Consider the following 56,403-nt stretch of genomic DNA (forward strand, 5'->3'; position numbering starts at 1 on the left):
GTTGTCGTTGAACAAGTCAGCGGGCAACGAACAGAGCAAATTCAAAAAATTAAATCAAAGAACGTAATTTATCCTCATAACTCACGGATTCAGGTATTAACCATGGAGACCATCAAATATACCAAACCCATCATGAGGTTATCTGGCAAACTATCAATACCTATTTTTATGACTAATATAAAAAAGGTACTATTGGCGGTTCTATTTTTGATTCCTGTTTCCACCATCGCCCAACCCGACTTTAGCGGGTTTCTGCAGCTTGACAAACGGTTCGTAGCTGGAGGAGACAGCACCTATATCGATAATTTCTATAATCAATTCCGGCTGGAAATGAGTGCCCCGGTAGGGTCCCAGTTGTATATATTCACCAGTATGGATCTTCGGTTTTACGATTTCCCTGATCCACAGTCATTGAGTGACTTGGAACGCTTGGAATCCGAATTTCCCCATGAGCTTTCGGTGTGGGAGGCCTTTATCGATGTATATGGATTCCTGTTTGATGATCTGGATATCCGCGTGGGAAAACAGCGCATTGCCTGGGGACGGGCCGACAAGCTGAATCCCACCGACAACCTGAACCCCAATGATTTTTCCGATTTTGTTAACTTTACTGAGATGGCTCCTTCTTGGGCGTTCAAGGGGACCTGGTATTTTGATGACAGCCGTTTAACGGCAGTATGGCTGCCGGGCATTACCCCGGTTCTGCTTCCCCGGAATGGGTCTGCCTTATTTCTGGGTGATTTGGGTGCATTCAATGACGAATTGAACCTTCCCGACCGGACGCCTGCAAACAGCATGTTTGCCTTTCGCTGGGATGGCAGCATCGATAAATGGGATTATTCCATTAGTTACTTTAATGGCTATGATGATATCCCTATAGCAACAAGCTTGACTATCTCTCCGCCACTACAGCCCCAAATAGAGATGGAATTTCCCAGGATGCAGGTTATTGGAGCTGATGTTGTGACTGAGCTTTCGGGAATAGGAATATGGGGAGAGGCTGGTCTGTTCTTACCTGAAAAGGTGGAGTTGATTTCAGATGTAAATGGTTTTTCAAGCCGGGAAATCCAATTGGAAGATGAACCCTATCTGAAATTTACGATTGGTGGTGATTATACTTTCACAAATGGTATCTACCTGAATACCCAGTGGATGCATGGATTTTACACCGAGCGGGGGACAGAAAATTTGAACGACTATTTTGTAATACGACTTGAGCAGGACTTTTTTAATGAAGATGTGTTAGTTGCTTTGAATAATACCCTGGAAGTCAACGATTGGGAACAACTGGGATACGGGCTATCGCCTGAGCTTACCTACCAGGCCATCGACAATTTAGAAGCCGGATTAGGGGCATTTTTGATTTGGGGAGAAGAAGGAACGCTATTTAACAGTTGGGAAGAGCTGGATCAAGTTTTTGTAAGATTTCGAGTAGACTTTTAAGAAGATTATTCAACTCCGAAACAGAATCATTCCCAAGTCTTATTTAAGTATTTAATTAAATAATATATTTATTATATTTCTATTGTATTAATGAAAACGCAACCAACAGCCAATAACCATGAGCAAGCAAGAATGTATTCGCGAGGTCGCCGACCTTAACCAAATTAACCGGTGTATTGACTCCCTGGAAAAGGTTGAAGGATCTATTGACCGGTTAACTGATATTTTGAAACTGGCCGCTAACGACGTACGCCTGAAAATACTCTATCTGCTCAGCCGGGAAGAGCACCTTTGTCCCTGCGACCTGAGTGACATCCTGGACATGAGCGTGCCGGCTGTTTCTCAGCACCTTCGTAAACTCAAAGACGGCGGGCTGGTAAAAACAGAGCGGGACGGACAGGTAATTTTTTATTCCCTGAACCCCCTGTTCAAGGACATTCTTTCTCCCAACTTCGATCAAATTAACAACAATAATATTTTGGAGGTGTTAGCCGCATGAACGATCAACCAAACAATTCCGACACCAAATGGATGGGTGCAGGCCTGTTCGCAGCCTTCGCCGCATCCCTGTGCTGTATTACCCCGGTTATTGTATTTGCGGCGGGCATCAGTGGCGCGGCTTCTGCCTTTTCGTGGTTAGAACCCTTCCGGCCCTATCTGATTGGGCTTACCGTCCTGTTGCTCGGTTTCGCCTGGTATCAAAAACTTAAGCCGCAGTGGAATCCCGAATGTGCCTGTGAGGAAAATCTTTCGTTCTGGAACACCAAGGGATTTTTAGGTATCGTAACCATACTGGTCGCACTACTGCTGGCTTTTCCGTACTATTCAGATGCCTTTTTCCCAAAGCAGAATAACCAAAAAGTGGTGTATGTGCAGGAAAGCCAAATTCAAACCATCACCTTGGATATTGAGGGGATGACCTGCACCGGCTGCGAAGCCAGTGTAGAAAATGCCGCTGTTGGTGTGGATGGAGTTCTCGAAGCTGAGGCCTCCTATGATACCGGCAAGGCCACCATTAAATACGACCGGAGCAAGACCGACCGGGAAACGATTGTGGCCGCTATCAACAAAACGGGATTTACCGTAGCCGATAACCAAGTCAATTAACGACAGGCGGATTTCCTTCTGTCATCAACCATCAAATAGCAACCCGTTTTAATTATACTCTTAATTTTAGAATTTGCTTAAATACTAAATACTATGACTGAACAAACCCTTCAACTTTCGATCAGCGGCATGACCTGCGAGGGCTGTGCCGAAACCATAGCCAGCCAATTCAAGGGCAAAGAGGGGGTGTTGGATAAAACCGTCAGCTACCCCGGCGAAAAAGCCAAGATCACCTACGATCCGGAAAAGGTTACCAAAAAGGAGATCATCGATACCATAAATGCTACCGGGCACTATCAAGTAACCGGCGAAACTGGTGCTTATGAAGGTGGTAAAAACCAGTATTCGCTGGTCATCATCGGCGGGGGATCGACTGCTTTTGCCGCAGCCATCAAGGCCAGCGAGCTGGGCGGCACCGCCCTCATCATCAACAAAGGGCTGCCCACGGGGGGCACCTGCGTAAACGTGGGCTGCGTGCCCTCCAAGACCCTGATCCGCACTGCCGAAGCTCATTACCGTGCAAAAAATCCCGGTTTTGAAGGCATCGAAACCCAAAGCCGAATTACTGATTTCAAGAAGATCATAGATCAGAAACGCAGCCTAGTGGCCGATCTCCGCCAGCAAAAGTATATCGACGTGATCAAGGACGATCCTAACATCACCCTGCTGGAAGGCCGCGGTAAGATAATAGGTGAACATACCGTGGAGGTGGATGGGGAAACCTGCCATGCCGACAATATCCTCATTGCCACGGGTGCCACTACCTTTGTGCCGGATGTTCCGGGACTGAAAGAGGCGGGATACCTCACCAATGAAAGTGCCTACGAACTGGAAGAACTCCCTGAAACTCTAATCGTCTTTGGCGGCGGCTATATAGCCCTGGAAAATGCCCAGATGTTTGCCCGGCTGGGATCGAAGGTGACCATCGTGCAGCGCTCGGCGCATGTGCTCAGCGATCAGCCCGAAGAGCTGGCACAGGGCCTGGTCGGATACCTGGAAGACGAGGGCATCACCGTGCTGACCAATACCGATATTCAACAGGTGTTTCCCGCCGGTGATGAAAAAATTGTAAAACTGACCGTGGACGGCGAAGAAACCACGCTCAGGGCCACGCACCTGCTGGTTACCACCGGTCGGCAGGGCAATACCAAAAACCTCGGACTGGAACAGGTCGGCATTGACACGGCCGGTCGCGGCTACCTGCCGGTTGACGAAACCATGCGTACCTCCGTTCCCAACATCTTTGCCGCCGGTGATGTGACCGGCAAATATCAGTTTGTTTATACGGCCGCCTACGAAGGTAACCTGGCTGCCGAAAACGCCCTGCGCGGTTCTTCCCGGAAGGCCGACTATTCAGTACTGCCCTGGGTAATCTTCACCGATCCACAGGTAGCCGGCATCGGCATGGACGAAAAACAGGCAGAAGAAGCCGGTATTGAGTACGACACGGCTAAACTTTCGCTTGACAACGTGCCCCGCTCCATTGCCGCCCGCGACACCCGCGGTTTCATTAAACTGATTCGCAGCCGGGAAACCGATCAATTAATAGGCGCCCGTATCCTGGCCCCGGAAGGCTCGGAGCTGCTGATGGAGCTGGCCCTGGCTATGCGGCATGGGGTTACAGTCAAATCTCTGATTTCGGAATTCCATCCGTACCTGACGTTGTCGGAAGGCATCAAACTGGCGGCGCTCACCTTCGACAAAGACGTTAAGAAACTGAGCTGCTGCGCCGTGTAAGTAACTATCCCTTATACTTTTAAGAAAAAATGAATAACTCTGGACGTAGTAATAATTCGCAAAATACCTGGCCTGCACTGGCGTTTCTCTTGCTGCACACGGTCTGCTGTATCGGGATAATCCTGTTTTTGCTGCTCGGAGGAGCAGGGCTGTCGGCACTGCTTGCATCGAAGGGATTTTGGGCTATTGCCATTGGAGTACTTATTGGTTCCATAGCAGGGTACTGGTACTACCAGCAAAATCAATACAGGTCGTGCAAATCTTCTAATACGAACAAACGCGATCAATCGGCCAAAATTCATACTAATTAAGACATGGATTAAACTATGAATACAACACAAACGAAAGACACCAAACGCACGCTTCTCATCCTGCTGGCTCTGTTCTTCGGCGGGGCTGTACCTATTCAATTGATAACGCTCTCAACGGGATATGCCCAGCTTGTGATGGAGAAAATTAAAGGACCTGAAATGATCATGGCCGCCCACCAGTTTGCCGGCGGATATATTCCATTTGTCTATATTCCGGCTATTCTGGGACTAATTGTTATAGCGTGGTACTGCAAAAAACACTACCCGGATATCTATCGGCGCATCGTGGTCGGTTTCGGCATCGGAGCGCTGGCTACAGTGGGGCTGGACTTTTTCCGTCAAATGGGCGTAATCTACCAGTGGCTTCCGGGCGACACGCCTGAAATGTTTGGCATGATCGCTACCGGCAGCAAGAATTTCGCCTGGTACTACTCGGTCGGCTTCCTCATCCACTTGCTGAATGGTGCCAACTTCGGTCTGTTTTACGCCTTCGTCTGGGGCAAGCGACCCAGCTACAAAAGCGCCATCGGTTGGGCCGTGGCCTGGCTTACCGTTGTTGAGATCGGCATGATGACCCTGCCACCCATGGAGCCGATGGTCAGACCGTTCGGCATTAACTATGCCTGGCCCCAACTCTTCCTGATTACCCTGGCCGCGCATATTGCCTTCGGTATCATACTGGGCATTGGCGTGCAATATTTTCCGAAAGAAAAAGATCGCAGCTGGTTTGGGCCGTTTCTGCTGGGTAAATCGAAGCAGGTATAACCTAAGACAAACTCCGGAAAACCCCATGCAAAGCATTACAAGAACCTTTAAAACCGTATTTTCCGATCGGAGCTATCAAATTATCGGAGGCGTCAGCTTTGGGTTTTTCCTGTTGCTGTATGCCGTGACCCTTCCGGCCAAATATACGGCTGGGAGAATCGGCCTCGTTTCCCTGCAGCACCTGAGCTGGTCGATGGGCCTGTTTGCCCTGGCTTTTGCGCTGCTGCTTGGGGCCGTCATCCCCTTTACCGTATTTGCTTTCCGGCAGGGCGTAAAATCCCAAAAATCGTCAACGGCAGGCGGGCTGTTCGTCAGTATTCTCACGCCCCTGCTCTGCTGCTCGCCGTTACTGCCCGCATTGATGGGGTTTCTGGGAGGCCTCATCCCGCTGCTGCCGGCCGGAAGCTCCCTGGCCGTACAGAAGTTTGTGGTTACCTGGGAAACCGAAATCTATCTCGGCTCCTTGGCGCTGTTGGCGCTGGCGCTCTACCAAAATGCCAACTATATCGCAAGATCCGCGGCGTGCCGGATGCCTGTTCAGACTGTCAAAAAATCGAACGAACCCGACAGAGAGCAAGTTGTTAGAAACGAATAATCATATCATTTTAATCAAGTTAGCATGAAAGTCTCCGACCTGTTTGTGAAAGCCCTGGAAAATGAAGGCGTCCAATATGTGTTCGGCGTGCCGGGCGAAGAAAATGAGGATCTCCTTTTTTCGCTCGAACAATCCTCCATTCAATTTGTTCCGACGCGGCACGAGCAGGGCGCCGCCTTCATGGCGGACGTATGGGGACGCATCACAGGAAAAGCGGGCGTCTGCCTGGCTACGCTGGGCCCGGGCGCCACCAATCTGCTGACCGGCATCGCCGATGCCAACCTCGATAAAAGTCCGGTCGTGGCCATCACGGGCCAGGGCGATCTGGACCGGCTGCACAACACCAGCCATCAGAACCTGGATGTGGTGAGCATGTTTCGTCCGGTTACCAAATGGAATACAGCCATCAGCACCCCGAATATCGTACCGGAGGTCGTTCGCAAAGCCTTTAAGCTGGCCGAGATGGAAAAACCGGGTGCCACCCACATCGAACTCTCCGAGGATGTGGCTAAAGCCGACACGCAAACGGTGGATCTTATTCAACCGGAATCTCTGCGGAGAGCCGCCCCCGACTACAAGGCCCTGGACAAAACCATCGAATTGCTGAAAAAGGCCCGGCGCCCGCTGATTATCGCCGGAAACGGCGCTATCCGGAAACGGGCTTCCAAACACCTGACGGAGCTGGTGAATGCATTTGGCATTCCGGTGGCCCACACTTTTATGGGAAAGGGAGCGATAACCGACACCAACGACCTCTCACTGTATGCCATTGGTTTAGGGTTCAGAGATTATGTGATGGAGGCCGTGGAACGGGCCGACCTGATCCTGGCCGTGGGCTACGATATCGCCGAGTACGCTCCGGAAGCCTGGAATCCGGACAACAGCAACACCATCGTCCATATCGACTTTGAAGCGGCTGAGGTCTATACCCACTACCGCCCCGAAGTGGAACTGATTTGTGATATTTCGGCGGCCCTTTGGAAACTGAACCGAGAAATGAAGGAACAGAAATTTTCCTTTGAGACCGGCTGGCACAGCGGTATCCGAAATCGCATTCTGGAGGATATCCAAAGCTATAACTTGGCAGAAGGCGACGACTTCACCATTCCGGGCGCGCTGAATATTATTCGGAAAGCGCTCCCGGAAAGCGGACTGCTGATCAGCGATGTGGGCAGCCACAAAATGTGGATCGCCCGCAATTTTCTGACTTGCTGCCCCAACGGCTGCATCATCTCTAACGGGCTGGCCACCATGGGCATCGCCCTGCCCGGCGGTATTGCCGCGTCTCTGGCCGATCCGGACCGGCATATCGTAGCCGCCATGGGCGACGGCGGCTTTATGATGAACGTGCAGGAACTGGAAACAGCCAAACGGCTCGGGGTCGGATGTACGGTGATCGTTTTTAACGACAACGATTACGGACTCATCAGCTGGAAGCAGCGCATGCACACCGGCCGCTCGACCGGAACCCGGATTTCCAATCCCGATTTTGTAAAGCTGGCTGAGAGCTTTGGCATTCCGGGATACCGGCCCGAAACCGTCCGGGAACTCAATGATGTGCTCACTGAATCCATACAATCCCGGGAATTGCGCCTGGTGGAAATCCCCATCAACCCGGCGGTCAATTCAGAGCTGACGGACAAATTATCTGATTACTGGAAAAACAACTCTTAAAAAAACAGAACCTATGTTACAATCCATCAACCCCACAAATGACGAAGTGATCCGGGAATATGAAGAGCTGACGGAGCAGGAAATCGCATCCGTTTTGCAAAAAAGTCAAACCGCCTTTGAACAGTGGCGGGAAACGGATTTTTCTCACAGGGCACCGCTGATGAAAAAAGCGGCAGAGGTTCTGCGCGATCACCGGCAGGAGTATGCGGAACTGATGGCGCGGGAAATGGGAAAGCCGGTATTGGGCGGCCGGTCGGAAGTTGAAAAGTGCGCCTGGGTGTGCGAATATTACGCAGAACATGCGGAATCGTTTTTGGCGGACCAGCCCATTGAGACCGATGCTTCCAACAGTTTTGTGGCCTTTCAGCCGCTGGGGGTGGTTCTGGCCGTGATGCCGTGGAATTTCCCGTTCTGGCAGGTCTTTCGGTTTGCTGCTCCCGGCCTGATGGCCGGAAATGCCGGCGTGCTTAAACACGCCTCCAACGTAACCGGCTGCGCGCTGGCTATCGAAGAGGTCTTCCGGGAGGCCGGTTTTCCCGAACATTTGTTCCGAACGCTGAAAATAAGCAGCAGCAAGGTCGGCCGGGTTATCGAACACCCGATCGTAAAGGCCGTTACGCTGACCGGAAGCGTGCCGGCAGGGAAGGCCGTGGCTCAAAAAGCGGGTTCCGTATTGAAAAAAACGGTGCTGGAGCTGGGCGGCAGTGATCCGTATGTGATTCTGGAGGATGCCGATCTGGATCTGGCCGTTCCCACCTGCGTGAACAGCAGGCTGATCAACAGCGGGCAAAGCTGCATCGCCGCCAAACGGTTTATTGTGGTGGACAAGGTGCGGGAGGAGTTTGAACAGCGTTTTGTGGATATAATGGAGCAAAAGACCATGGGAGACCCTATGGACGAAGGCAGCGATATCGGCCCACAGGCCCGGACCGACCTGCGCGACGAACTGCACGGGCAGGTGGAACAAAGTATTAAGCAAGGGGCCCAATGCCTGCTTGGAGGGAAGATTCCGGGCCAGAAAGGCGCCTGGTATCCGCCAACGGTTTTGGCCAATGTTAAACCCGGCATGCCGGCCTACGGGGAAGAGCTATTCGGACCCGTTGCTTCCATCATCACGGCAAAAGACGAAGATGATGCCATTCGAATAGCCAACGACAGCCGGTTTGGCCTGGGAGCGGCTGTGTTTACCCGGGATGCAGAGAAGGGTACACACATCGCTGCCGAAAAACTCCAGGCCGGGTGTTGTTTCGTAAACTCGCTGGTTAAATCCGATCCCCGGCTGCCCTTCGGCGGTATCAGGGAGAGCGGATACGGGCGGGAACTGTCCCATTTCGGCATCAAAGAGTTTGTAAATATTAAAACGGTGTATGTGAAGTGACTGAACAGGATTACACTGTAACTTTACCCGGCATAACAGACTATATATAACTACCATGTACGGTTGCTGTAATTTCGATACCGACAAGCTCTATGACCTGCTCATCGTAGGTTCGGAACCCCAGGCGTGGGGCGCCGCGGCGGTCGCACATATGTTTAAGCAGAAGATATTAGTGGTGGGGCCCGGCCTGCCCACTTCTGAAGTGTTGGAAGAAGCGGAACCGGGAGGAAGAATTCCGCAAACGGATGTAAGGGAAAAGTTGCAATGGCTCAGCCGGCAGTCCGCCGGCCAGGCCATAAATACCCCCTCTTTTGCCGATAAACTTGCCACATGGTATTCCGATCCGGGCTGGGAGCTGTTCCGGGAATCGGGCCGGGTATCTGTTCTAAACGGTGTCCCCGAGGTAGCCTTCCGGTACACCCTTCGAATACATAATGAGCGCTGCCACGGCCTGAACCTGCTGATTACCGGCAGGGAATCCCCGGGTGATATCGCTCCGCCTGCATTCGTCCCGCTCGAAGGCCTTGACGTCATGGAAATTCCAACAGACTCCAGGGGTAACATCCGGGTCAATGACCGGTTTGAAACAGGCGTCTTGGATGTTTATGCGGCCGGAAGCGCTATTGGCAAGCCTGCCTCCCCGGAGAAGGGGATCATGCAGGGTATCGCCATCGCACAACGAATTGTAACCAATCATTTATCACTGCGCCATAAATGATTGGGATTACAAGCTATTTTTTAAAACTGATGACAGCTTCCATCATTACGCCGTTAAATTCAGCACCGTCATAAGGCGAACCGGCATAACCTTCTCCGTCATAGTTCTGAGTTACGTATTCCAGTTTGGCCAGTACATTTTTGGTGAGGAACCAACCCCCACCAATATTTAAGCGATTGATTTCAATGTCGCCGTTGGCTGTTTCACCGTCTACCAAGTTATATCGCCCGCCAATTTAGAGGTCTTCGTCGGCGCCATACTGGTTAAAAGTGCGTCGGTCATCAGCCGCTTTCAACTTGCCGGACGTATTTTCAAACACGTCGTAGAATTCCACCCACTGGTGCCAGAGCCCGATATGGTCGAACACGACATGTAACAACTGGCTCTGGTATTAACCCGTTAGCTCTCCTTTGGGCATCAAAGATCTGAAAGTTTCCAAAACCAAACGGGCCTAATGCGTTCCGGAGGGCTCAACCGGCAGGGGTTGGCAGCCATATCCCTGTTCAAGGGCTCTTTTTGAAAACCGGTATGCTTCTTCAATGATCATTTCAGTCTTGCTGAAATCCAGCACGCTCGTAAGACGGGTATTAATACAGAGATCCAAGAGGTACAGCTCTGTATTTGCAGCAATTTTTTGAATATCAGTTCTCAATTTTTCGTGTTGGCTGACTTGGGCAGTACGAATGATCATATTAAACAATCCATTTACCGTGTTTTTAAACTGGTGCCTGCAATCGCTCAACATGCAATAAATGGCATCTGCTCCCATCTCGTAAGCTTTGTCTATAGGAATATTGTTGGTAATACCTCCGTCCACCAATTGTCTCCCGTTCATTAGCTGGGGAGGAAAATAGACCGGAATAGCGCAGCTGGCCATCAGAGCGGATAATAGCGATCCATTGTCCAGATATACCGATCCTGCTTTTTGAAGATCGGTTGCGACCACTGTTAGCGGGATATTGAGCTCTTTAAAAGTATCAACTGGGAGATTCCTTTTTAGGAACCGTTTTATACCTGATGGTTTAAACAAACTGGAAGCATTGCCCCATCTCCATAGAAGCTCAGAGTTGAATCGATAAAGTTTTTGTTCTGAAATTTCTTTCCAAAGCTCTTTTAAATGACTTATATCCAACCCAGATGCAATGAAAGCCCCGTTAATTGCCCCAATTGAAGTACCGATAATAAAATCCGGTTTTGCTCCATGTTCCACCATCGCTTGATAAAATCCGATTTCGGCCGCGCCCTGAGCCCCGCCTCCGCAGAGAACGAGGGCCGTTTTTTTAGATTCGGCGGGCATACTATTGATTGTCCCCATCATTTATCTTCAATTCTCCGGTATTCCACGGACGAGTTCGTTGGTTGTATCTTTTTGCAACCTGTATAACATCTTCCTGCGAAATTCTAGTTTGACTGCCTTCACTCTCGCCACGTAGATAATTTAGTATGGCAGCTATTTCTGCCGCACTTAATCGTGCCTTAAATGAGGGCATGCTGCCTTGATATTGTTGTTCTTGTACTTCAATCTCACCTTGTAGACCATGAAGTAAAATTCGGATGGGAACGGATTTATTGCCGGTGACCCACTCAGAATCGACCAGTGGTGGGAAAGCGCCCGATACCCCTTCTGCATTAGCTCCATGGCAGGAGGAACAGTTTTGAGAATATAGGTTTTCACCATTTAATAAGGCCGGATCCCCTTCCTCATTGAAAGGTGTCTCGCTAGGCTCATCCAGTCCGGGAATCATCCTTCTCATATTGCCATACTCTTCGGAGAGACGACGGTTCATCCGGGCCATATTTTGCTGGCCCATCCGCTGGTGCATTCGGGCCATCTGATCGTGCATGCCCATCATCTGGCTATACCACTCACCGGTCATATGACTCTGCATGTGCATGCCCATACCTTCAGCCATCATCTTATCGCCCTGCATATGACGCCCCATGTTGCCAGTCATCATTTGGCGGTGGCTGACATCCATATCATCGTGCATTTTCTGCATCTGGTTGTAGAGCGATTGTAAGTCAGACGGCAGAGTGTCCATTGCGCCTTCATAGTTTGTCAACAGCTTTTTGTAATTAGATTGCAGAGAATCATAGGCGGTTTCTAATTCCTCCCGTTGTTCCTCACTCATATAGCCAGAGCCTCCCATTTGACATGAGGATAGAAAAACGAGGAGTCCTACTATTACCAGATAAAATCCAATGTCTTTTTTATTCATCATAACTCTCTTCTCAAGTTAAAGTTAATTCATGATAAACTTCTTTTAATAGGATTCATAACCATCCGTTTCTAAATCCTGCTTTTTTTAATCCATTCACAAGATACCTGGATCCACGCATAAGCTTCCAGATCAATCCGGTCCTATAATTTTCGATCATCAAGACAACAGGCCCAAGATTGATACCATAATGATAAGAAGACGTCCACCCATCCCGGGTTTTTTGGTTATTGGGATAACTAAGATTGAAACTACATCTCAGGCAATATTTCCCCGTAATCTGGGGATACACATCTTGGAAATTTTGGATGGTTGGCAATACAATTTCAGGGGCGAAGGGTAGTGAAGCGACTACAGCCCACGGGGCAACCGTGCCATCATCGGGGCCGTAGGGTGCGCCACGGGCGATATAGCCAAAGAAGGAGCGTTCAATGCCGTTGACTTTTTTTGTGCTCCAACCCGGGCCGTCGCTGGCTGTTATTCCCCAGAAATTTTCTCCATAGCCTTGAAAATCCAATGGATTCCGTATGGCGTATTCGCGCTGGATATAGGTAGCCCGACGGCTGTTTTCAAAATAATCGAATCCCTTTTCTCGGGTAAACGCATCCTGGATACCACGAAAATCCACCCAGATGGGCGAATATTGGTGGATAAACAGGGGGCCGCCGTAGATGAATTCATAACCAAATATCTTTTTCCATTCATAGGAAGAAGTCCAGGCTTTGTAGCTTTCCTTCGGCAACGGTTGGGACGGAGAGCCAAGAGCAAGGAAGTACAGGAGTCCAGCCTCGTCATATCCTTCCCAACGATATGGCAGAAAGCCGTCCTCTGGTGTCCACCCGTGGGTGATTGTGGCCTTACCGTTGCAGGCCCATTTCCAATCGACACGGCGATAAATATCATCGGCCAGGGTACGTATTTCCTGTTCCTGTTTGGTATCGCGGTCAAAAAAAGCGGCAGCCAGAAGCATGCCAGCCAGCAGAATACCGGTATCGATCGTCGACAATTCGCACTTTCCAGCACGTTTCCCAGTCTTCATATCCAGAAAATGATAATAGAAGCCTTTGTGTCCGGTAGCATTTGGAGCGGGACTTTGCTCGCTGGTCCAAAAAAAGCGCAGGGTGGATAAGGTACGTTGAATTGCTTCCCTTCGTGATATCCAGTCGCGTTCGACTCCTACCACATAGGCTCCTAGTGCAAAACCGACCGATGCTATACTGGCAGGCGAACCCAACTGTGAATTGTCTGCTACCAGCCCGTTATTCGGATTGGTTTCATGCAAGAAATAATCGAAAGCGTGGCGTTGCAACCTATCCAGTCTTTCACTATCAAAGTCGAGAGGTGGTTCGTGTTCTGTTGGTATTTTTTCGAATCGAATATTTTCTGATTTTTTGGGAAGCTGGCGAAATGCTTCTTCTGTTATCCTTTGGGTAGAAATACCATCATAGAGTTTATCCTCTATAGCCTTAATTACCTGGTCAATCACTTTGGAATCAGCACCGGTAGCAACCAGCATACGGCGGAGCTTGGCCTTATTGAAAGGTTCTCTGTCTCCGGAGGCTTTGGTAACGTTGATAGTTTTCATAACGCTAATAGATGTTATCATGCTTCAGTCGTTTAGGTACCACAGAACTTCTTGTCAAATTGCTGTTTCCATCCATTCAAGTCTAGTATGTCTGCAACAGTTGAAATAGGCGGTTTTTCATAATAGGTGTCATCAATTGCAAGTACCGGCAAAATTAGCGGATTACCCAATACCGATACCAGCTGCTTAGCTTTTTCCGTATCGAACCGCAGGTCAATGAAGGTAAATGACCTCTGCTTCTCCCGCAGTAGATGAACCAGCTCGCGTAGGTAGTCGCACCACTCCTTGCAGTAAATGATTATCGTTGAATTTTCTTCGGGTTCCTTGCTAATCTCCATAGTTTTTTCCTCGTTGTTCAGTTTCATATTCATCTTTTTTTAGTAAAAATTCGTGTTTTGAATAAAATCCACATAGAGCTTCTCAAGCCCTATTTGGTTAGAGGGATGAGGAATGGTATTGCAGGTTACAATTTGTTTAGTCCCTGCATCCTGTAGTTCGTTGTAAGCATCACCGGCAAATACCGCATGAACACCGATACAAACGGGAGCCTTCATCCCGGCCCGTTCCAGATGGCCAACCGTCTCAATCATGGTACGGGCAGTGGAAATAATGTCATCCACCAAAACGGGCGTATGATCCTTGTATGTTTCAACCTGTGGTACCGAGACTTCCACATCGCGGTCGCCGCGGCGGGTTTTCTCCAGGATAATGAACGGGGCGCCTGCATCTCGGGCTACCTCTGCCACCCACTGCTCGCTTTCACTGTCCGGACCGATTAGCACCGGTTGATCGATGTTGCTTTTTATCCAGTTGGATATATGGGCTGCGGCATGGACAATTTCCGTGGGTACGGAATAAATTTCAGCCAGTGAAGGGTGGCGGTGCAAATGTGGATCTACTGTAATCAGGGAGCGGGCAAACTGCGAAACCAGGGCCGCAAAATATTTCGAGGTGACGCCTTCCCCGGGCTTGAACTGCTTGTCCTGACGCATGTACGCCAGGTATGGGGCCACCAGACAAGTACACCGTCCGCCCAGGTTTTTGATGGTTTGAGACAAGAAATACAGGGGGAGCAGTTTACTGTCGGGACGATCCAGGCTGCAGACCAGGATGCACCTCCTGTTTTTCACATCCGATGCGACCCGGATATAGGTTTCACCGTCGGGAAAAGAACGGATCTCAGCCTGTCCGATTTCGGCATCAACCGATTGCGCAAGCGAGTCTGTCAGGGTTTCATTTCCGGGCAAAGCAAAAATAATCGGTTTCATGAGGTGATCTCCAGGATATTTGATTGCGATTGAACATACTCCAGGGCATATTTGAGGGTGCCGCGGGCTTCTGCGTGGATGGTTATCAGTGGCTGGCCTGTTTCGATCCTGGTATCGAGGGGCGTATGAAGCGTCAGCCCGGCCGTGGCATCATGCGGAGCGCCGGCCAGCTTGGCTATTTTTGCCAGCCGGCGATTATCAATGACTGAAACCGTTCCAGGGTGTTCTGCTGTAATTTCATGTGTGAATGGTGCGGTTCCGGGTTCACTGAACCCGCCTTGGGCTTCACAGATGGCATGAAACTTTTCCCACGCTGTTCCGTTTTTCAGGATGGATTCAGCTCTGCTTTCGCCTTCGCCGTGTGTAGCAAGCCCGGCAATTTCCAGCAGGCTTCCCGCCAGCAACAGGGCTCGCTGCTTTAAATCTTCGGGTGCATTCTGGCTGTTCTGCAATACCGCCAGAACATCCCGTGCCTCCAGCGCCGGACCGATACCGCGGCCCACAGGCTGGGTACCTTCGGTTTGGATAACTTCAACGGTCAGGCCGATGGCTGATCCTACCGAAGAGAAGTACCGGCTTAGTTGTTGTGCCGCTTCAGGAGTTCTCACCTTAGCGGTAGGTCCAACCGGGATGTCGATGATCACATGGGTGGAACCTGCTGCCGCTTTTTTGGACAGTACGGAGGCAATCATCTGTCCTTCGCTGTCAATATCCAGCGCCCGTTCCACCCCGATCAGAATGTCATCAGCCGGACTCAGCCTAACAGCCCCGCCCCAAACCACACAGCCGCCTTCCTGTTCCACCACTTTTCTTATATGGCCGATGGAAAGATCTACGGGAGCCATAGTTTCCATAGTGTCTGCCGTCCCGGCCGGGGAGGTGATAGCCCTGGAGGAAGTTTTTGGTATGGTAAGGCCAGCCGCAGCCGCAATGGCTACCACGATAGGCGTTGTCCGGTTACCGGGCAGTCCGCCCACGCAGTGCTTGTCGGCAATGATGTCGCGGGTCCAAGTAAGCTGTGATCCGGCCTTGATCATGGCCCGGGAAAGAGAAATGATTTCATTCAATTTTAGCCGGTCTCCGGCGCAGGCGGTAACGAACGCGGAAAGTTCGGCCGTCGAATATTTGTGGTTGGCAATATCTGAGATGATATGCTCATAGGCTTCCGGCCCGAGTGTTTGCCCATATATTTTGGCCCGTACCTTACTCATGGACCCGGCGGGCTGCAGGTGAGCAAACCTGATCGTATCGCCTTCCTGTGCATTCAGTTTGTTCCACGCACTTGTTGAGAGACTGGCCTCGTCATGGGCAAGAAGATCGGAATGAATTACATTCAGGGTGGCAATAATGGTTTTGTCCCCGACGGTTACCATCAGCCGGGTCAGGGCCGAAAATCCTTCGGAGATGCACACGGGACAGTCGGAACGCATATATACCACAAACTCTTTCCGAGTATCAATGCCAAGCCATTTTAACCTGAGGTTTGTAGTTTCTCCAGTATCCATTTTGTAGTATGTGCTAAAGGTTAAATTTTCTGATTTCGTACAGATCCGGTATCCGAACCTGCCATCCGAATACGTCTTTTAATTTTACCCGCAGGATATCCGAAGCCTGGGGTTCGCCGTGAACGATGTACACCTTTTCCGGGGCTTCGGTGATATCGCCGGCCCAGTCCAGCAGTTCACGCTGGTCGGCATGACCAGACAACCCCTGCAGGTACTCGACGCGTGCCCGTACCGGATAATATTTTCCGTAAAATTTTATTTCACCTGTTCCATCCAACAGTTGTCGTCCGCGGGTGCCTTCGGCCTGGTAACCCGCCAGCATCACGGTGGTTTCGGGCCGGCCTATATATTGCTGCAGGTAGGTGAGCACCCGTCCGCCGGTGACCATGCCGCTGCCGGCAATCACTATTTTGGGTTGGGGATCGTCGATAATATCCCACGTTTCTTTGAATGACTGAACCAGGCGGATTCTGCGGCACATCTCCGTACACTCTTGCGGGCTCAGGGTATGCCATTGGGCATGCTTGTGGAACAGTTCCAGCACACTGGCGCCCATCGGGCTGTCCATAATGACTGGCAGCGACGGAGGGATCTTGTTCTGGCGGTCCAGCTGCCAAAGCAGATACATCAGCAGTTGCGTGCGCTCCACGGCAAAGCTGGGGATGATCAGGGTACCGCCCTTTTCTGCCGTCTGTTGAACGATGCGCTGAAGCTTGACTTCTACATCTTCAACCGGATGGAAGCGATCACCATAGGTGCTTTCGATCAGCAGCACATCTGCTTTTTGGGGTTTTTGGGGTGCTTTCAACAGTGGATCAAGTATCCGACCTACGTCCCCGGAAAAAACGAAGCGCTTGCCATGGGCTTCGATTTCTATGAACGTTGCCCCAAGAATGTGGCCGTTGTATTGGAATCGGACACTAATATCGTTATCAACAGTAATCCATTCGCCCTCCTGTTGATCTTCAAACAGGGGGAGCGTGCGTTCTACCTCGTCGGTATTGTAAAGCGGTACGGCAGGATCATGTTTAGTAAAACCTTTTTCATTAGCCCTTCGGGCATCTTCCTCCTGGATTTTCGCGCTGTCGCGGAGGATGATTTCGGCGATGTCCAGCGTGGGAGCCGTGCCCCGGATCGGGGCGTTGTATCCCATCTTTACCAGGCGCGGCAAAAAGCCGGTATGGTCCATGTGCCCGTGGGTCAGCAATACGAAATCAATCCGGGAGACATCGAACGGGAGCTGTTGCCAGTTAAGCTGACGCAGTTTTTTGACGCCCTGGAACATGCCGCAATCCACCAGTATGGTTTTACCCGGAAGCTCTACCAGGTATTTGGAGCCGGTTACGGTTCCGGCCGCTCCGAGGAAGTGTATGTTTGCTGAGCGTCTCATTGTTCAATGGTATTATAATTGCAGATAGCCCGTGCCTCTTTCAGGACCTTATTTTGCTGCCTGTTGTCCAGTCCCAACGGGTCAAGTATTTTATGGTCCTCACATAACTGCATGCAGAAAACAACATTCTGTTCAAGCAGGAACTGTTTCTCTTCCTTGTGCAGGGTGGATAGGCACGTTATAGGATGTAAATTTACTTCGCTTATGAGGTCCTTCAGTCCTTCGTGTTTGGGATAATCCCAGCTCAGCAGCTTCAGCCCGGCGCAGGTTCCGTATTGCAGGGCGTCTTCGGTAAAGCGGGTGTTGGTGACCACCCATCCACGGTGGCGTTTATTCCGATGGCCGGGTTGGGTGCTCCAGTTCTTCTCCACATCCTTGAAGCGGGACTGGATGTAAAGCGGGATCTTGACATTGCATTTGTGCCCTTTCCGGTTGTGAAATTTGCATTCTATCATGAAATGCTTGTTATCCTTCTCAGCAATCACATCAATTTCATGAGAAACACAATTGCCTTCGACAATCACACCGGTTTGAGTTGTATATCCCAACCTGTTGAGCAGCTCTCCCACAAACTTTTCGAAGGGATAGCCGGTGGGACCCAGCTCCAGGATGGCTTCCTTTAACTTATACCGGCCGGCGGAACGGTCGGAAAGTTGACGAAGCAACCGGAACGCCTCTTTGTAAATTTTCTGCGTGGAGATGCCATCATAAAGCATATCACTGACTGCCCCGGCAATTTTATCAATTAGTTGCTTTTCGGCTCCGGCGCTGGCCAAAGAGCGGCGCAGCTTGGACTCATCATAGGGTTCTTGCTCCCCGGAGGCCTTGGTGACGTTGATGGCTGCCATATTTTTATCCAGTATCAGGGTTAAAAAAGTGTCCATTGATTACCGGCGACTGCCCTGACATCTTTTTTTTATACCAACAGGTATCATGCCAAAGCATTACAGGGGTAATGTAATAGCGGCTTGCTTAAGAGAAGCTTAAATTTCTTCGGAATCTTAGAATCTGACCGAACTCAATTAGTCCGGCTTATCTGGAGCATTACCGGACCGTTGCAGAAACTGCTTCCATTGGCCTTTTGCCGGAAGGAAGGCCGGGACGTTCCGTTTGTACTGGAGATACTCTTCTCCAAACTCCTCGATCACTTTCTTTTCTTCCCTTTTGGCAAGCAAGACATAAGCGATAACGATAACGGGAAACAGGCCAACCGAGAATATGGTGGGCCAGTGAATGACGCCTTCTCCAAAAAGCCCGATAAAAAGGCCTGTGTATTGGGGGTGCCGCACCAGTCCGTACAATCCATCCGTGGCCAGCCGGTCTTCCTCTTTTGCACGATAGAGTTGGCGCCAGCCCTGAATAAAAATGCCAAATCCACCAAAAAGAAGGATATAACCCACGATCATTGAGATCATCATACCCGTTTCGCCAACCCCCACCAAGGTGGACCAAAGGTTGGCGTTTAGATCACCACTACCACTATCCAACCCCAGGAACCGGACCATTAAGTATATTGTAAGCGGAAAGCCGTACATTTCTGCATATAAGGCAATAATAAAAGCTTGTATTAGTCCGGCACCGGCCCACTCGCGCCAGGTTTTTGGAGCCATGTATTTGTATAAAAGCCAGGAGGCGATAACGATCACAAAAAGCGCGATAATCCAGGCACCGGAGTGTTCAAATCCTCTTTCCATTTTGCAATTCCTCTTTTTTTGATATTTATGTGCGTTAATTAAATAAACCGTTGTGTAACACCCAGCGAACGGTTCGTTTTGCCAATCGATTTTTTGGGATTGGATTCTATGCCGGTTAGCGCCCGGATGGCATCGATGGTTTCGGGAATGACGATCGCCTGGTTATCGACCAGGTAGGCGTAGTAAAGCTCGTCTCCCTCCACTTTGAGCATATCTTCCCAGATGGCCACCTCGTACATATCGCCATGCGGGCGTCCCAGGTCCAGCATCAGCTCCTTGACGGCATTGTTGGCCGAAAGGTCGTCGCTCATGTTGATAAAAGCAGTTCGCGTTGAGGTGCCGAAAGCATCCAGTATTTCCTCCTTGCTGGCATCACGCGTGAGTTGAACCGTCCAGTAGTGCAGGTGCGAGAGCGTCTCCGGCACCTTCACCGCTGCGGTTACCACATCCAGTTCAGGGTCTACGCTCTGGGCATCCGGACCTTGGTGGCTGGGTATCTCCGGCTCGGGCACCAGCGTATTCATGATGCCGTTTTTGTGGCTCTCCCACGGATCAGTAGCACGTCGCAGCAGTGTGCCACGTGCTTTGTTAAGCAGTCCCGCCCGTTTTAATGCGCTCAGGGTCCTTACGATGGATGTGGTGTTGCAGGAGACTACGCGGGTCGCTTCTTTTCCCAGCGCTGATGCATAATTGTTTTCCGCGCTGAAGGAATGCCCGGTCGTCTCATGTTTCTCCCCGCCCTGCACAATATACTTCACACCCGCTGCTTTATACCGTTCGGCATTTTGAGCACCGAATTTTTTTGGGGCACAATCCACCACCAGGTCAGCGAGATCAAGCAGGTCGTCAAGATCGCCGGCTACCGGAATGTTCTCCTTCTTCATCGCCTCCCGGCCTTCTTCGGTATTGGCAAACACGGCATATCCTTTGGCAGCAGCCGACTTTATTCTCCAGTCGGCGGCTACATCGCCGATGCCGACCAGTTCCATATCTTCTTGCAGCGTTACTGCTTCCGCCACCCGTTTCCCGATGACGCCATATCCATTTACGGCTACATTAATTTTTTCCATAATATCAGTGAGTTGTAGTGAGTTATTTATTCTGTTTTAAAATCTTTTTTCGTTCCTCAAATTCTTCGCGTTCAATTTCGCCACGGGCAAACCGCTTTTTTAAAATATCCAGGGCATCTTCGGTGGCGTCTGTCTTCGGCCGGTAGGGAATGACATTAAAAGCCGCCAGCAATATGATGGCTACGATGATAATCCACCAGATCCAGTGCATGCCTATAAAGTGATGATCGTAAAACATGGTGCTAAGGTGTTTTGTTATTATTGATGTATGCTGTGTCATTATCCGTCGGCTACAGCAAGGTGCTGTCAGTAAGATAAACAATGAGCCTTAAAACAAACTTAAATTAAAGTAGAAATTTTATAGTTTGGAGCCGTGTCAGCCACATTCTGTTTCAACAGGCATGATTTTAGTGTTTTTTTTAATCTTGTAATGCAGTGCCTTGGGCAGAACTCAGGTTCAAATAAGATGAGCATCATTCGGCACCTTGCGGTTGAGAGCTATTATCAGGGGCCGCTTTATCGAATTTTCAAATGTTTCAGAGGGTTGTTTCATGCCAATTATTTTAAATAGAACAACGTCAAAAGCTCTTGCAATTCAGCATCCACCTGGTGTTGTTTCACCACCTTTTCAAAAGGCGTCAGGGTCAGGGAATTATTTACAATTCCGGCCATTACGTTTTTTTGTCCCTCCAGAAGCGCCTTTACCGAAGCTACTCCCAGCCTGATGCCCAGCATTCGGTCGAAGGCTGAGGGATGGCCTCCCCGCTGCACGTGCCCCAGGATGCTTATGCGCAAGTCCACTGAAGGATTTACTTCCCTGATTTTTGAAGCGACCGGACCCACCCCCAGTTCATCCCCTTCGGACACAATCACAATCAATTCTTCCTGGCTGTGATAGTGGCGGATCTTTTCCAACAACCGGTTAAAATCCTCACTACTCTCGGGGATCAAAATGCCATCAGCTCCCGTTCCCAGGCCGGAATGAATGGCAATGTAACCAGAGTCCCGCCCCATTACTTCTACCAGAAATACACGGTTATGCGATTCTGCCGTATCCCTTATTTTATCAATATTCTCGATAGCCGTGTTTACCGCTGTGTCGAATCCGAGGGTGTAATCCGTGCCGGCCAGGTCATTGTCAATGGTGCCGGGTATCCCGATAAAGGGCAGTGTGCATAGCTCCGAAAAAGCCAGCATGCCGCGAAAGGTGCCATCGCCCCCAATGGCAATGAGGGCATCTATCCCTTTTTTCTCCAGGTTTTTCAGGGCGGCTTTTCTTCCTTCCTCTTTGCGGAAGCGGTCGCTGCGGGCTGTCTTAAGGATGGTGCCCCCTTTGTGCACGGTTCTTTGCAGGTCTTTTTCATTCAGGCTTATAAAATCACCGTCTATCATTCCTTCATAGCCCCTGGATACACCGCTTATCCTCATCCCATTTGCCAGGGCGGCTTTGGCGGCTCCATGCAGGGCTGCATTCATTCCGGGGGAATCGCCCCCGGAAGTGAAAATGCCGATATGTTTGATACGTTCACTCATAATTTACAGTGCTTTCTTTGTACTTCGGTACGTTGGCTACTAAGCATCTTGTTGCTGCTCACTTTTTCTCATTTTCCCTTTAAGCAACTGTGCATTGATGGCTACGATGATGGTACTGAGGCTCATAAACACAGCCGCCACAGCGGGACCCAGTACAAAACCGGTGGAATACAGCACCCCGGCCGCCAGCGGTATGGCAACAATATTATAACCGGTGGCCCAGATCAGGTTTTGGATCATTTTTTTGAACGTTGCCTTGCCAAATAAAATGAGGCTGGCAATGTCCTGCGGGTTGCTGTTCACCAAAATTATATCGGCTGTTTCTGCGGCAACATCGGTACCGGAACCTACGGCAATGCCAACATCAGCCTGTGCCAGTGCAGGAGCGTCGTTTACGCCATCTCCGGTCATGGCAACAAACTCTTTCTTGCCTTGCAGCTCTGTTACAATTTCCACCTTTTGATGGGGCAATACTTCTGAATAGTAACCGTCCAGGCCAAGTTTATCGCTTACTGCTTTAGCGGTTTTTTCATTATCTCCCGTTGCCATCAACACTTTTATTTTGTTCTTTTTGAATACCTGAATGGCCTCGAATGATTCTGGACGAATCTCATCAGCAAGGGCGATATAACCTGACAATGTACCATCTATTAAAACGAAAACCACCGTTTCTGCGGCATCGCTGTAGGCGTCTTCGGGAATGGAAATTTTTTCATCCCTCAAATATCCGGGGCTTACCACTTTTACTTTTTTACCCTCTACATCGGCTTCAACTCCTTTACCGGTAATGGCATTGAAATTTTCCGGTTTTGGTACGGTAACATTTTCTTCTTTTACTTTTTTGATAATACCAACAGCTATGGGGTGTTCCGAGCTTTGCTCTAAAGCGCTTGACAGGCGAAGGATTTCGTCTTTGGAATAAGCATTATCCACAGATTCAATCCGTGTCACCCCAAAGTCGCCTTTGGTCAACGTGCCGGTTTTATCAAATAACAATGCCGAGATTTTTCTGGATTCTTCAAATGCGGTTCTGTTACGTATAAGTAGTCCGTTTTGTGCAGAAATAGCTGTGGATATGGCCACTACCAGTGGAATGGCTAATCCCAGGGCGTGTGGACAGGCAATGATCATGACTGTTACCATTCTCTCCAGGGCAAATACAAAGGGATAACCCAGCATCAGCCATACTGCCAGGGTACCAAAACCAATGGCCAAGGCGATATAGGTAAGCCATTTAGCCGCCCGGTCGGAAAAGTTTTGCATTTTGGATTTGGTTTTCTGCGCATCTTCCACCAGCTTGATTACCTTGTTGAGGTAGCTGTCTTTGCCGGTATGTTCTACTTTAACTTTTAGGGTGCTATTGCCATTTATGGAACCCCCTATCACTTTTTCGTTCAATTCTTTTTTAACAGGTTTTGATTCCCCGGTAAGCATCGATTCGTTCAAATAACTGGAGCCCTCTGTGATTATACCATCGGCCGGTACTTTTTCGCCGGGCTTTATCAGTATTACATCACCCTTTAACAGGTCCTCAAGTTTCACGTCTTCAATGGTGTCGCCCTTCACTCTGTGTGCTTCAGCCGGCAACATACTCACCAATAATTGCAGGGCTTTGGATGCGCCGAGTACCGATTTCATTTCCAACCAATGACCCAGCAGCATAATGTCTATCAAGGTGACCAATTCCCAGAAAAAATCTTCTCCTCTTAACCCAAAAACCGTAGCCGAACTATAAAAATAAGCCACACTTATAGCCATCGATATCAGAGTCATCATTCCGGGCCCTTTGGCTTTCATTTCGCCCCAAAAACCCTTCAAAAAAGGCCACGCGCCCCAGAAATAAACAAAGGAGGAGAGTGCAAAAAGGATATAGGAATTGCCGGGGAGCAGGTACTCATACCCAAAGAATTCCTGGATCATCGGGGAAAAGAAAAGGATGGGAATGGTTATAATTGTTGATATCCAGAACCGTTTCCTGAAATCGGCAACCATCATTTTATGGTGGTCGTGGCCGGCCATTCCCATCGGTATTTCTCCGGACCCGGAATGATCCATTTTGGAATGGTCCGTTTTTTCATGGTTGTGCTGCTCGTGATTTTCCATAGTGTTTGGCTATTTTATATTAGGTGGCGGGATATTTCAAATTGTGTTTTTCAAGATGTTCTGCGAGTATATTGGCAACTTAATAATTGCGAAACCAGCTCTCCTACGCCAAGGCTTTGGAGAGCAAGCTTGTTTATTCTCCCTGCCCTACGAAGCCTTGGCGTAGGAGAGCCATTGCCAAACCTTAAATATGCTGCATATGACCCGGGCGGGAATTATTGTATAATAAGAGATAGAAGCTTAAAACAAGCTTAAATATTGAAAGTTTAACTGAAATTTAATGCCTGTGTCCGGAAGCAGAAACTGCCTGGTTCTGTTCTAGCAGGCGAATCAGGTCCGTGTGGGATATGACTCCTGCCAAACGATCATCATCCAGCACCGGAAAAATACGTTGACCGGATTGCTGAATCTGCGGTAATAACTCATAAATGAGGGCATCCGGGGTCAGGGTCTGTACCTCTTCTTTAACCAGGTTTACCACCGGATTATTAAAATGCCCCTTTTGCATTTCTTCGATGATTCGCTCGTAGGATAAGAGCCCCACAAAGCGTTCTTCATCATCTGTTATAACCAGCTCGGGTTCCCGGCTTTCCATAAAGGCGGTTGCCGCCTTTGATACGGAGGCTGTTTGGGGAAGGGCCGGATAACCGGTCGTTATCAGATCTTTGGCCTTTACTTCCCGTAAGGATTCCTGCATGGTTACCTGTTGTGACTCCGCACCGGCGCCAATAAAGACAAAAATCCCTATAAACAGCAGCCAGGGATTATAAAACAGGCCGAAAAGGACAAAACCTATAGCCAGTAGTTGCCCGACCGAAGCGGCCACCCGGGTGGCCTTGCTTCTTTTCATTTTGAAGGCCAGCAATGCCCGGAGCACCCGTCCGCCGTCCATCGGGAAGGCGGGAATCAGGTTAAACAGTACCAAAATAATATTGATCAGCAGCAGGTCGGCCAGGAAATTGCCCCCAGCCACGTGGTGGCTCAGTTCCGTATTGCTTTGCCCCAATACCAGCATGATGAGGTACAACCCGATCGCAATCACTACATTAACCGCCGGCCCGGCAATGGCTACCACCAGTTCCTCTTTGGGATCTTCGGGCATGCGTTCCAGCCGGGCAACGCCCCCGATGGGAAGCAGGTTGATATCCCGGGTTCCGATGCCATACCTTCGGGCGGCCAGGGCGTGGCCGAATTCGTGGAGGGTGATGCACCCGAAAAGGGCAGCCAGAAATATTAATCCCAATATTATTTCAAAAAGCCCGTGCCCCTGTTGCAGGTGCATCCAGGAGAGCCAGATGACCAGCAGGATGAAGGTCCAGTGAATAAAGACCTTGATGCCCGCCGGTTTCCCGATGTATAGTGACCATTTCATGGCAGTGTTCTTTCGATTGGTGGTTATTTATTGAACAAAAATAAATATTTGTTTCAAAGTGCTACTCGCTTATATGATTGTGCCTATTCATCTTATATGCATTCGGGTGATTTTTGGTATCTACTCTTACCGGAACTTCCTGCAGCTGAGTCTTACCCAATATCTGGTCGAGTTTATCCGCAAGATTGCGAAGCAGGCTTTTTAGTATTTCCATAACAATAATTGTTGATTGAATTAACGGATGTCATGTTCTTTTGTAGAACATACGAAGGTATTGCTGAAATAAAGCTTAAACCGGAAAACGTTCTTCCAATTATTTTGGAAGCACACAGAATAGGTTTTGCTTCATCAGGTAGGTTGTAGTCTATGCCAAGTGAGGTGTTCGTACAGGCTGGACCAGTACATGCCAAAAGTAAAGGCAAAAAGATACTCCTCCAGCGGGATACCGGTGATCACCACACCGGACAGCTTCTCAAGCGTCCAGACATGTTCAGCAAATGAAAACGGTTGTGCTTATACCCGCGATCAATGGAAACACCGTAAAGTATGTTTATTTTTAGATCTGTTATACTCACATATTCTATAATTCGAACTTTTTGATTCAAGAATAGTACAGTGACGACAATATTTCGTTCTCCATATCCCTTTTTTGAAGACCCCCGGCAAGGACTTTGGATTACGGCTGGCGTAAGTTTATTTGTGGTCCTTTTCCTGTGGGTATTTAAACCGTTCGGCATTGCCGGTTTTAGCGGGCAATCGCAAAGGGTTCTTATCATCGGTTCCGGGTTGGTCTGCTTTGTAGTACTTGGGATTAATCACTTTTTGTTGCCAGCCATATTTCGGGATACGTTTACAAACGAAGGCTGGACCGTAGGCAAGCACATAGTATGGCTCTGGTGGCAGCTGATCAGCGTGGGGCTGGGAAACTATCTGTTTGCAATAGTTACGGGGTTTTTAGAAACAGGTCTCGTCTCTTTTCTGTTTATTATGTTGATCACCTTTGTCATCGGTTTCTTTCCCATTGCCGTTATCGTGTTAATATCGCATCTGGTTTTATATAAAAGACGATTAAATGTAGCTAACCGGAGTAACCAACGGCTCAAAAACAGAGATGCAAATATTAAAGAGACTCTTTGCTTTAGCTCTGAAACAGGAAATGAAAAAGTAGAATGTGAGGCGGATCATTTTCTCTATGCCGAATCCAGAGATAATTATGCTTATATCTGCTATCTGGAGAACGGAGAAAAGAAGGGAACGATGTTGAGATCTACATTGAAAAAACTGGAAGATCAAATATCTCCATCATGGATTCTTCGCTGCCATCGATCATACATCGTAAACCTGAATAGTATAAAAGCAATCGAGGGAAATGCTCAGGGGTATAAATTAGTACTTAACCACGTGGATGTCATCATTCCTGTATCGCGGTCTCGTCATAAAGAAGTGTTGAAGAAACTGGAAAGTATTTAGGATCTCGAGTCTTTCTTTCTCAGGATAGGTGTTTGTCATTCATCCCAAACCCTTGCCAAACATCCCAATCCACTCCAAATAAGCTGCCTTTCTGTTAGATTAGACTTTGAAACGTTTATTAACCGGCAGTAATCAATATTTATGAAAATTCGAAGAAAACTTGTGGTGATAACCGGTGCTTCCCGAGGAATCGGAAAAGCCGTGGCCTTAAACCTGGCAAAAAAAGGAGCTCGCGTTATTCTTGTTGCCAGAGACAGAGATAAGCTCCGGGAGGCAGCGAATGAAATAATGAATCGCAACGGGGAAGCCCATGCGCTTATTTGTGATGTAGCCGATGGTGAAATGGTCCGTCGAATTTGCCGGGAAATTGTTAAGCTGTATGGTAATCCTGATATACTCATCAACAGTGCCGGTTTTGGCGTTTGGAAACCGTTCATGGATATCACCGAAGAGGAACACCGGCAGATGATGGACGTGAATTACTGGGGAACGTATTACTTCATTAGAGAGCTATTGCCGTCGATGATTGAAAAAAAGAGCGGGAAAATTGTGAATATTTCTTCCGGGTCCGGCAAGTTTGCTTTGCCGGTAACCAGCGGATACAGCGCCTCGAAATTTGCAGTGGTCGGGCTATCTGAGGCACTGCATCGGGAACTATTGGGGACAGGTGTGGGTGTATCATGTCTCAATCCCGGTTCGGTAAAGACCGATTTTTGGAATGAGGAGCGAATCCCCCGGAAATCAATTCCGCCTCTGGTCAAGTATTCGCCTAAACTTTCTCCTAAAGCCGTTACACGCTGGGTCAGTCTGTGTATTTGGCTGCCCATCCCCAGCCTGACCTTTCCGTTCTTCGTAGGCATTCTGGCAAAACTGAATGCTGTCTGGATCAGGCTTGGCGATCTGTTGCTCTGGAAATGGTTCTTCCCGGTTTTGGGAATGTTGCTTCTGATACGTCTATTAACAAAATATATTCTTTAAGGGAGAAACTGATCTATGCTTTATAAATTGATGATTTTCTTGCATATCCTGGGCGTAATTCTGTTTTTTGGCAACCTGATGATTGCGTTCTTTTTGATGATGAGGATACACAAACAAACATCTATCCAAGTTGTAATTCACAATCTAAAACTGGTGAACACAGCCGATAAATGGCTAACAACCATATCCGTTATTCTAATTCTGCTCAGCGGAGTGGCTGCCTCTCTGATGGCCAATATTCCAATATTCGGCACGGGGTGGATTTTGTGGTCGCTGATAGCATTTGGTGTGTCAGGGCTCCTTTTCGTTGTCAGAGTTCTGCCACTGCAGGTACGCATGGAAAAAAAAGCCGAAGAAATTCTAAGCCAGGAATCTATTCCCGATGACCAGCTTTATCGGGATTTAAAAAGTTGGAAAGTATGGGCCGGTCTGGCATCCATAACTGCTTTTTTGGCCATCATTTTAATGGTTTTTAAACCGCCGATCTAAGATAGTTTCTATTCGGCTATAAGTTAATAAACTTTTTCCATTTTGAAGATTTCAGATGGAGAATTTACATTGCAGGAAGTCTGGTCCTAAAAATGAGCTTATAAGTGAATACTCAAACCTTCAGAAATCTATTGCAGCAGCCTTACCCTTGCAAACGCTGTATTCGAAAGAAGTTGATCCTTTGCGTCTCTTTTTCGGCCTTTATCTGGGTGTTTATCTACTATTTTCAGCCTTTTGGCCTGTCTATGATCCCGGATCCAAGGCTGATTCGCATTGCGCTGCTGATGTCGGGTCTATCGTTGTTGGTTTTCGGCGCTAATCTATTTCTTCTGGAACCACGGTTGCCCTCTCTTTTTCAGTTTTCGGAATGGACGGTTGGTGCCCACATGCTCTGGATTTTATGGAATATTGTTTCGGTTTGTGCCGTGTATGTGATAAGCCTTGCTGAACTTGGGATTACCAATTTCAACATGGAGCGAATATTCCTGTTCACGGGCTGGATGTTTTCCATAGCAGCGATTCCGGTCAGCCTGATGGTACTTGCGGACTACCTGATTTTTTATAAAGGGAATTTTTTGGAGCTTACATCACAAGCGCAAGAGTTAGATGCTGTGAATATTAAAGAACATCAAATTCTCATCTCTTCTGAAAATGGGAAAGAAAAGCTGCGGCTTCGGCTCAATGAGCTGCTGTATATAACCGGGGCGGGAAATTATATTGAGGTCTATTACCTGTCTAACGAGGAAGTAAAGAAGACGCTTCTCCGGAGCTCGTTGCAAAAAATTGAGTCTCAATTAAATGCATACCCGGTGGAACGATGCCACCGATCGTTTATCGTGAATTTGATTCAGGTAGTAAAAGTACAAACAGGCAATCAAGGATTTGAGCTACATATAAGAAATATAAAAGAACCTATCCCGGTTTCTCGTAGCTACCGGAGATCTATTCTGGAGGTTGTCGAATACCTGAATCAGGATTATTAATTGCTACTCTTGCATCATTATAAATTTGCAGTCTTTCCTTTCAATAATTCATGCCTCAACAGGTTTTTTTTTAAATATCATTATTGAAACAGATTTTCGAATTCGCATATCAATCTTCAATTCATCCCTTATATCCTGTATTCATACTAAATATTAAATCAAGAGCTGGTCGTTACATATATTTTCTACAGTCTATGAATAATAAGGTATTCTTTTTAAACACTTTTATTCAGTTAAAAATAAGTCACAAGTTTTGGGGAAATACCTTTTCGCGTGTAGTATCTAATAAAGATGGGCATCTATCATATGCGAAAATTTCTTTCTGAATCTTTAGACAAGAACTCGAATCTATTATTCAACGAAAGCAGAAGTGAGTTGCCATATGAATTACAGTATTCATCATTATTTGATTGGATTTTTACTTCTGTTTTTTTCTTTTCAATGCAAAAAGAACGCGACTGGTTCAGGGGAGCAACCAGGGAACGAAATTTATTACGGCGTTCATTTTGAACGAGGCACCGGTGTGGGAGATGATGAAAATTATATCGAGGCAGGATTCCCCAAGCCTGCTTTTTGGTCCAATGGAATGAACAAACCATTCCAAACCTTGATGACAAAAACATTGAGGTATATCCCGGAATCTCCATCTACATGCCAAGTTGGCCGCACAGAGATCCACCAGACGGAGGAGATATGCACCTGGCCTCTGAGGGGCTCGATTTTGCTTCTCGTGCCCGGGAGGCTATAGGTAAGCGAACCTGGATTGCCGAATTTAGTATTTTTGCCGACAACCGTACTGATCCCGATACCGGATGGAAGGCTACGGCCCTAAGAGAGCCGTCCGTGATACCGGAGTTTTTTGAGCATTACCGTACGATGCGGAAGAGTGGTAATATTGCGGGAGTAACCTGGTACAACGCTACCTTTTCTTTTGCCGGTGGGCCTATTGATGGCCGTTGGGATGCTTCGCAGACCCACCCCGAGGTACGGCAATGGTGGATTTCTGAGACCACCGAAGAAAATGGGTATATCCTTAGATAGGAGCTAAATACAATGACAAATAAATCAATTATATATTCTTCTATCACTTTGATGATAGTAGCATCTTGTAGTGGTAGCGGTCCCGGAGAAATTCCGCTTAGCTGCCCGGATGCAAATTATCCTGCTTGGGAAAATTCTAAGTTTGTACTTCCCTATCCTGTGGGCGAAGGTTACTCTGTTCTGCGTGGCAACTGTGCCGGCAGTGAGCACGAAGGAGATATTCGATTTAGTTACGATTTCGACATGCCGGTCGGTTCCTCGGTGACGGCGGCACGTTTGGGAGTTGTAAAGGAAGTGGTAGAAGACTTTGAAAATTTTAACGGTGAAGGTAACGGAGTTAACAAAATTGAGATTCAGCACTCAGATAACTCTCGTTCCTCGTACGAAAATTTGGATAAAAGTAGCGCTCTGGTACGCGTCGGCCAGTTTGTAAGAGAGGGAGAGATCATAGCAAAGAGTGGTGCAAGCGGTCTGAACCATGGGGAAACACCTCATCTTCATTTTCATGTCTTGGATGGTATCACCAGAGAAACCCGGCCCGTAACATTTCGCAATACCGAACCTAATCCGGATGGGCTGCTCACCGGTTCTGCATACTTTGCAGAACCGTTCGTACCCGAAGAAGACCCAAGGGAAAATTGTGCGGGAGTGAACTATCCGACCTGGGAAAGCTCACTGTATGTGCTTCCTTATCGGGTCGGAGAAGCCTATTTGATTTTGCAAGGAAATTGTACAGACAGTTCGCATCAGAATGACATTCGATTTGGCTATGACTTTAGAATGCCTATAGGAACGACCATTATCGCTGCAAGATCGGGAAAGGTGGAAGAGGCCGTCGAGGAATTTGAAAACTATAACGGCGGCGGGAATGGGGCTAATATCGTAATTGTCCGGCATGCCGACGGTACACGGGCTCGTTATGGTCATCTGGACCAAAATGGAGTGTTTGTCGAGGTCGGTCAGATCGTTCATCAGGGTGATGTAATTGCGAGAAGCGGAGCCAGCAATCTTACCGAAGGTTTCCAAGAGGCACATTTACACTTTCATGTTCAAAAGGAGACAGGCACAGAAACACTGCCATCTACCTTCCGAAATACAAGCCCAAACCCGAATGGTTTATTGATCGGGGGGCTGTATGAAGCCAAACCGTTCACGCCGGAGGATAAATAGAGATGATATTATTAAGATGGTGCTGTATTCTTTTTGTTTTTTTGGTTTGTTGTGAGCTAAATGAACAACAAGACAAAAATAATCTTTTAAATGCCACCGTAGAAGTTGGATTTGGAGAGTCTGTTTCCCTCAACAGGGATGAGATGAATGTTACTTTTCTGGATGTTATGAGCGACTCCCGTTGTCCGATAGATGTAACCTGCATACATGCCGGGGAAGCTACGATTCTGGTTCAGGTTTTAAAAAAGGATGGAACCCACGGAAAATTTGAACTCGATGTCTTAACTCAAAATACTGCAAATGTCGATTTTGAAGAATACGGATTACATCTTGAAAAACTAATGCCCTGGTCGGTCAGTACCAAGACTATAGAACTCGAAGAATATATTGCTGTCTTCAAAATCAAGAAAACAGCAGATAACTAATCACCAATAATTATAAACGAGGAAAATTCCTATGAAAAACAAAATCATGTTATGTCTGAGCTACTTCTTGCTATCAATTGCAATTGCCTTATTGCCAACTCTAAGTTACTCACAATCAACGAATCACCTCCAGTCCTTTGATCAATTCATAGGAGAGTGGGAACTGGATAACTCACTCCAGGTTTTCGAATGGGGGCCGGGCAAAACATCAGTTATGGCAAAGAGCTATCAAACAGGCAGTGATGGATCCCGAACACTAGTTTCGGAGGGAATGTGGTTTTGGCATCCGGGCAAGCAAGAGATCAAAGGATATGTAACGGCGACCAACATACCGGTGGTTTTCTTTGACTATACCACAACGTTTGAAAATGGTGGTATGGCAAGTGATCTGACAGCCTACGATAAAAATGGAATTAAAAGTGCCTATAGGGAAGTAATGGAAATGCAATCGGACAGCACCTATAAATGGATCCTGATGCAACAAGGCAAAGCTGTCATGGAGGGCGTTTTTATGCGTGAGTAGACTACGCGTTACTATAATTAAACCCATCGCAGCCGCATACCGTTTAGAATTACGGCCATCACCGACAGCTCATGAATCAACATACCGCCCGCCATATGCACCGATCCTGCAAATACACCGGCAAGTAATGCAGCTACCGTTATTAGGGCAATAGCTACATTTTGGTGAATATTCCGCAACGTCAATTTCGATATCTTCAAGGCCTCTGGAATATTCATCAGTTCGTTCGACATTAGTGCAATATCAGCCGTTTCGATGGCCACGTCGGTTCCGGCTGCACCCATGGCCATACCTATATCGGCTGAGGCAAGGGCCGGCGCATCGTTGATGCCGTCCCCGATCATTGCCACTGTATGACCTTTCTCCTGCATTTCAAGGATGATATCGTTTTTGTCTTCCGGCAAGAGGCCCGCATACACTTCCGATCCGGTCTGCTTTTCGGCCGGGATCGGCTCTCCGGTAATCGCACTTTCGTCTATCGACGTAGTACCGGATTCCACCATGCCGTCAACCGGTATTTTTGATCCCGGCTTAACCAGCACCTTCATCCCTTCCTGAACCTGCCGGGCCGGAATTTCCTTTCGTTCTCCACCATCTATAACTATTGCAGTTTCCGGGGCCATATTAATCAGTTCTTTCAGGGTATTGCGGGTCTTGCTCATCGTCCGGGCTTCCAGCCAGCCGCCCAGCAGAAACAGAAAAGTAACGGCCGCGGCCTCCCAGAATACGCCGATGAAGATCCCGCCCGTGGCAGCGATGGTCACCAGCAGTTCTATATTAGTATGCCGGTTCCGCAGCCCCTGCCAGGCCCTGCGGGCAATTTCAAATCCGGCCGTCAGTGTTGCCAGCAGCATCAGGACGTTATACAGCCGGGGCAAAGCCCCAAAGAAATTTGCGGCCCACCCGGCTGTGATGAGCAGGCCGCTGACGATCAGTAGTGCTTTCTTCCGTTTTGTTGCATTACGCACTAGTTTTTGAAGTAATTTCATAGTTTTGTGGATTTAAAATGGAGAGATTCGAGCTTCGTATCCTGATTGTCGGACGACCTCGATCAGTTTCTCTTCGGAGGCCCTATCGGGATCGTGTTCTACTTCGATGCGTCCGGTATTAAAATGGACCCTGGCATTGGATACGCCTTCTGTCTGATTCAGGTTCGATTCGATGTTGTTTACGCATGAAGGGCAACTCAGCTCATCGCTTCGCAATATTGTTTTTGTCGTTATCATAATAATTACCTCTTTAAGTTTTAGATGATTAGTTTGCTTATTGCTATTACAGACCTGTCAGGTTTTGAAAGCCCGACAAGTCTGGCGTTATAAAAAACTACTCTCCCACACCGTGGGCCGGCCCCTCCTGTATGTTTTGATACAGGCTGTGCACGTACACGATGTACTTTACATAGGCATCGACCCATGCGCGGCCGGCTTCAACACTGTTATCCTTTTTGCTTTTGGCTTCCGTAGCCTTGGTATAAAGTTCGGAGGTTTTCTGCTTGATTTCATTGGCCAGCATTTCGTTAACAGGGGTCAGTTCACCCGAGATAAGTGCTTTTTCGGCTATCTGAATATCTTTCGAGCTTGGTTGAGCGGGTTTTAGACCGGTGAAGGGCATGCCTTCTGCCTCTCGGTGTAGTCGTACCGTCTCACTCATAAAATAGCGTTCGGCAAGCTCTTGTGATTCATCACCCTTGGTATAAACTTTCAGACTCCGCTCAAATTTAGATTTGAGCTCTTCGGCTTGCTGATCTGTTACCCATATAAGCGCATGGGAGATATCGCCGGTTTCAAGGGCCTTTCGGGCATCTGTTGCGACCGGACCGTTAACCCGATCGCAGTGGGCCTGACTGGTTGACGCAAAGCCAAGCATAAAAACCAACGTGAAAATTGATGTTAATATGGTTTTTATATGTGATTCTAAGTATTTCATAATGAGTACCTTTTGTGTGGTTTGTCTTTTAGATTCAATCAAAAGGTAACAGGCGGGTAACAGCACTAAAATGAGCTGGATCAAGTTAGTGCAAATAAATTTTGTAGAAAGGGAAGGGGACTAAATGAAAGGCAGCTTACGGAAGCAATAAATACACAGGGGAGATCAATCTTCAGCCGAAATACGCAGCAGTTCCGGCTTGTCATTGATCGCAACCCACTGGCGACCGGAAGTAATGAGATCATCCTCTTGGAATTGACTCATAACCCGGCTGGTGGTTTCCGCAGATGTACCGACCATGTCAGCCAGATCTTTGCGTGAAAGCGGGAGCTGAATCAGCAGTCCGCGCTGATGTTTTTCGCCGAACTTGTTGCATAAAGTAACAAGAATATGCGCTATGCGTTTCGTTACCGGCAACGTAGAAAGATGCTGGATTCGTTGTCGTGATTCATTGAGCCGATCGGTCGTAATATCCAATACCGACATAGCAACCGAGGGATACCGGTTCATGACTTCGTTAAATCACTAATCCTGATCGAAAGGATACAAGCCGATGTTTGAGTTTCTGCTGTTTCATTATAGACATCCTTGCTGCCGGCCGTGGGATTTCCGAAAAAAACGCCCGGCTGCAGCATATCCAGCAGCACACCTTCTCCCTCCAGGGTGTGAGCCACCAATTTTACGTTTCCCACGACGACCACCCGAAGCATGGTTGCAGAGTCGCCCTGCCGGTAAATCGTTTCTCCTTTGGAATAGTGATTAGCCGTAAATTTTTTATTTACTTCGCGGAGCTGTTCTTCAGATAAATCTTGAAAAAACGGAACCATCCCCAGCTTCTCCAGGCGCAGATCAATGGTGCAGTGATGCCCTTCCAAGGACGGACTGTGAAGCGGGGTTTCCCTTTTTTTTGACATACGTTAAAAGTGTTTTAATCCGAAATATTAACTTGTTTCCTGCTTTTGAGGCAGCAGCAGATCCTCAAGAAAAAAGGCGGATAGTTCGGATCGTCCCGACAGCCCCGACTTGGGATAGATCGCATTGGTTTGTGCCCGAACAGTTGGGACACTGGTATCTCTGACTTCGGCAATTTCTTTGTTGCTTAATCCTTTCAGCAGCAGAAAGGAAACCTCTTTCTCGGCCTCCGTCAAGCCCCATCGATCCAGCTGGTTTTCGATCTCGATGCTCAGACCCTTTACGTATTTTTCAGACACCTGCTTCCATTTCTGGGCCTCAGCTTGCAAGTCCTTCGAAAACTGTTGCTCTCTGGCCAATGAGTGCTGCAATTTGAAGCGACCTCGAACCAAATAAGAAACGCCTCCCAACGCCATAAATCCCACGGCCGCTTCAATCGAAATATGCCACAGTGCTACTCCTTCAAAATAGTCATTGTAGATATCTATGGATGCCAGCACTGCTATTACAAAAAGGATCACGGCAATGATCCATCGTTCATTGCTATTCATTTTATGATCGCTTAATCGTCATTATTTTCTTCTTCATGGGTTTCTCCTTCATAAGCAGACTCATGTTCATCTTCACCCAGGACCAGCTCTTGTCCAAAGAAATTTAAACTTTGGTTCGTGCTATCGTAGTTGGAATACAAGTAACCCGTCCACATTAATGTAAGGATTAAAAATAGCATTTCGGCCAACCTTTTGCTATTGGTAATACCGGGTTTTTCTGATAGCGGTTTCTTTTTACCATCGAACATGCTCGACCACAGCGAATCCTTGTGTTTAAAATGATGGAATATAATGCCACCGACATGGGCCACTACGGTAATCAGAAATATATTGGCCAACAGTTCGTGAGACTCTTCATAGAAATCGCTCTCTCCACCACTCGTCATCATTACTCCGGTGAAAGCTAATCCCGCAGCGCAAATAAACATGATAACTGCCGCATAGCTGGAGGCCGGATTGTGTCCCAGGTATCTTTTGGTTTTTGCGACGACTGCATCTTTTAAATATCTGATGAGTTCACCCGGGTTCAGCTTAAATGATGAAAAACGGGCATAGGTCGTCCCAATAAATCCCCAAACAATTCTCAGAACCAGCATAAATCCGATTGTCAGTCCCGCCATCATGTGAAGGGTAAAGAGCGGATTTTCGTCGTCTACTGTTTCGACAATGATATAAGCACCCAAAAAGAGGAAGGCGAAAAGCCAGTGGAAAATTCGCGTCGGCCAATCATAAACGGTTGTCTTATTATGCTCTTTCATAGCTGCGGTCCATAAGGTGATGGTTGATTTCTGCCTCAATATTCTGAATTCACCTTACTTGCGCATCAAACAAATGATGTATAAAACCGCTCTTAATCACCATTTTTAATCTTAGATCGAATATGCTTGAGCATAAAGACCAATTTTCAGCAGGTTTAATTTATTAATTTATTTTCAGTCTATTCCGGCCGATCTTTTTTGCTTATGCCAACATTATATATTGCCGCTATTAATGCTCCCACCAGCCAACCGAGAATAAATGTTTGTATGATGCCAAACAGTACATCCAATGGCGGGACACTCATACGAATTATGGGTTCTACATCCAGTCCGTGCAAAAGGCTGTTAAAGAAGAAAATAGTCCCTTCTCTTCCCACCGAAACCATCAGGATAATACAACCGATATATAGAACAGCGCCGGTAGCGCCAACAGCCAGTCCCATTTTTTTGATGTTTAGCGTTCTCATGAGTACCTCCGAATTTTAATGTTGGTGATCTTGATGTTTGGATCCTTTTCGGTGGTGACCAATCATCAGGATATGGCAGGCAAACATCGCTGCGATAAACAGAAAGATGGATACGTTACTGCTCAGCCCCAGCATTGGGGCGAAAAACAGAAGCAGAAGTGGAACACCACATCCAATAATCATCCAAAGGGTATGCTTACTCATTTTATGTGATATGGTTAGTTGTCGGTAAGTGAGCTTTTGAGCCTGTTGAACTCTTCTTTTGATATTTCACCGGTTTGAAATCGTCTACGGTGAACTTCGACAACTGCATTTCTGATTTCAAGCCGGTGCTTGCCGCGCATGGCAAGATACCAGATCAGAAGAAAGACCCCGGCTAATAAAATCCATAATACCGGGGCCCAATGCGTATTTAGAGCGTTTAGCCAGTCCATGATCAGTTGTGATGTTGCTCGTGGCTGTTGCCTTTCATGCCGTCTTTTTTGTTCATCATTCCCTGGCCATCCATCATGTTACCCTGCATCATCTGCATGCACATCATATGCATTTTCATCATGGAGGAGTCACCCATCATCTCCATCATGTTGGAGTGATCCATTTTATTGCCGTCCATCATGGACTGCATCATCTTCATGTGGGCTTGCATGCGTTCTTTCATTTCAGGGTTATCCATCATTTTCTGCATATTACCCATCATCATGGTACTGTCCATGTTCATGTTTTGCATCATGGACTGCATCATCTGCTTGCGCAATTCGGGATTCTGTGCCATATGCTCCATCATCATAGACTGCATGGTCGAATCCTGCATCATTTCCATCATTTGTTGTTTCTTCTTGGTCATATCTCCTTGCTTTTGCTGGGCAAGGCCCATACCTGCTAAGAGAAGAACAAGTGATAGTGTGAGGGTTAAGCGTTTCATAGTTGTCACCTTGGTTTTATAATTGTTTTAGTAATTGGATTCCACGTATGGAATCCTTTATTACAGATTGTTGATTACTTTTTTAAGATTGGTTCGCACCTGTTCGGCAATGGGCTGCAGTTTGTCATTAGAAACCGCCTGCATAGACGCTACCGGATTTACGGCAGAGACTTCTGCCGTGCCATCCTCATTTTCTTCCACAATGACATTGCAGGGCAGCATCACGCCGATTTTATCTTCGGCCTGCAGAGCCTGGTGAGCGAAGTTGGGATTACAAGCTCCGAGGATTTTGTACTTTTTAAAATCCACATCCAGTTTCTTTTTTAACGTGTCTTTAACGTCGATTTCCGTTAGCACGCCAAATCCCTCTTCTTTAAGAAGTTCGGTAACTTTTTCGATGGCCTGATCATAGGAGAGATCGACTTTCTGTGAAGTGAAATATTCCATAGTGTTTTGATTTTAAAGATTCAATTGGTTTGTGTGTTCTATTGTAACATACAACAACCTCCCTTAAAGCAACCTTAAAGTGTAGAGCTTAATTAATTGAGTATATCAGCCCCCTGTTTCCCATCTCGTATCCGTATGGGTTGCTCAATGGGTGATACAAATACAATTCCGTCACCAGATCGACCGGTGCGGCCATGTTTTTTAATGATCTCAACTATTGAACTTACATCCTCCTCCTTAGCTGCAATTTCAATCTTTACGATGTGGGTATGCATAGCCGGAAAATTTAAGGATCCGTGTTGATCATCAGGATCACTGTACCGGCCGGTACCTTCGCCCTCGAAGACGGTCATGCAGCAATGCCCTTCTTTGCGTAGCGTACTATAAATATCTTCAAGGAGCATGGGTCGGATATAAGCTTTAACAAGTTTCATAACAACCTCGCTTTTAACGTTCAATTTTTAAGAACCGGGCATTGATGGCCACGATCACCGTACTGAGCGACATTAGCACAGCGCCAAGGGCGGGGCTCAGAATAATGCCATACGTGTATAAAACCCCTGCGGCCAATGGTATCGCAAAGGCGTTGTATCCCGTAGCCCACCACAAGTTCTGCACCATTTTTTTGTAGGTCGCTTTCGCAAGCGCAATTAGTGAAGCTACATCCTTGGGATTACTTTGGGTGAGGATGATATCGCCGGTTTCCACGGCCACATCCGAGCCGGCCCCGATGGCGATACCCACATCGGCCTGCGCAAGGGCAGGAGCATCGTTTACCCCGTCGCCGGTCATGGCTACTTTCAGTCCGCGTGCTTGTACTTCCTTGACTTTTGCCGCTTTTTCTTCGGGCAGCACTTCGGCAAAAAAGTCGTCCAGCCCGAGTTCTTTGGCTACGTAGGCGGCTGTTTGCCGGTTGTCGCCGGTCAGCATGATGCACTGAATACCCATGTCATGCAGGCTTTGAATGGCCTTCTTTGAATCTTCCCTAATGCTGTCACCCAGGGCAATGGCGCCCTGCAGCTGATCATCAACCAGAACAAACACCACGGTTTTGCCCTGACCGGAAAGCTGTTCGTATTGGTCGCCAGGCAAATCGATATTGTTTTCACGCAGATAGCCCGGACTCACTACTTTAACCTGCTTGCCACCTACTTTCCCTTCGATGCCCTTACCGGTAATGGAGTTGAACTCCTCTACTTTCATCAACCCGTCAGTGGCTTTTACGATGCCCCGGGCAATCGGATGTTCAGAGTTTTGTTCCAGCGAACCGGCCAGTTTCAGGAGTTGCTCTTTATCGTTGAAACCGTTGAACGTAAGAACATCAGTTACTCCAAACTCACCATGGGTAAGTGTTCCCGTTTTATCGAAGATTATGGCTCCGAGATTGCGGGCTTCTTCGAAGGCGGTGCGGTTACGGATAAGGAATCCATTTTGGGCGGCCAGGCTGGTGGAAACAGCCACGACCAGCGGGACAGCCAGTCCCAGCGCATGCGGACAGGCAATGACCATCACCGTAACGGTTCGCTCCAGGGCAAATACAAAATCTTCGGTGGTAAAGAAGGTCCACGCAAAAAAGGTAAGCGCACCGGCACCTAAAGCAATGATTGTCAGCCAAAATGCTGCGCGATTGGCCAGGTCCTGAGTACGTGATTTACTTTCTTGTGCCTGCCGTACAAGATCAATGACCTGGGAGAGAAAGGAGTCTTCACCCGTCCGATTTACTTCTATAGTAAGAGATCCTTCTCCATTTATGGATCCCCCGATCACTTCATCGCCCTGCTTTTTAGACACCGGCTTGGATTCGCCGGTCATTAAGGATTCGTTGACCGAACTCTTTCCATCAACTACTAAACCATCTGCTGGAATTTTTTCACCGGGTTTTACCAATACTTTAAATCCCTTTTGAAGTTCTTCAAGGGGAACATCTCGCGTGGATCCGTCATCTTGTACGACATGCGCTTCCGACGGCATCAGTTTGGCCAGCTCTTCGAGTGCCCGGGAGGCGCTCATCACGGATTTCATCTCGATATAATGGCCGATCAGCATAATATCAACCAGGGTAGCCAGCTCCCAGAAGAAAACCTGTCCTTCTACCGCAAATACTACCAGGGTACTATACACGTAAGCCGCGGTGATAGCGATGCCGATCAAAGTCATCATCCCGGGCTGGCGATCTTTCAGCTCATCATAGAGCCCCTTTAGAAAAGGCCAACCACCGTAAAAGAAGACGATGCTGGAGAGTACAAAAGAGATATAAATATCGCCAGTAAACCGAAGGGCGTCTGCCAGCCCAAGGAACTCCTGAATCATGGGAGACAGTACCAGGATGGGCACCGTCAGTGCAATAGAAATCCAAAATCGCTTCAGGAAATCTTCGGCCATGTGGGCATGGTGCTTGGCATGCCCGCCGGAATGCTTGTGTTCTTCGTGGTCGTTATCTTTGTGATTGTGATGATGTTGGTGCTCGTTTTGATGACTGTGTGTGTGTTCAGAGTGTTTGTGGGAATGTTCCATAATACCATCATTAAACTATTTTTTCTGGTTACCAAAATAACCGCAGCTTTGGCTTTCAGGTATTATAGGGAATTGAGGCTTAAATTAAGCTTAAAAATGGGAAGGCATTAGGAGATAGGATATAATTCTATTGCAGATGTTAAAAATCTATACACTACATTTAAGTGGGGGAGCCCTTACACATTGCAAAACATATTCTGGATGAACTTTGTTATATTCTCGCACAATTTTTCTGGTTTAGGTAGTATTTTATGTACGAAAAGAGCTCATTCGAATTTATGTTTTAAAGGTAATAAAACGAGAAAAAAATGTTACCCATTTCTTATCAGAATAAATAAGCCCTTGCAAGTCAATGACTTACAAGGGCTCGTGTACCGCGTACGGGATTCGAACCCGTGTTACCGCCGTGAAAGGGCGGCGTCCTAAACCCCTAGACGAACGCGGCAAAAATCCGGTTATTTGTTGTTATTGTACCTGCAGGGAGCGCCGGTAGATTAAGAAAGTAACGGTCTCGCTAAGCTAATAACCAATAACTGTAACGAACAACTAAAAAGTGGGGAGCCTGATGGGATTTGAACCCACGGCCTCCAGGGCCACAACCTGGCGCTCTAACCAACTGAGCTACAGGCTCCGTATTGAAATATGAATAAAATAAGCACTGTATTGTTGTGGTGGGTAACTTGAAATTCAACAGCCACCATTCAACATGTATGTAGTACCGCGTACGGGATTCGAACCCGTGTTACCGCCGTGAAAGGGCGGCGTCCTAAACCCCTAGACGAACGCGGCAGTTGGTTTCAGTTATTTGTTGACCCGGTTATGGGTACAACATTGAAAATCCAGCACGATTATTTTGGCTGTGTTTCCCGATACCGGTACCAATAATTTTTCCCCGGCAACAATAAATAAAACTGAGGCGACAGGCGGATTCGAACCGCCGTAGGAGGTTTTGCAGACCTCTGCCTAACCACTCGGCCATGTCGCCTTTGAATATGTAATTATAAACTTTGAGTTGAATTATGATTTGTGAATCAACTCAAATCAAAATTTATAGTCTGAGATCCTGACATTCAAAAGTACGCCCGACAGGAGTCGAACCTGTAACCTACGGCTTAGAAGGCCGTTGCTCTATCCAGTTGAGCTACGGGCGCTCAAAACAATCCTAAATTTTAAATTCTGAATTTTGAATTGTTTTGCTCCGCATTTGGCGCCCGATTTTTAAATCAATATTCAAAATTAAGAATTCAAAATTTGTTGTGTCGGGGAGACAGGATTTGAACCTGCGACCCTTCGCTCCCAAAGCGAATGCGCTACCGGACTGCGCTACTCCCCGATTCCTTCTCAGAAAGATGTCAAATATAAGAGTCTTCGCATCTCAAATCAATTTCAAAACAAAATGAATTTTACTCCCGCAACTTCACCCACCATTCTGTTAAAAATCCGATTCCATAGGCTGTGAGCTGGATAAATGTAGTTGCTATACTGAGGACGCCGATATAGATACTTTTATTCTTGTAGGCAGCGTGGACAAATAACAGTGCGAGGAATAAGAAAAAAGGTGTACACAACAGGGAAAAGAGCTCGGCATTCCACAACGGAAGTGATACAAAGGACAACAGTCCGATGGTAAAAAGTGCCGGCAGCGTATGTACAGCTTTAATTTCAGACGGATAAAACCGGCTGATGTTAATGCGGGCGCGACCAAAAAAGTGGAGCTGCTTAAAAAATTGGGACAGGCTTGTTCGTCGTTTGTGATAGACAAAGGCATCCTCGATAAGAGCCGTGGTAAAGCCGGCCTTGATAATACGGATACTAAACTCGATATCTTCCCCCATACGCGTGATGCGATAGCCGCCGGTTTCTTTGTAGACCTCCCGGGAGATCCCCATGTTAAAACTCCGGGGGTGAAACGTGCCGGCGTGACGTTTGTTCCCGCGGATACCCCCGGTGGTAAGGGGAGAGGTCATTGCATAGCTGATCGCTTTCTGAACAGGCGTAAAATTCTCATGAGCCCGATCAGGTCCGCCGTATGCATCGACCGGATGGTGCTGCAGGTACTGGTTCACTGTTTCAAAATAATGGGACGGAATAATACAATCCGAGTCGAAAACAACCAGGTAATCGCCGCTCGCTCGCTCGAATCCAAAGTTGCGGCTAAAACCCTGACCTGAATTTTCTTTGTAGAAATAATGGAGATCAAGCTGGTTGCTGTACCGGTCTGCCACTTTTTTACAACGTTCTTCGGAACCATCTTCGATAATCAGCGTTTCAAAGTTTTGATAGGTCTGCCTGTTAAGGCTTTCCAACAGTTCGTCGACTTCCCGGGGACGATTATAAACCGGAATAATGACCGAAAAAAACATGCTTGACTGTCTAAATAAAGTTAAAAGTTGCCCGGATTTCACCTGGAAATACCGGAAAAGCCAAATCTACAAATAATATTTTATAATTATGGATTGTTATTAATCTGCATATCTGTTAAAAAATCCCGTTCTTAAAGTCTTTTAATTTTAATACTTGAGTATTTTTTTTCATTTATGATTCGCAATCTCCTTCCCCTGTTCTATATCCTTTTTTCATATGTTATTCTTCCTGTCCCAGCTTCGGCACAGTCCATTAACGTTTCGGTGACACCGGCGACGTCCGGGAATGGTCCCTCGGTCTTTTCACTGGCCAACGGAACTTCCGTTGAGCTCGAATCCCGGAAAATTCGCTTCCCAGGTTCCGGATTCAGCTCTGATTTTGCCGCCGTGGGTATTTCGCCCGATCGAACTGTCGTCAGCCTGCTGGATAATGTAAAGGGCAGGGCAGGGGTCACCTTGCTGAGCGCCGGGGGCGATACGCTGAATAAATACACCTCTATCGCTTTAGGTTCCAATGACCCGTCATTGTCTGCATATCCCACAAATGCGGGACACCTGCTGCTTCGCAACAATATTATGAATTTTACTTTCCACGACGAACTGGGAGAGGTCGGGACTAATATATCAAACGGAAGCAGTACCCGGCAGGGAGAGACGATCTCCGAGCTGGTGACGAATCCAGACCACGAGACATTCATTATTTATACCTCTAAAATAAAGTCGGGTAATTCGGTCGGCTCAAAAGTTCAGTTGATTGATGCCGATAAACAGCTCCGGCGAATCTTTCGGAGCGATGACCGGTATATCAAAGATCTAAAGCTTTCGGATGAGGGAAGCATGCTCACGATCGTTACGGCAGCTGACGGAACGAACGACCGGGTGATCGTTATGGATAAATACGGGAATGAGATCAATACGATTGTTTCGGAAGAGGAACTGGCTGGAGCAAGTTTGGCGGATGACGGGAAACATCTGACCCTGTTTTCAGAGAACAGGATCCGGGTTTACGATCTGTTGAATGCCAAGAATATAGGCAGCACCAGCTTGCGGCAACCGGTTTTTATGGCTGATTATTTTTCGGAGGATGATATGTTACTTATTATCAGCGGTTATTATTCATCCTCTTCGGCGAATCTTAACAATATTGAAGTTAAGGCGGTTGACCTGGTCAGGCGGGATATTGTAAGCGAAAATTTTTCGGAAGAGCTACATTTTCATGAGGCCTTTACGACGGATATAAAAAGAACGTCATCCAACAAGTATCAATTAGAGGGTGCCAATAAAGAGCTGAGTATAGAGGTCGCTTTTTAACGCACCCCGGTCCCCCCACCCCCGGATTAGACAAAAAGCTCGTATAGCTTACTTATAGAGTATAAGAAGCCTTTGCAAAAACCGTTCTTTTGGCAATATCTGCATTTTAGCACCTTCAAAATTCTCACCCATGATTTATTTGCTGTAATTTTGAAGGTACTCAGGCTTTTAAAATTCCTGGTTTTTCAAAGGCTTCTATAAATAAAAAAGGCCTCCGTGGGGAGGCCTTTTAATTTGATTACTTTTTAATTTTAACCGATTGTTATGGATTGGTGAACTATGCTTTGGCTTCGGATGGTGATTCCTTGTTCTCAGAACTGTTCTTATCACCACCATCGCTGTCGTCACTATTGTCACTATCCTCCGTTTCCGTTTTACCGCCTTCGATAGCGGCCGTGGTATCATTTCCATTCCCCTTAATCCAGTCGAAGGTTAATCCGTCTCTGGCCTTGTTCATTTTGATCTTGATTTTCGATCCCTCGGGATGTTCGGACTCGAGCAATTCTTCCGCCAGCGGTTCCTCTACATACTTTTGTATAGCTCGTTTCAGGGGACGCGCACCATATTTCTGGTCGAATCCTTTGTCGCTGATGAAATCCTTGGCGCCCTTGGTGACCTCAACCTCATAGCCGAGTTCACGAATGCGTTTAAAGAGATCATCCGAGAGCAGGTCGATAATTTGGAAAATATCCTCCTTCTCGAGTGCACGGAAAGTGATCACATCATCAATACGGTTGAGAAATTCCGGATTGAAGACTTTCTTCAGGGCATCCTGTATGGTTGATTTCATCTTCTCATAGTCGAGGCTGCTGTCACCGGATGAAAAACCGATACCCTGACCGAGGTTACGGATATCCCGGGCTCCGATGTTGGAAGTCATAATAATAATGGTATTGCGAAAGTCGACCTTGCGTCCCAGGCTGTCGGTAAGGATACCGTCATCGAGTACCTGCAGTAATATATTGAACACATCGGGATGCGCTTTTTCTATCTCATCCAGGAGTACCACACTGTAGGGCTTGCGACGTACTTTTTCGGTAAGCATGCCGCCCTCTTCGTATCCCACATAGCCCGGGGGAGCCCCGACCAGGCGTGACACGGAAAACTTCTCCATATACTCACTCATGTCGATACGAATCAGCGCATCCTCCTTATCGAAAAGATAGCGTGCCAGCACTTTGGCCATTTCCGTCTTACCGACGCCCGTCGGTCCCAGGAAAATAAATGATCCGATGGGGCGCGTCGGGTCCTTGAGTCCCGCCCGGGTGCGTTTGATAGCCTTGGTAAGTTTGACAATCGCTTCGTTCTGGCCAATAATTTGCTTGGAAAGTTCTTCCTTCATTTTGACCAGCTTCTTGCTTTCACTCTGGCTGATTTTACTGACCGGAATACCGCTCATCATGCCGACAACTTTGGCTACGTCATCTTCTTCAACATCATAGATAATTTCCTCCGACTCTTTCTCCCATTCATTTTGGGCCTGTTCAAGTTCATCCGTCAGTCGCTTTTCCTTATCACGGAGGCGGGCCGCTTCTTCAAAGCGCTGCTTCTTGACCATGCCGTTTTTCTCCTTGCTGGTCTCTTCGATCTCTTCTTCGAGGTCGATGATATGTTGGGGCACATGGATGTTTGAGAGGTGTACCCGTGCGCCGGCCTCGTCTAACGCATCGATAGCTTTGTCAGGCAGAAAATGATCGGTCACATACCGATCGGTCAGTTTCACGCAGGCTTCAATAGCTTCCTTCGAATAAGCAACACTGTGATGTTGTTCGTACTTGTCCTTGATTTGACTAAGGATTTCAATGGTTTCTTCCGGTGTTGTGGGGTCCACCATGATTTTCTGGAACCGTCGCTCGAGGGCCCCGTCTTTTTCAATATGCTGGCGATATTCATTGAGCGTCGTCGCTCCGATAGCCTGTACCTCTCCACGGGCCAGCGCCGGCTTCAGCATATTAGAGGCATCCAGTGAGCCACTGGCTCCGCCGGCTCCCACGATGGTATGAAGCTCATCGATGAACAGGATGACATTCTCTGTTTTCTCCAGCTCACCCATGACGGCTTTCATGCGTTCTTCAAACTGTCCGCGATATTTCGTGCCGGCAACAAGTGCGGCGAGGTCCAGGGCGATAACGCGCTTGTCGTACAAAACACGGGATACTTTGCGTTCCATGATGCGGGTGGCCAGTCCTTCGGCAATAGCGGTTTTACCAACTCCCGGCTCTCCAATCAGTACCGGGTTATTCTTCTTGCGCCGGCTCAGCACCTGGGCCACGCGTTCAATTTCTTCTTCCCGACCGATAATCGGATCGAGTTTATCATCTTCAGCCATCTGGGTCAAATCGCGGCCGAAGTTGTCGAGTACGGGTGTTTTTGATTTTTCCATCTTTTTTTCTCGTGAGCTTCCGGACGATTGCGAACCTTTTGATGAAGAAGACAGGCTCGCCGAGACAGATCGAGAATCCTGACGGTCATCATCCGGTGATTTTCCTGAAATAATAAGATCCAGTTCTTCTCGAACTGCATCGTACGACACATTAAACTGCTGCAGTATCTGGGCCGCGATATTTTCATCATCGCGCAAAAGTGAAAGCAGCAGATGTTCCGTGCCTATGGTATCACTTTTGTAGAGCTTAGCTTCCAGGTAGGTTATCCGCAGTACCTTCTCAGCCTGTTTGGTGAGCGGAATGTTACCCACTTTTACAGATCCACCGGTACCACGCACCGTATCTTCAACGGTTTTCTTTAGCTTGAAAAGATCACAGTTCAGATTTTTCAAGATTTTAACAGCTACACCTTCGCCAAGACGTACAATTCCTAAAATTAAATGCTCTGTGCCGATATAATCATGACCCAATCGCAGCGCTTCTTCGCGGCTGAATTGGATGACATCTCGAACTTTGCTTGAGAAATTACCCTCCATAAAACAAATCTTCTTAAACTTTTTGGGTTACCTGTCAATCGGTAAAACGAGTGAATCGAATATTTAGTTCATATTCTTTAACGAAAGTAGTACTGGGATCGTGCAAAAGCAAACAAAAAGAGTGGATTTACCTGTTGATGAACAGAAATTTTAAAATAATCGGGCTTGTGCCGGGTTATAATCCCGAAATACTTTTTATAAGCGTTTAAACGAACAGAATCATTTGATTTTAGCGACTTAGAATAGGGGGGTGCCCGTCATTTCTTCCGGCTGAGGCAGTCCCATTAGCTTCAGCAGGGTTGGAGCTACGTCTGCAAGAATGCCGTCATGCATGTTCTTGGCCTCCGGTTCGTTCAAAATAAGCGCGGGAACCGGTGCCGCTGTGTGCGCGGTATGCGGGTTTCCATTTTCGTCAATCATGCGATCTGCATTCCCGTGATCCGCCATAATGAGTATTTTGTAGCCGTGTTCGGTAGCGGTTTCCACTACTTTTTGAAGCTGGGTATCAATGGTTTCCACGGCGCGAATGGCGGCTTCCATATCGCCGGTATGTCCCACCATATCGGGATTGGCAAAATTTAATATAGCTAAATGGTGCTTCCCGGTCTTGAGCTGTGTACAGAGTTTCTCAGCTACTTCAGGCGCACTCATTTCGGGCTGGAGATCGTAAGTTGCTACCTTGGGACTCGGGATAAGGACGCGCTGCTCTCCCTTGAACGGTTCTTCCTCCCCGCCATTAAAAAAATAGGTGACATGCGGATACTTTTCCGTTTCAGCAATGCGAAGCTGATTCAGGTTGTGACGACTGACGACTTCTCCCAGCGTATTGTTAAGCGCCAGGGGAGGGTAGGCCACTTCCACATCAAAGGTATCATCGTATGCGGTGAACGTAGCGTAATGCAAATCAAGATTCTGATCGACCTCAAACTTATCGAATCCGGGCTCGGTGAGGGCACGGGTAATCTGACGCGCCCGGTCCCCCCTGATGTTATAGAAAATAATAACATCATTTTTCTGTATTCGGGAATCCGGGGATTGGTCGATCAGCTTGGGTTTGACGAACTCATCGGTAACGTCATTATCATACGATGCCTGAAGGGCCTCTTCCGGGGTATCGAACGCTTCACCCTGCCCATTTACCAGCAGGTCGTATGCCAGTTTGGTGCGTTCCCACCGGTTATCGCGATCCATGGCATAATATCTTCCCACGATAGATGCGATTGTTCCCGTTCCGATCTCGCCGGCTTGTTTCTCGAATTCTCTCACATAGTGCAGTCCCCCGTGAGGATCGGTATCCCGCCCGTCGGTAAAAGCGTGTACATAAGTATTGGGGACACCGGCTTTTTTGGCCAGCCGGAGCAAGGCGAAAAGATGGTTGTTGTGGCTGTGAACACCGCCATCGGAAAAAAGGCCCATCAGGTGGATGCGGCCGTTTTCTCTTGCCTTTTCAGCGGCGGTAGTGAGAACCTCATTCTCAAAAAAAGAGCCATCCTCGATGGATATGTTTACCCGGGTGAGCTCCTGGGGCACAATGCGTCCAGCCCCGATATTAAGATGCCCGACTTCAGAATTGCCAAACTGTCCCTCGGGCAGCCCGACCTTTTCGCCGCTGGCAATCAGTGTGCTGTGCGGGTGGTTTCGAAACAGACTGTCAATATACGGAGTATCAGCCCGCTCAATGGCGCTAACATCAGGGTCTTCAGCTATTCCGTAGCCGTCAAGTATAATCAGAAGCGCTTTCGATGTTGGATCAGCCAAAGCAGGGGGAATCTGTTTACAGGTTGTTCAGGTGTTGGGCCAGTTTCGACTTTCGCCGGGCTGCAAAGTTTTCGTGTACCAGTCCCTTGGCCGCCATTTTATCCAGATAAGAGGTCGCTTCCCTGACGGCTTCCTGCGCTTGCTCTTGGTCGGTTGTTTCAAGAGCGTTCTTAACCAGCGTTTTCATTTTTGAACGCTGCGGCTGATTATGCTTGCGACGTTTTTCGTTTTGTCGAACGCGTTTAATTGCTGACTTATGTTGTGGCATATATTTTTAAGAGTTTCTTATCAGTTCTTTAAATTTATTCGTATCATCTCCTTCGCCATTTCAGAAAGAACCCAAAGTTAAAATTTCTGGAATCATTAAACAAGAAATCATTGAAAAATTAACAAAAGAAGGGTAATTTAGGAGACTTTCCATAATGATCACAGTGATCGATGGACCGGCCGGTTCGGGTAAAAGTTCAACTGCGCGGGCCGTAGCCGATAGATTAGAGATTGAATATCTGGATTCCGGAGCGCTATATCGAGCCATAACCCTGCTCTATTTGCAGGCACACCGGAATGAAACAGCGTTCTTTCAATTGTTGCACCAAAAAGAGATCTCGTTCTGTTACCGCGACCAGCAGTTTCATATTGAAATTGACGGGACACCGGTAACCGACCATATTCGAACGCCAAGGGTGGCCGAATACGTCAGCAAGGTCGCTTCCATGCCGAATGTTCGGGCCTTTGTGAACAGGCTTATGCGTAAGGCGGTAGATGACGGGGTATATATTGCAGAAGGACGTGATCTGGGGACAGCCGTTTTTCCCGATGCCGAGCTGAAATTTTATATGTCAGCCGATATTGAGGAACGGGCCCGCCGGCGATACGAGGAGCGGAAGCCGGATAATCCCGGTCTCACGCTGGAAGAAGTGAAGCAGAATATCGAACAGCGGGATCACAGTGATGCGAGCAGAAAGGCAGATCCGCTTAAGAAAGCAGAGGACGCCATCCCCATTGATACGACAAATTTGAGTTTCGAACAACAGGTTGATCAAATTTGTTTACATATAACCAACCTGATGGAACGATAAGAACTATAATACTAACGCTAATCCCATTCCAAATCATTTGGAGTGCGGTAATTTTAATTAAAGCATATAATGACAGACGAACTAAAACAAGAACAAAACCAGGAAGAACCAGAAGAACAGACAGCAGTTACGGAGGAAGTCGCCGAAGAAGAATCGGAGAAGGCCAGGGAAGAATCTATTTCTGAAGAATCTGCCAGCGAAGAGGAATCTGCGGCTGATGCTGCTGATGAAACTGAAGAAGAGGAAGGGGGACAGCAAGAGCCTGAAGAAGTTTCGGTACCCTCCTTTTCCGGCGATATAGATGAAGCCGACACCTATACCTATGATCAGCTGCAAGCTGCCTCGGAAGATTATTCCGATGAAGAGTTTCATCAGCTTGCGGATATGTATGAAAATACGCTCAATGAGATTGAGGAGAAGGAGATTGTCACCGGGCGTGTTGTCTCCGTTGATGAAGATTATGTAATTGTTGATATCGGGTTTAAGTCTGAGGGTATTGTACAGACGAATGAATTTCCCGATGAAGTGGTTGAAAACCTCGCACCCGGCGATGAAGTGGATGTATTTCTGGATAAGGTGGAAGATCAGGAAGGCCAGCTCATCCTTTCCCGGCGCAAGGCTGACATTCTGCATGCCTGGGAGACCATTGAACGCGCTGCTGAAACCGGTGAAATTGTTGAAGGATATATCAAACGCCGTATCAAGGGGGGTATGGTGGCGGATATTATGGGGATCGACGCTTTCCTGCCGGGCTCACAAATCGATGTGCGTCCCGTCCGTGATTTTGATGCCTATGTAGGCAAGACCATGGAATTTCAGGTGGTCAAGCTGAATATGCACGCAGAGAACGTTGTGGTATCGCACCGAGCGCTTATCGAGTCTGACCTTGAAGAACAGCGCGAAGAAATTCTCTCTACGATTGAAGAGGGACAGGTACTTGAAGGAATTGTTAAAAATATTACCGATTTCGGTGTATTTATCGACCTCGGCGGGGTCGACGGACTGTTGCATATTACGGATCTTTCCTGGGGACGAGTGGAGCATCCCAAGGAAATTGTTTCGCTGGACCAGCGCATGAACGTGGCGGTTATTGATTTCGACGATGAATCCAAACGGGTTTCGCTCGGACTCAAACAGCTGCAGCCGCATCCGTGGGATGAAATCGATCTTAAGTATCCCGAAAACATTCAGGTGCAGGGTCGCGTGGTATCCATTGCTGATTACGGAGCCTTTATCGAGCTCGAAAAAGGCGTCGAGGGACTGATTCACATTAGCGAAATGTCATGGACACAGCATATCAAGCACCCGTCGCAGCTGGTCAGCAAAGACGATATTATCGACTGCGTGGTGTTGAATGTAAATGAGCCGGAAAAGAAAATTTCCCTGGGCGTCAAGCAGCTTGAGAAAGATCCCTGGGAGGAAATTGACAAGCGCTATCCCGTGGGTTCCAAGCACAAGGGAACCGTTCGCAATCTTACCAACTTCGGTGTGTTTGTTGAGCTCGAACCCGGCATTGACGGACTCATCCACATCTCTGACCTGAGCTGGACCGAGAAGGTCAATCATCCGAATGAGATTATCGACAAGGATGAGGAGATCGAAGTTGTTATTTTGGCCATTGATTTCGAGAACCGTCGAATTACACTGGGTCACAAGCAGATTGAAGATAATCCCTGGGAGCAGTTTGCCGAAGAGTACGGCGGCACGAACAAGGTAGAAGGCGAAGTGGCCGATATTACCGACAAAGGAGTGTTCGTAACGTTGCCTCACGGACTTAAAGGTTTTATTCCCGCCAGCAAGACCGAAGCGGATGGCGAGCCCTCCGAAAACTTTGCTGAAGGGGATTCTGTAGAAGCGTTTGTAATTGAGCTTGATGAAACAAACAAGAATATTACACTGAGTCAGCGCGAGCAGGATGTGAAGAAAGCCAAGTCCACATCTTCATCAACCCAGAAGAAAAGCCGGTCCAAGAAGAAAAAATCCTCACCGCAAACGGGTACTCCTACGTTGGGTGAGATGTCGGGTCTGGCCGATCTTAAGGAGCAGATGGCTGCCAAAGAAAAGGCCGAAGCCGCAGAAAGACTTCAGGCTGCCGCTAAAGAGGCTGACAAGGAGGAGGAAAAAGATGATGAAGAGCAGGAGTAACTCCTGAATAGCTTTGCTAACATCTGTTTGTTTTGTAGCATGTTAAAAAGGCTCAGTGTTTAACGACACTGGGCCTTTTTCTTTTTGAAGCCTTAAGGAAGATGATTATTATTTTTATGGTCATCATGGCGTCCCCTATGCCTATGCTAAAAAAATGCTTTGCACCTTTTGTCTTGATACAAAAGGTGCGTAAAAGAAAAATTTTAGCCGCTACGATTACGGCACCTGCACGGACGACATCACCCGGTCTATCAGATCCTCGGAGGTGACCTCCTCGGCCTCCGCTTCGAAGGTCGGAATAATACGATGACGGAGGACATCCATGGCAATGGTGCGTACGTCTTCCGGCGTGACATATGCCCGGTGTTCCATAAAGGCGTGGGCTCGCGCAGCCAGATTCAGATTAATGGACGCCCGGGGTGAAGCTCCGAAGTTAATCAGCTCCGACAGATCATCGAGACCATATTTTTCCGGATTACGGGTAGCGAATACCAGGTCAATAATATATTGTTCTACCTTCTCGTCAATGTATATCTGGTCCACTACCTTACGGGCCTTTAATACTTTCTCGGTCGTGATAACCGGTTTCAGCTCCTCTTTTTTTCCCGTTTTGGCCATGCGGCGCATAATCTCAAGCTCTTCACTCTCCGTGGGATAGTCAATATTGATTTTCATCATAAACCGGTCAACCTGTGCTTCGGGCAGGGGATAGGTCCCTTCCTGCTCCACCGGGTTCTGTGTCGCCAGTACCAGGAACGGTTCATCCAGCGGGTAAGTGGTTTCGCCGATTGTAACCTGCAGTTCCTGCATGGCTTCCAAAAGGGCGCTTTGTACTTTGGCCGGCGAACGGTTAATCTCGTCAGCCAAAATGATGTTCGAGAAAATGGGCCCTTTTTTGACTGTAAATTCCGCTTCTTTCTGGTTATAGATCAAGGTACCGATCAGGTCGGCGGGCAGCAGGTCCGGGGTAAACTGCAGTCGCTGGAACTTCGTGTTTATTACCGTGGCGAGGGATGAGACGGTCAGTGTTTTTGCAAGCCCCGGCACTCCCTCCAGCAGTACGTGCCCGTCGGCCAGCAGTCCGACCAGCAACCGGTCGATCATATATCGCTGCCCCACAATCACCTTATTCAGTTCAGTATAAATATCTTCAATAAAGGCACTGGACTGTTGAATTTTTTCTCCCAGTTCCTGCATATCTACGGGTGTTGATGTATAGGACATGACAAATGTAATAGTTTGATTTAGAATTTGATTATGTAATAGCTATTTTCCGGCGCAGAAAAACTAACCGGCTTAAGTTAACAAATGGAAATCATAGATTCTTTTTTATTAGGATTAATTCAGGGGCTGACGGAATTTCTGCCGATCAGCAGTTCCGGCCATCTTGTTCTGGGCAAGGAATTGCTCGGTGGAGATTTTGAAAAGAATATCACGTTCGAAGTTATTGTACATTTTGGCACTTTGTGCAGTATTCTGCTTTATTATAAAAAGGAAATTGGTGCGATCCTATCTTCACTTTGGAAACTGCTTAGCAAGCCCACAGAGATACGACAACGATACAAAACGGATAATAATATTAAACTTTCATGGTTTATCCTGATCAGCATGATTCCCGCTGCCCTGGTGGGACTCACGATGGAGGAGACGATTGAAAGTGTTTTTCTCAGCCCCTTTCCGGTTTCCGTTATGTTGCTGGTTACTGGTATTATTCTGTTTAGTACCCGTTTCCGGAGAAAACACCCCAACAATCTGACCTCCGGCAGCGCTTTCGGTATCGGACTGGCCCAGGCCTTTGCTATTCTTCCGGGCATAAGCCGGTCGGGTTCGACGATATCGCTCGGGTTGTACCTGGGAATAAAAAGGGAGGAGGTGGCTAATTTTTCTTTTCTGATGGTCATCCCGGTTATCGGGGGTGCCATGCTGCTCAAGACGGTGGAAATGGTGGAGGCCGGGGTTCCCTTTGATACGCTGCTGGGACTCATCATCGGCTTTGTGGCCTCATTTGTTTCGGGCTATTTTGCGCTTAAATATTTGATTATTCTGCTCCGCAGCAAGGGTATCCACCCGTTTGCCTGGTATTGCTGGATATTAGGTGGCATCGGAGTCCTGTACTATTGGTAAATTTCATATTTACAGTTGATGCCGTTTTTAAATTTATCTACCTTTGAAGCCACTAAAACAAATTGGATGATATGATTACTTATTTATTTATCTTTTTAGCGGTACTGGCCGTTGCTTCCGCACTGGCCATGGTCATAAACAAGAATACCGTCAACAGTGCGCTTTTCTTGGTGTTGAACATGGTATCGCTCGCGGGTATGTACCTGCTGCTGGAGGCACAGTTTTTGGCTGTTATCCAGATTTTGGTGTATGCGGGAGCCATTATGGTACTCTTTTTATTTGTCATTATGCTGCTTAATGTGGATGAGGAACAGAGTCTGTTCAACAAATTTCGCATCAAATATTTTGTGGCCTTTCTGCTGGGTGTCGGCGTATTTTCTCAGATTCTATACAGCATCGGCAGTTTTTCAGACACCCTTCCGGTCGTCTCCGAAAAGATGGCTGAGATGGGCACGGTGGAGGCCGTGGGGGATGTGCTTTACACGGATTACCTGTTGCCCTTTGAAATAACCGCTATCCTGTTGACTGCGGCCGTCGTGGGTGCCCTCATTGTTGCACAACTTAAAATTAAACCTGCTACAGAAGAATAAGATGATTAGTATAGATTGGTATTTGGCCCTTAGTGCTATCCTTTTTACGATCGGAATTATAGGTGTACTCATCCGTAAGAATGCGATCGTCATTTTTATGTGTGTAGAGCTGATGCTGAATGCCGTAAACCTGACACTTATATCCTTCAGCAGTCACTATGGTAATGTTGACGGGCAGATTTTGGTTTTCTTTTCACTGGCGGTCGCCGCGGCTGAAGCGGTTGTGGGCCTGGCGATTATTATTGCGATTTTTCGTAATAATCTGTCTGTTGATATCAGCCGCGTTAATTTATTGCGGTGGTAAATAAACCTACCTTCATACCAAAACAAACAAGGCCATTAAAATAAATCCCAGCAGGATAAAAGCCATGGCGGCATGGATAGGCGCGGTAAAATCATCCGTCTTTACAGGCCGGCCGGAGGCATCGGTATCCCCGGAATAGAAATACTTGCGGGGATTCCTGGAAATACGGCTGATTCCCTGAGCAGCCTTCAGCACGATGTCTTCTGCTGCGGCAAAAACACGATCGGGAAACCGGACAAAAACTGTTCGGACCAGACGAGCCGGCCGGCGATAAAACCAATCCAGATCAAGTGAGATATTGGGAGCCGTGTTGAGTTTGTCTTTTAAAAACCAAAAGCCGATAAAGCCGAATATCAGAATTTGAGTCATCTCCACAAGGTGATAAGCGGTATAGGGATGGTATTCCACAGGGTAGGGGAGATACGTATACAGCAGTGAAGGAAAGACGCCGAATAAGACACAGAAAAAGGCGGCGATTCCCATAGCAATTTTCATATTGACGGGTACCTGGTCGACTGTAAACTCGCTTTTAGCCGGTCCGAACCAGGTGAAGTAGGGCAGCTTCAGCCCCGTATGCAAGAACGTGCCTATGGAGGCTAAAAGCAGTATTATGGTAGCCGTTTCCATATGCGCATCACCGACAGCGCTGATAATCATCGACTTGCTTATAAAACCGTTAAATAGCGGAGCTCCGGAAATAGCCAATCCCCCGATAATATAAAGAATCACAACCAGGGGCATTTTTTTGGCAAAGCCCCCGAGTTCC

Annotated in this window: 61 protein-coding genes, 6 tRNA genes and 1 pseudogene (1 of these 68 only partly in view); 24 read left to right on the forward strand and 44 right to left on the reverse strand. The window is 47.6% G+C overall.

The window, feature by feature from the left end:
• The first annotated feature begins 168 nt into the window (after positions 1–168).
• The 10 genes from BUB16_RS08680 (at position 169) to BUB16_RS08720 (ending at position 9,728) form a co-directional block, all read left to right on the forward strand.
• A complete protein-coding gene (locus BUB16_RS08680; RefSeq protein ID WP_139240247.1) occupies positions 169–1,443 on the forward strand; it encodes a DUF1302 family protein in 1,275 nt (424 codons plus the stop codon).
• 118 nt (positions 1,444–1,561) lie between these two features.
• Positions 1,562–1,942, forward strand: a complete 381-nt coding sequence (locus tag BUB16_RS08685; protein WP_073062415.1) for an ArsR/SmtB family transcription factor — start codon at positions 1,562–1,564, stop codon at positions 1,940–1,942.
• The gene (gene merTP / locus BUB16_RS08690; RefSeq protein ID WP_073062418.1) at positions 1,939–2,550 is read left to right on the forward strand and encodes a mercuric transport protein MerTP; all 612 of its coding nucleotides are present in this window, start codon (positions 1,939–1,941) and stop codon (positions 2,548–2,550) included. The genes BUB16_RS08685 and merTP overlap by 4 nt, the downstream gene beginning before the upstream one ends.
• Before the next feature lie 93 nt (positions 2,551–2,643).
• A complete protein-coding gene (gene merA / locus BUB16_RS08695; protein WP_073062421.1) occupies positions 2,644–4,287 on the forward strand; it encodes a mercury(II) reductase in 1,644 nt (547 codons plus the stop codon).
• 29 nt (positions 4,288–4,316) lie between these two features.
• Entirely contained in the window at positions 4,317–4,598 is a 282-nt protein-coding gene (locus BUB16_RS21190; RefSeq protein WP_139240248.1) for a hypothetical protein, read from the forward strand.
• A gap of 15 nt (positions 4,599–4,613) precedes the next feature.
• Positions 4,614–5,363: a hypothetical protein gene (locus tag BUB16_RS08700; RefSeq protein ID WP_073062423.1), complete on the forward strand. Its 750-nt coding sequence runs from the start codon at positions 4,614–4,616 to the stop codon at positions 5,361–5,363.
• A 25-nt stretch (positions 5,364–5,388) separates the two neighbouring features.
• Positions 5,389–5,958 (forward strand): hypothetical protein, encoded by a 570-nt coding sequence (locus tag BUB16_RS08705; RefSeq protein ID WP_073062426.1) that lies wholly within the window; start codon positions 5,389–5,391, stop codon positions 5,956–5,958.
• 24 nt (positions 5,959–5,982) lie between these two features.
• Positions 5,983–7,632, forward strand: coding sequence for an acetolactate synthase large subunit (locus BUB16_RS08710; RefSeq protein ID WP_073062429.1), 1,650 nt, complete (start codon positions 5,983–5,985; stop codon positions 7,630–7,632).
• Between the two features lie 13 nt (positions 7,633–7,645).
• Complete coding sequence (locus tag BUB16_RS08715) at positions 7,646–9,010, forward strand: NAD-dependent succinate-semialdehyde dehydrogenase (protein ID WP_073062433.1); 1,365 nt, start codon at positions 7,646–7,648, stop codon at positions 9,008–9,010.
• Positions 9,011–9,065: 55 nt separating this feature from the next.
• Positions 9,066–9,728: a hypothetical protein gene (locus BUB16_RS08720; protein ID WP_073062436.1), complete on the forward strand. Its 663-nt coding sequence runs from the start codon at positions 9,066–9,068 to the stop codon at positions 9,726–9,728.
• Between the two features lie 13 nt (positions 9,729–9,741).
• On the opposite strand, the gene BUB16_RS21770 is transcribed toward BUB16_RS08720, so the two are convergent.
• The 18 genes and pseudogenes from BUB16_RS21770 to BUB16_RS22190 all read right to left on the reverse strand — a co-directional run.
• Positions 9,742–9,945: a hypothetical protein gene (locus BUB16_RS21770; protein WP_073062439.1), complete on the reverse strand. Its 204-nt coding sequence runs from the start codon at positions 9,943–9,945 to the stop codon at positions 9,742–9,744.
• Between the two features lie 18 nt (positions 9,946–9,963).
• Positions 9,964–10,107 (reverse strand): hypothetical protein, encoded by a 144-nt coding sequence (locus BUB16_RS21775; protein WP_211483133.1) that lies wholly within the window; start codon positions 10,105–10,107, stop codon positions 9,964–9,966.
• A gap of 72 nt (positions 10,108–10,179) precedes the next feature.
• Positions 10,180–11,046: a patatin-like phospholipase family protein gene (locus BUB16_RS08730; RefSeq protein ID WP_073062449.1), complete on the reverse strand. Its 867-nt coding sequence runs from the start codon at positions 11,044–11,046 to the stop codon at positions 10,180–10,182.
• Positions 11,027–11,950 carry a c-type cytochrome gene (locus BUB16_RS08735; RefSeq protein WP_073062453.1) on the reverse strand — a complete coding sequence of 308 codons (924 nt, stop codon included), beginning with the start codon at positions 11,948–11,950 and terminating at the stop codon, positions 11,027–11,029. Before BUB16_RS08735 ends, BUB16_RS08730 begins: the two co-directional genes overlap by 20 nt.
• Positions 11,951–12,002: 52 nt before the next feature.
• On the reverse strand, positions 12,003–13,532 hold the full coding sequence (locus tag BUB16_RS08740) for a glucoamylase family protein (RefSeq protein ID WP_211483134.1): 1,530 nt from the start codon (positions 13,530–13,532) through the stop codon (positions 12,003–12,005).
• A 32-nt stretch (positions 13,533–13,564) separates the two neighbouring features.
• Positions 13,565–13,897 carry a glutaredoxin family protein gene (locus BUB16_RS08750; protein WP_073062456.1) on the reverse strand — a complete coding sequence of 111 codons (333 nt, stop codon included), beginning with the start codon at positions 13,895–13,897 and terminating at the stop codon, positions 13,565–13,567.
• A 12-nt stretch (positions 13,898–13,909) separates the two neighbouring features.
• Positions 13,910–14,800 carry a ribose-phosphate pyrophosphokinase gene (locus BUB16_RS08755; protein WP_073062459.1) on the reverse strand — a complete coding sequence of 297 codons (891 nt, stop codon included), beginning with the start codon at positions 14,798–14,800 and terminating at the stop codon, positions 13,910–13,912.
• Positions 14,797–16,305 (reverse strand): thymidine phosphorylase family protein, encoded by a 1,509-nt coding sequence (locus BUB16_RS08760; protein WP_073062470.1) that lies wholly within the window; start codon positions 16,303–16,305, stop codon positions 14,797–14,799. The genes BUB16_RS08755 and BUB16_RS08760 overlap by 4 nt, the downstream gene beginning before the upstream one ends.
• Before the next feature lie 13 nt (positions 16,306–16,318).
• Positions 16,319–17,695: an MBL fold metallo-hydrolase RNA specificity domain-containing protein gene (locus BUB16_RS08765; protein ID WP_073062471.1), complete on the reverse strand. Its 1,377-nt coding sequence runs from the start codon at positions 17,693–17,695 to the stop codon at positions 16,319–16,321.
• Entirely contained in the window at positions 17,692–18,579 is an 888-nt protein-coding gene (locus BUB16_RS08770; RefSeq protein ID WP_211483135.1) for a restriction endonuclease, read from the reverse strand. The genes BUB16_RS08765 and BUB16_RS08770 overlap by 4 nt, the downstream gene beginning before the upstream one ends.
• A gap of 138 nt (positions 18,580–18,717) precedes the next feature.
• Positions 18,718–19,389, reverse strand: coding sequence for a methyltransferase family protein (locus tag BUB16_RS08775; RefSeq protein WP_073062474.1), 672 nt, complete (start codon positions 19,387–19,389; stop codon positions 18,718–18,720).
• A gap of 38 nt (positions 19,390–19,427) precedes the next feature.
• On the reverse strand, positions 19,428–20,459 hold the full coding sequence (locus BUB16_RS08780) for a type II glyceraldehyde-3-phosphate dehydrogenase (protein WP_073062477.1): 1,032 nt from the start codon (positions 20,457–20,459) through the stop codon (positions 19,428–19,430).
• Positions 20,460–20,481: 22 nt separating this feature from the next.
• Positions 20,482–20,697, reverse strand: coding sequence for an SHOCT domain-containing protein (locus BUB16_RS08785; RefSeq protein WP_073062480.1), 216 nt, complete (start codon positions 20,695–20,697; stop codon positions 20,482–20,484).
• Positions 20,698–21,017: 320 nt separating this feature from the next.
• Complete coding sequence (locus BUB16_RS08790) at positions 21,018–21,992, reverse strand: ATP-dependent 6-phosphofructokinase (protein ID WP_073062483.1); 975 nt, start codon at positions 21,990–21,992, stop codon at positions 21,018–21,020.
• A gap of 39 nt (positions 21,993–22,031) precedes the next feature.
• A complete protein-coding gene (locus BUB16_RS08795) occupies positions 22,032–24,095 on the reverse strand; it encodes a copper-translocating P-type ATPase (protein ID WP_073062486.1) in 2,064 nt (687 codons plus the stop codon).
• Positions 24,096–24,372: 277 nt separating this feature from the next.
• Entirely contained in the window at positions 24,373–25,467 is a 1,095-nt protein-coding gene (locus tag BUB16_RS08800; protein WP_073062489.1) for a site-2 protease family protein, read from the reverse strand.
• Between the two features lie 61 nt (positions 25,468–25,528).
• A complete protein-coding gene (locus BUB16_RS21460) occupies positions 25,529–25,681 on the reverse strand; it encodes a hypothetical protein (RefSeq protein ID WP_170864338.1) in 153 nt (50 codons plus the stop codon).
• Between the two features lie 134 nt (positions 25,682–25,815).
• A pseudogene (locus BUB16_RS22190) lies at positions 25,816–25,941 on the reverse strand (lycopene cyclase domain-containing protein); the annotation flags it as partial.
• A gap of 141 nt (positions 25,942–26,082) precedes the next feature.
• On the opposite strand from BUB16_RS22190, the gene BUB16_RS08805 reads away from it, so the two are divergent.
• The 8 genes from BUB16_RS08805 to BUB16_RS08845 all read left to right on the forward strand — a co-directional run bounded on the left by BUB16_RS08805 (position 26,083) and on the right by BUB16_RS08845 (position 32,546).
• Positions 26,083–26,937 carry a LytR/AlgR family response regulator transcription factor gene (locus BUB16_RS08805; RefSeq protein WP_073062492.1) on the forward strand — a complete coding sequence of 285 codons (855 nt, stop codon included), beginning with the start codon at positions 26,083–26,085 and terminating at the stop codon, positions 26,935–26,937.
• A gap of 141 nt (positions 26,938–27,078) precedes the next feature.
• On the forward strand, positions 27,079–27,915 hold the full coding sequence (locus tag BUB16_RS08810) for an SDR family NAD(P)-dependent oxidoreductase (protein WP_073062496.1): 837 nt from the start codon (positions 27,079–27,081) through the stop codon (positions 27,913–27,915).
• A 39-nt stretch (positions 27,916–27,954) separates the two neighbouring features.
• Positions 27,955–28,404, forward strand: a complete 450-nt coding sequence (locus tag BUB16_RS08815) for a DUF2269 family protein (RefSeq protein ID WP_211483136.1) — start codon at positions 27,955–27,957, stop codon at positions 28,402–28,404.
• A 104-nt stretch (positions 28,405–28,508) separates the two neighbouring features.
• A complete protein-coding gene (locus BUB16_RS08820) occupies positions 28,509–29,387 on the forward strand; it encodes a LytR/AlgR family response regulator transcription factor (RefSeq protein WP_139240249.1) in 879 nt (292 codons plus the stop codon).
• A gap of 651 nt (positions 29,388–30,038) precedes the next feature.
• Positions 30,039–30,428 carry a hypothetical protein gene (locus BUB16_RS08830; protein ID WP_139240250.1) on the forward strand — a complete coding sequence of 130 codons (390 nt, stop codon included), beginning with the start codon at positions 30,039–30,041 and terminating at the stop codon, positions 30,426–30,428.
• A gap of 12 nt (positions 30,429–30,440) precedes the next feature.
• Entirely contained in the window at positions 30,441–31,598 is a 1,158-nt protein-coding gene (locus BUB16_RS08835) for a M23 family metallopeptidase (RefSeq protein ID WP_084088149.1), read from the forward strand.
• 2 nt (positions 31,599–31,600) lie between these two features.
• On the forward strand, positions 31,601–32,023 hold the full coding sequence (locus BUB16_RS08840; protein ID WP_073062514.1) for a hypothetical protein: 423 nt from the start codon (positions 31,601–31,603) through the stop codon (positions 32,021–32,023).
• Between the two features lie 31 nt (positions 32,024–32,054).
• Entirely contained in the window at positions 32,055–32,546 is a 492-nt protein-coding gene (locus BUB16_RS08845; protein ID WP_073062519.1) for a hypothetical protein, read from the forward strand.
• A gap of 17 nt (positions 32,547–32,563) precedes the next feature.
• Here BUB16_RS08845 and BUB16_RS08850 read toward each other — a convergent pair whose 3' ends face one another.
• From BUB16_RS08850 to BUB16_RS08950, 21 genes are all read right to left on the reverse strand, one after another.
• Positions 32,564–33,535 carry an HAD-IC family P-type ATPase gene (locus BUB16_RS08850; protein WP_073062524.1) on the reverse strand — a complete coding sequence of 324 codons (972 nt, stop codon included), beginning with the start codon at positions 33,533–33,535 and terminating at the stop codon, positions 32,564–32,566.
• A 12-nt stretch (positions 33,536–33,547) separates the two neighbouring features.
• Positions 33,548–33,772: a heavy-metal-associated domain-containing protein gene (locus tag BUB16_RS08855; protein WP_073062528.1), complete on the reverse strand. Its 225-nt coding sequence runs from the start codon at positions 33,770–33,772 to the stop codon at positions 33,548–33,550.
• A gap of 97 nt (positions 33,773–33,869) precedes the next feature.
• Positions 33,870–34,472, reverse strand: a complete 603-nt coding sequence (locus tag BUB16_RS08860; RefSeq protein WP_073062531.1) for a DUF6448 family protein — start codon at positions 34,470–34,472, stop codon at positions 33,870–33,872.
• Positions 34,473–34,637: 165 nt separating this feature from the next.
• Complete coding sequence (locus BUB16_RS08865; protein ID WP_073062534.1) at positions 34,638–34,982, reverse strand: Crp/Fnr family transcriptional regulator; 345 nt, start codon at positions 34,980–34,982, stop codon at positions 34,638–34,640.
• Positions 34,979–35,386: a cyclic nucleotide-binding domain-containing protein gene (locus tag BUB16_RS08870; protein ID WP_073062537.1), complete on the reverse strand. Its 408-nt coding sequence runs from the start codon at positions 35,384–35,386 to the stop codon at positions 34,979–34,981. The genes BUB16_RS08865 and BUB16_RS08870 overlap by 4 nt, the downstream gene beginning before the upstream one ends.
• A gap of 27 nt (positions 35,387–35,413) precedes the next feature.
• The gene (locus BUB16_RS08875; RefSeq protein WP_073062540.1) at positions 35,414–35,935 is read right to left on the reverse strand and encodes a helix-turn-helix transcriptional regulator; all 522 of its coding nucleotides are present in this window, start codon (positions 35,933–35,935) and stop codon (positions 35,414–35,416) included.
• Positions 35,936–35,946: 11 nt separating this feature from the next.
• A complete protein-coding gene (locus tag BUB16_RS08880; protein ID WP_073062544.1) occupies positions 35,947–36,693 on the reverse strand; it encodes a cytochrome b/b6 domain-containing protein in 747 nt (248 codons plus the stop codon).
• 179 nt (positions 36,694–36,872) lie between these two features.
• Positions 36,873–37,160, reverse strand: coding sequence for a DUF5676 family membrane protein (locus tag BUB16_RS08885; RefSeq protein ID WP_073062547.1), 288 nt, complete (start codon positions 37,158–37,160; stop codon positions 36,873–36,875).
• 15 nt (positions 37,161–37,175) lie between these two features.
• Positions 37,176–37,364, reverse strand: a complete 189-nt coding sequence (locus BUB16_RS21195) for a hypothetical protein (RefSeq protein WP_139240251.1) — start codon at positions 37,362–37,364, stop codon at positions 37,176–37,178.
• Between the two features lie 14 nt (positions 37,365–37,378).
• The gene (locus tag BUB16_RS08895) at positions 37,379–37,594 is read right to left on the reverse strand and encodes an SHOCT domain-containing protein (protein ID WP_073062554.1); all 216 of its coding nucleotides are present in this window, start codon (positions 37,592–37,594) and stop codon (positions 37,379–37,381) included.
• Positions 37,595–37,596: 2 nt separating this feature from the next.
• The gene (locus BUB16_RS08900) at positions 37,597–38,082 is read right to left on the reverse strand and encodes a hypothetical protein (protein ID WP_073062557.1); all 486 of its coding nucleotides are present in this window, start codon (positions 38,080–38,082) and stop codon (positions 37,597–37,599) included.
• Between the two features lie 60 nt (positions 38,083–38,142).
• Positions 38,143–38,529, reverse strand: coding sequence for a DUF302 domain-containing protein (locus BUB16_RS08905; protein WP_073062560.1), 387 nt, complete (start codon positions 38,527–38,529; stop codon positions 38,143–38,145).
• 92 nt (positions 38,530–38,621) lie between these two features.
• On the reverse strand, positions 38,622–38,963 hold the full coding sequence (locus tag BUB16_RS08910) for a P-II family nitrogen regulator (RefSeq protein ID WP_073062563.1): 342 nt from the start codon (positions 38,961–38,963) through the stop codon (positions 38,622–38,624).
• A gap of 13 nt (positions 38,964–38,976) precedes the next feature.
• Positions 38,977–41,043, reverse strand: a complete 2,067-nt coding sequence (locus BUB16_RS08915) for a heavy metal translocating P-type ATPase (protein WP_073062566.1) — start codon at positions 41,041–41,043, stop codon at positions 38,977–38,979.
• Between the two features lie 372 nt (positions 41,044–41,415).
• Positions 41,416–41,488, reverse strand: a tRNA-Glu gene (locus BUB16_RS08920).
• Between the two features lie 109 nt (positions 41,489–41,597).
• Positions 41,598–41,674, reverse strand: a tRNA-His gene (locus BUB16_RS08925).
• Between the two features lie 85 nt (positions 41,675–41,759).
• Positions 41,760–41,832, reverse strand: a tRNA-Glu gene (locus BUB16_RS08930).
• Between the two features lie 125 nt (positions 41,833–41,957).
• Positions 41,958–42,028, reverse strand: a tRNA-Cys gene (locus BUB16_RS08935).
• 92 nt (positions 42,029–42,120) lie between these two features.
• Positions 42,121–42,194 (reverse strand) — tRNA-Arg (locus BUB16_RS08940).
• Between the two features lie 108 nt (positions 42,195–42,302).
• Positions 42,303–42,376: transfer RNA gene (locus BUB16_RS08945), tRNA-Pro, on the reverse strand.
• Between the two features lie 70 nt (positions 42,377–42,446).
• Positions 42,447–43,406, reverse strand: a complete 960-nt coding sequence (locus tag BUB16_RS08950) for a glycosyltransferase family 2 protein (protein ID WP_073062568.1) — start codon at positions 43,404–43,406, stop codon at positions 42,447–42,449.
• A gap of 174 nt (positions 43,407–43,580) precedes the next feature.
• Between BUB16_RS08950 and BUB16_RS08955 the strand changes: the two genes are divergently transcribed.
• Positions 43,581–44,717, forward strand: a complete 1,137-nt coding sequence (locus tag BUB16_RS08955) for a hypothetical protein (protein WP_073062570.1) — start codon at positions 43,581–43,583, stop codon at positions 44,715–44,717.
• A 277-nt stretch (positions 44,718–44,994) separates the two neighbouring features.
• Here the strand turns inward: BUB16_RS08955 and BUB16_RS08960 are convergent, their stop codons facing one another.
• The 3 genes from BUB16_RS08960 to rpsT all read right to left on the reverse strand — a co-directional run bounded on the left by BUB16_RS08960 (position 44,995) and on the right by rpsT (position 49,663).
• Positions 44,995–47,637, reverse strand: coding sequence for an ATP-dependent Clp protease ATP-binding subunit (locus BUB16_RS08960; protein WP_073062572.1), 2,643 nt, complete (start codon positions 47,635–47,637; stop codon positions 44,995–44,997).
• A gap of 237 nt (positions 47,638–47,874) precedes the next feature.
• The gene (gene gpmI, locus BUB16_RS08965; RefSeq protein WP_073062574.1) at positions 47,875–49,395 is read right to left on the reverse strand and encodes a 2,3-bisphosphoglycerate-independent phosphoglycerate mutase; all 1,521 of its coding nucleotides are present in this window, start codon (positions 49,393–49,395) and stop codon (positions 47,875–47,877) included.
• 16 nt (positions 49,396–49,411) lie between these two features.
• Positions 49,412–49,663, reverse strand: a complete 252-nt coding sequence (rpsT, locus tag BUB16_RS08970; protein WP_073062576.1) for a 30S ribosomal protein S20 — start codon at positions 49,661–49,663, stop codon at positions 49,412–49,414.
• A 154-nt stretch (positions 49,664–49,817) separates the two neighbouring features.
• Here rpsT and cmk point away from each other — a divergent pair, with 154 nt between their 5' ends.
• Complete coding sequence (gene cmk / locus BUB16_RS08975; protein WP_073062579.1) at positions 49,818–50,474, forward strand: (d)CMP kinase; 657 nt, start codon at positions 49,818–49,820, stop codon at positions 50,472–50,474.
• Between the two features lie 69 nt (positions 50,475–50,543).
• Positions 50,544–52,619 carry a 30S ribosomal protein S1 gene (gene rpsA, locus BUB16_RS08980; protein ID WP_073062581.1) on the forward strand — a complete coding sequence of 692 codons (2,076 nt, stop codon included), beginning with the start codon at positions 50,544–50,546 and terminating at the stop codon, positions 52,617–52,619.
• A gap of 216 nt (positions 52,620–52,835) precedes the next feature.
• Here rpsA and BUB16_RS08985 read toward each other — a convergent pair whose 3' ends face one another.
• On the reverse strand, positions 52,836–53,843 hold the full coding sequence (locus BUB16_RS08985; RefSeq protein ID WP_073062585.1) for an AAA family ATPase: 1,008 nt from the start codon (positions 53,841–53,843) through the stop codon (positions 52,836–52,838).
• 84 nt (positions 53,844–53,927) lie between these two features.
• Here BUB16_RS08985 and BUB16_RS08990 point away from each other — a divergent pair, with 84 nt between their 5' ends.
• The 3 genes from BUB16_RS08990 to nuoK all read left to right on the forward strand — a co-directional run bounded on the left by BUB16_RS08990 (position 53,928) and on the right by nuoK (position 55,637).
• On the forward strand, positions 53,928–54,743 hold the full coding sequence (locus tag BUB16_RS08990) for an undecaprenyl-diphosphate phosphatase (RefSeq protein ID WP_073062588.1): 816 nt from the start codon (positions 53,928–53,930) through the stop codon (positions 54,741–54,743).
• Between the two features lie 71 nt (positions 54,744–54,814).
• Positions 54,815–55,333, forward strand: coding sequence for an NADH-quinone oxidoreductase subunit J family protein (locus BUB16_RS08995; protein WP_073062591.1), 519 nt, complete (start codon positions 54,815–54,817; stop codon positions 55,331–55,333).
• A gap of 1 nt (position 55,334) precedes the next feature.
• A complete protein-coding gene (nuoK, locus tag BUB16_RS09000; RefSeq protein WP_073062595.1) occupies positions 55,335–55,637 on the forward strand; it encodes an NADH-quinone oxidoreductase subunit NuoK in 303 nt (100 codons plus the stop codon).
• A 12-nt stretch (positions 55,638–55,649) separates the two neighbouring features.
• On the opposite strand, the gene BUB16_RS09005 is transcribed toward nuoK, so the two are convergent.
• Positions 55,650–56,403 carry the 3' portion of a Na(+)/H(+) antiporter subunit D gene (locus BUB16_RS09005; protein WP_073062599.1) on the reverse strand. The gene runs 977 nt beyond the window's last position, so only the last 754 of its 1,731 coding nucleotides appear in the window; its start codon lies beyond the right edge, outside the window — the gene reads right to left on this strand; it ends in the stop codon at positions 55,650–55,652.

The organism is Fodinibius roseus, assembly GCF_900129315.1.
In the GTDB taxonomy this organism is placed as follows: Bacteria; Bacteroidota; Rhodothermia; order Balneolales; family Balneolaceae; genus Fodinibius; species Fodinibius roseus.

Bases quoted from the DNA above. Each gene is read 5' to 3' on its own strand.
- BUB16_RS21460 (WP_170864338.1), bottom strand. From the start codon at position 25,681: ATGGAAATACTAAAAAGCCTGCTTCGCAATCTTGCGGATAAACTCGAC.
- BUB16_RS08735 (WP_073062453.1), bottom strand. From the start codon at position 11,950: ATGATGAATAAAAAAGACATTGGATTTTATCTGGTAATAGTAGGACTC.
- rpsT (WP_073062576.1), bottom strand. From the start codon at position 49,663: ATGCCACAACATAAGTCAGCAATTAAACGCGTTCGACAAAACGAAAAA.
- BUB16_RS08870 (WP_073062537.1), bottom strand. From the start codon at position 35,386: ATGTCAAAAAAAAGGGAAACCCCGCTTCACAGTCCGTCCTTGGAAGGG.
- BUB16_RS08730 (WP_073062449.1), bottom strand. From the start codon at position 11,046: ATGATGGGGACAATCAATAGTATGCCCGCCGAATCTAAAAAAACGGCC.
- BUB16_RS08740 (WP_211483134.1), bottom strand. From the start codon at position 13,532: ATGAAAACTATCAACGTTACCAAAGCCTCCGGAGACAGAGAACCTTTC.
- BUB16_RS08760 (WP_073062470.1), bottom strand. From the start codon at position 16,305: ATGGATACTGGAGAAACTACAAACCTCAGGTTAAAATGGCTTGGCATT.
- BUB16_RS21195 (WP_139240251.1), bottom strand. From the start codon at position 37,364: ATGAGTAAGCATACCCTTTGGATGATTATTGGATGTGGTGTTCCACTT.
- BUB16_RS08855 (WP_073062528.1), bottom strand. From the start codon at position 33,772: ATGATAACGACAAAAACAATATTGCGAAGCGATGAGCTGAGTTGCCCT.
- BUB16_RS08810 (WP_073062496.1), top strand. From the start codon at position 27,079: ATGAAAATTCGAAGAAAACTTGTGGTGATAACCGGTGCTTCCCGAGGA.
- BUB16_RS08800 (WP_073062489.1), bottom strand. From the start codon at position 25,467: ATGAAATGGTCACTATACATCGGGAAACCGGCGGGCATCAAGGTCTTT.
- BUB16_RS08995 (WP_073062591.1), top strand. From the start codon at position 54,815: ATGATTACTTATTTATTTATCTTTTTAGCGGTACTGGCCGTTGCTTCC.
- BUB16_RS08900 (WP_073062557.1), bottom strand. From the start codon at position 38,082: ATGAAACGCTTAACCCTCACACTATCACTTGTTCTTCTCTTAGCAGGT.
- BUB16_RS08915 (WP_073062566.1), bottom strand. From the start codon at position 41,043: ATGGAACATTCCCACAAACACTCTGAACACACACACAGTCATCAAAAC.
- BUB16_RS08875 (WP_073062540.1), bottom strand. From the start codon at position 35,935: ATGAATAGCAATGAACGATGGATCATTGCCGTGATCCTTTTTGTAATA.
- BUB16_RS08865 (WP_073062534.1), bottom strand. From the start codon at position 34,982: ATGAACCGGTATCCCTCGGTTGCTATGTCGGTATTGGATATTACGACC.
- BUB16_RS08895 (WP_073062554.1), bottom strand. From the start codon at position 37,594: ATGGACTGGCTAAACGCTCTAAATACGCATTGGGCCCCGGTATTATGG.
- BUB16_RS08770 (WP_211483135.1), bottom strand. From the start codon at position 18,579: ATGGACACTTTTTTAACCCTGATACTGGATAAAAATATGGCAGCCATC.
- merTP (WP_073062418.1), top strand. From the start codon at position 1,939: ATGAACGATCAACCAAACAATTCCGACACCAAATGGATGGGTGCAGGC.
- BUB16_RS08885 (WP_073062547.1), bottom strand. From the start codon at position 37,160: ATGAGAACGCTAAACATCAAAAAAATGGGACTGGCTGTTGGCGCTACC.
- BUB16_RS08765 (WP_073062471.1), bottom strand. From the start codon at position 17,695: ATGAGACGCTCAGCAAACATACACTTCCTCGGAGCGGCCGGAACCGTA.
- nuoK (WP_073062595.1), top strand. From the start codon at position 55,335: ATGATTAGTATAGATTGGTATTTGGCCCTTAGTGCTATCCTTTTTACG.
- BUB16_RS08720 (WP_073062436.1), top strand. From the start codon at position 9,066: ATGTACGGTTGCTGTAATTTCGATACCGACAAGCTCTATGACCTGCTC.
- BUB16_RS08750 (WP_073062456.1), bottom strand. From the start codon at position 13,897: ATGAAACTGAACAACGAGGAAAAAACTATGGAGATTAGCAAGGAACCC.
- BUB16_RS08880 (WP_073062544.1), bottom strand. From the start codon at position 36,693: ATGAAAGAGCATAATAAGACAACCGTTTATGATTGGCCGACGCGAATT.
- BUB16_RS08835 (WP_084088149.1), top strand. From the start codon at position 30,441: ATGACAAATAAATCAATTATATATTCTTCTATCACTTTGATGATAGTA.
- BUB16_RS08845 (WP_073062519.1), top strand. From the start codon at position 32,055: ATGAAAAACAAAATCATGTTATGTCTGAGCTACTTCTTGCTATCAATT.
- BUB16_RS08780 (WP_073062477.1), bottom strand. From the start codon at position 20,459: ATGGAAAAAATTAATGTAGCCGTAAATGGATATGGCGTCATCGGGAAA.
- BUB16_RS08955 (WP_073062570.1), top strand. From the start codon at position 43,581: ATGATTCGCAATCTCCTTCCCCTGTTCTATATCCTTTTTTCATATGTT.
- BUB16_RS08705 (WP_073062426.1), top strand. From the start codon at position 5,389: ATGCAAAGCATTACAAGAACCTTTAAAACCGTATTTTCCGATCGGAGC.
- BUB16_RS08785 (WP_073062480.1), bottom strand. From the start codon at position 20,697: ATGTTTTACGATCATCACTTTATAGGCATGCACTGGATCTGGTGGATT.
- cmk (WP_073062579.1), top strand. From the start codon at position 49,818: ATGATCACAGTGATCGATGGACCGGCCGGTTCGGGTAAAAGTTCAACT.
- BUB16_RS08905 (WP_073062560.1), bottom strand. From the start codon at position 38,529: ATGGAATATTTCACTTCACAGAAAGTCGATCTCTCCTATGATCAGGCC.
- BUB16_RS08830 (WP_139240250.1), top strand. From the start codon at position 30,039: ATGCCAAGTTGGCCGCACAGAGATCCACCAGACGGAGGAGATATGCAC.
- BUB16_RS08755 (WP_073062459.1), bottom strand. From the start codon at position 14,800: ATGAAACCGATTATTTTTGCTTTGCCCGGAAATGAAACCCTGACAGAC.
- BUB16_RS08850 (WP_073062524.1), bottom strand. From the start codon at position 33,535: ATGAAATTACTTCAAAAACTAGTGCGTAATGCAACAAAACGGAAGAAA.
- BUB16_RS08860 (WP_073062531.1), bottom strand. From the start codon at position 34,472: ATGAAATACTTAGAATCACATATAAAAACCATATTAACATCAATTTTC.
- BUB16_RS08680 (WP_139240247.1), top strand. From the start codon at position 169: ATGACTAATATAAAAAAGGTACTATTGGCGGTTCTATTTTTGATTCCT.
- BUB16_RS08710 (WP_073062429.1), top strand. From the start codon at position 5,983: ATGAAAGTCTCCGACCTGTTTGTGAAAGCCCTGGAAAATGAAGGCGTC.
- BUB16_RS08715 (WP_073062433.1), top strand. From the start codon at position 7,646: ATGTTACAATCCATCAACCCCACAAATGACGAAGTGATCCGGGAATAT.
- BUB16_RS08960 (WP_073062572.1), bottom strand. From the start codon at position 47,637: ATGGAGGGTAATTTCTCAAGCAAAGTTCGAGATGTCATCCAATTCAGC.
- rpsA (WP_073062581.1), top strand. From the start codon at position 50,544: ATGACAGACGAACTAAAACAAGAACAAAACCAGGAAGAACCAGAAGAA.
- BUB16_RS08910 (WP_073062563.1), bottom strand. From the start codon at position 38,963: ATGAAACTTGTTAAAGCTTATATCCGACCCATGCTCCTTGAAGATATT.
- BUB16_RS08775 (WP_073062474.1), bottom strand. From the start codon at position 19,389: ATGGAAAGAGGATTTGAACACTCCGGTGCCTGGATTATCGCGCTTTTT.
- BUB16_RS08950 (WP_073062568.1), bottom strand. From the start codon at position 43,406: ATGTTTTTTTCGGTCATTATTCCGGTTTATAATCGTCCCCGGGAAGTC.
- BUB16_RS08700 (WP_073062423.1), top strand. From the start codon at position 4,614: ATGAATACAACACAAACGAAAGACACCAAACGCACGCTTCTCATCCTG.
- BUB16_RS08790 (WP_073062483.1), bottom strand. From the start codon at position 21,992: ATGAGTGAACGTATCAAACATATCGGCATTTTCACTTCCGGGGGCGAT.
- BUB16_RS08990 (WP_073062588.1), top strand. From the start codon at position 53,928: ATGGAAATCATAGATTCTTTTTTATTAGGATTAATTCAGGGGCTGACG.
- BUB16_RS08840 (WP_073062514.1), top strand. From the start codon at position 31,601: ATGATATTATTAAGATGGTGCTGTATTCTTTTTGTTTTTTTGGTTTGT.
- BUB16_RS08685 (WP_073062415.1), top strand. From the start codon at position 1,562: ATGAGCAAGCAAGAATGTATTCGCGAGGTCGCCGACCTTAACCAAATT.
- BUB16_RS08985 (WP_073062585.1), bottom strand. From the start codon at position 53,843: ATGTCCTATACATCAACACCCGTAGATATGCAGGAACTGGGAGAAAAA.
- merA (WP_073062421.1), top strand. From the start codon at position 2,644: ATGACTGAACAAACCCTTCAACTTTCGATCAGCGGCATGACCTGCGAG.
- BUB16_RS08795 (WP_073062486.1), bottom strand. From the start codon at position 24,095: ATGGAAAATCACGAGCAGCACAACCATGAAAAAACGGACCATTCCAAA.
- BUB16_RS21190 (WP_139240248.1), top strand. From the start codon at position 4,317: ATGAATAACTCTGGACGTAGTAATAATTCGCAAAATACCTGGCCTGCA.